Below are 46,744 nucleotides of genomic sequence, written 5' to 3' on the forward strand. Positions count from 1 at the left end.
ATTGTTTTGTGGAACAAGTAGAAGCACCCGCTTCTCACCTGATGGACGCATTCGCAGTTAACAGGTAAATGTATTTCTTACTTAAGATTTTACAAGTGTGGGTGTCGTATGCCCGCACTTTTTTTGTTCGGGTTCTATGACTACAAAATATGTTCTGAGAAAACCTTGGAGGTGGCTTACTATTAGCAAGGATATGATGATTAACGAGCAAATTCGTGCACGTGAAGTACGTTTAGTTGGCGCAAATGGCGATCAACTTGGAATCAAGTCTCGTAATGACGCTTTAGACTTAGCTGCAAATCTTAATCTTGATTTAGTATTAGTTGCTCCAAATGCGAAACCGCCAGTATGCCGCATTATGGACTACGGTAAATTCCGCTTTGAGCAACAGAAGAAAGAAAAAGAGCAGCGCAAAAATCAAAAAGTAATTAGCATGAAAGAAGTTCGTTTAAGTCCAACAATTGATGAACACGACTTTAACACAAAACTTCGTAATGCTATCAAGTTTTTAGAGAAAGGCGACAAGGTTAAAGCGTCAATTCGCTTTAAAGGACGTGCCATTACTCATAAAGAAATCGGTCAACGTGTTTTAGATCGCTTCTCAGAAGCTTGTGCTGAAGTTAGTACAGTTGAATCTAAGCCTAAAATGGAAGGACGCAGTATGTTCTTAGTTTTAGCACCGAAAAACGATAAGTAATAGATAGAGGAGGAAATACCTATGCCTAAACAAAAAACTCATCGCGGCGCTGCAAAGCGTTTCAAAAAGACTGGATCAGGTAAACTGAAACGTTCTCACGCTTACACAAGCCATTTATTCGCTAACAAATCTACAAAAGCTAAACGTAAACTACGTAAAGCTGGTGTAGTAAGCGCTGGTGACTTCAAACGCATTCGTCAAATGCTTGACAACTTAAAATAAGTTCGGCTGATATATAGAACAATTAGGAGGTAATATTATGCCAAGAGTAAAAGGTGGTACAGTTACTCGTCAACGTCGTAAAAAAGTAATTAAATTAGCAAAAGGTTACTACGGTTCAAAAAATACATTATTCAAGGTTGCTAACCAACAGGTTATGAAATCTCTAATGTATGCATTCCGTGACCGCCGTCAAAAGAAACGTGACTTCCGTAAATTATGGATTACACGTATCAACGCAGCAGCTCGTATGAATGGTCTTTCTTACAGCCGCTTAATGCACGGTCTTAAAAATGCTGGCATCGAAGTTAACCGCAAGATGCTTGCTGACTTAGCTGTTCATGACGAAAAAGCTTTCGCTGAATTAGCAACAGTTGCAAAAAACAACATTAACTAATTAATTAGTTGAAACCTTAGAAGAATTTTCTTCTAAGGTTTTTTTATTTGTATTCAAATAGAAGTTAGAAGTGAAAGAAATTATAAAGATTAACGGCTATGTTGTTATCAATATGACAAAATCAATATAAAAGTTATAGCAGTATAGAAGAATATACATATGAAGTCAGGAGAATACTCCTGGCTTTTTTCAATTCTGCCCGTTTGGAAAGAAGAGTATCTTTCCTAGGTGAAACGACACTGCTATAATGGAAAGATGATATGGAACTTTCATCAGATGAACAATTTAAGAGCGATGACTGAAACGTATTTGTAAATTAAGGACAAGCTATTTTATAAAGAGTTAGATAGCTGACTTATTCATAAGAACTGAAACATAATAATGAACTTTGAGATGAAACAACATTGTTGCGTAAAATGCGATGTTGGAGGAGGACAATAGAATGGACTTACTACAACTATTTAAATTACAAAAAGAATTAGATGACCGTATTGCAAAAGAACATGACTTACAACCGAAAAAATTATTAAAAGAAAAAATGTTAGCTCTTCTTGTAGAAATTGGAGAACTTGCAAATGAAACACGTTGTTTTAAATATTGGAGCAACAAACCAGCATCAGAACGTGAAGTAATATTAGAAGAATACGTAGATGGTTTGCATTTTATTTTATCAATCGGAATTGATTTAGGTATTGATAAAAACTTCCTATTCTATAAATGTGCACAGACGAATAAAACACAAGTGGAAATTTTCTTAGACACATATGCGAAAGTAATTCGTTTTACAGATCAACCATCTATTACAAATTATATTGAATTATTTACGAGCTATCTTCGACTTGGACAAGCACTTGAATTTGAACAAGAAGAGATTGAAAAAGCATATTTAGATAAAAATGAAGTAAATCATCAGCGTCAAACACAAGGATACTAATTTAATTTTTGAATATTTCAATTTAATTATTGTATAATGAATTGACTGAAGAAAAAGGAGGGTGTTGGCAATGACAAAATTAGACGCGACATTGACAATGCTAAAAGAATTAACAGATGCACGTGGTATTGCTGGTAACGAGCGTGAACCACGTGAAGTAATGAAGAAATATATCGAGCCGTTTGCGGACGAACTTTCTACTGATAATTTAGGGAGTTTAGTTGCGAAAAAAGTAGGGGAAGAAAACGGCCCGAAAATTATGGTTGCAGGTCATTTAGATGAAGTTGGATTTATGATTACACAAATCGATGACAAAGGTTTCCTTCGCTTCCAAACGGTTGGTGGCTGGTGGTCACAAGTTATGCTTGCGCAACGCGTGACGATTGTAACGCGTAAAGGAGATGTAACAGGTGTAATTGGTTCAAAACCACCGCACATTTTACCTCCAGAAGCTCGTAAAAAGCCAGTTGAAATTAAAGACATGTTCATCGATATCGGTGCTTCTAGCCAAGAAGAAGCGATGGAGTGGGGCGTACGACCAGGAGATCAAGTTGTACCTTACTTTGAATTCCAAGTGATGAAGAATGAAAAAATGTTACTTGCAAAAGCATGGGATAACCGAATCGGTTGTGCAATTGCAATTGACGTATTAAAACAATTAAAAGATGAAAAGCATCCAAACGTTGTATATGGCGTTGGAACTGTACAAGAAGAAGTTGGTCTTCGTGGCGCAAAAACATCTGCGAATTATATTAAACCAGATATCGCGTTCGCAGTAGATGTTGGTATCGCTGGAGATACACCGGGTGTAACGTCAAAAGAAGCACAAAGTAAAATGGGCGATGGACCACAAATCATTTTATATGATGCTTCTGTTATTGGACATACAGGTTTACGTGATTTCGTAGTTGATGTTGCTGATGAATTACAAATCCCGTATCAATATGATTCAGTAGCAGGCGGAGGAACGGATGCGGGTGCGATTCACATTGCTGTAAATGGTATTCCTTCTATGGCAATTACAATTGCAACGCGCTATATCCATTCTCATGCGGCAATGTTACATCGTGATGATTATGAAAATGCAGTGAAGTTAATTGTAGAAGTTATTAAACGTCTTGATAAAGAGGCTGTACATAACATTACATTTAATTAATAGAAAAAGCGAAGGAGCTTCTCCTTCGCTTTTTTATGTTTTAAAAAGGCCGTTCTAATCCCGCTGCAGTATGAGCACCTAAAATAATTAAACGAGTTAATTGCATCGCCATAAAATGTGGGGTATATATCATTCCTTTTTTTAACCATGACATAATCATTCCGATGTGAGCCCCTGTCACATAACTAATCAAAATATCACGAGGAACCATAAGATCTTCATCATCTGGTTGTGAAATAGACAAGCTTAATGTTAAATGCACTTGTATTGTTTTCATCATTTTATAAGAGTAGTTTCCGGCAGCTTTATCCCCAAGCATAACGTTATAAAAGTTTACATTTTCTGCGATATGTTCGAATAAAGCCAAAAATGTAGGATGAGGTGAATCAAATGTAAGTTGAAAATCTTCTTTATTTCTATTTTTCGGTTTAATTACTTCTGCTAGCTTCTCTAACATTTCTTCAATGCTTTTGTCTAATAGGTCATATTTATCATGGTAATGGCTATAAAATGTAGCGCGATTTACAGGAGCGCGTTCTGCGATATGTTGAACAGTTACATTTTCAAAGCCTTTTTCGCCTACTAAAGCGACAAAAGCATCCTGAATGAGTTGTCTCGTTCGCTTTACACGTGGATCATTTGTATTTTTAATAGACATTTTCCTTCTCCTCGTTTAATTTTCTATACTTAAACAACATATTGGTATTATATTGTTGTTTAAGCAACATTTCATACGTAAATTGTCGGTTGTAGATTCAAAATAATTATTTATAATTATAAACGATAGTCCTTCAGAAATCAGCACCGCTCGCAGGTAGATAAGTTTCGATTTACGCTGCAGATGGTGTGATTTTTTTGTTAAAAGGTTAATATAATTAACAATTAAACAATCTAAACAATAAGGACATAAATAGTTTAGAAAAAAATTATATGCGATATAAGGAGAGGAATGCAATGAATCAGTTTCGAAGAATGGTAATTATCAACATTATCACATTAATTGTACTAGTTGGCGGCGGTATTGGCGGTTATTACTATTACAATCAAACGGAAAATTACTTGAAAACAGACAATGCAAAGATTGATGGAAAGGTAATTCCGGTTGCTTCACCAGTAGCAGGTAAACTAACTGACTGGAAAGCTGAAGTAGGAAAAAATTATAATGAGAACGATAAATTAGGTACTGTTACTGTAGCGGCAGCTAATGGAGAACAAACAGTAGATGTAACAATTCCACAAAATGCAACAGTTGTACAATCAAACGCGACAACAAATGCTTTCGTTGGAGCAGGTAGCCCGATTGCTTATGCATTTGATATGAACAATTTATGGGTAACAGCAAACATTGAAGAAACAGATGTTGATGATGTTCAAAAAGGTCAAGATGTAGATGTGTATGTAGATGCATACCCAGATACAACGTTAACAGGAAAAGTAGAACAAGTTGGCTTAACAACAGCGAATACATTCTCTATGTTGCCATCAAGCAACGCAACAGCGAACTATACGAAAGTAACACAAGTAGTACCAGTTAAAATTTCTTTAGATCATAGCAAATCAGTAAATATTGTTCCTGGCATGAATGTGACAGTTCGTATTCATAAGTAAGGGGGAGATGAGATGTCCTCAATTGTAATTGCAGGATATGCACTATTTTGTATAATCGTCTTCTTCCTTGTAAATCGTCTTTTACGAAAGAAAAAAACGAAAATGGGAGAAGAACAAGTCCCAGCCGTAAGTAAAATAGAAGTAAGTAAAGTTGAAACAGAAGAGAAAGAAATTGAACGAAAGCAAGAATCGGAAATTTCTAATGTAGTTGAGTTAGAAACAGGAAAGCAAGAAGAAGTAAAACAAGAAAAAGAAGTGCCGAAAAAACAAATGTCTATGCCTGTAGAGAATGTGAACGTAAAAGCAGTTGTAGCTGTATTAATTCTAGGCATGTTCGTTTCTATTTTAAACCAAACAATCATTAATGTTGCATTACCTCCGTTAATGAATGAATTTAATGTATCAACTTCAACAGCACAATGGTTAATTACAGGCTTCATGCTTGTAAATGGTATTTTAGTACCGATTAGTGCCTTTTTAGTTTCACGATTTACGTATCGTAAATTATTCGTAGCAGCAATGTTATTCTTCACGGTAGGATCTATCATTTGTGCTACTTCAGGAAACTTTACAATGATGATGACAGGTCGCGTAATTCAAGCTGTTGGTGCGGGTATTTTAATGCCGGTTGGTATGAATATCTTCATGACGTTATTCCCGCCTCATAAACGCGGAGCGGCGATGGGATTACTAGGTGTAGCAATGATTTTAGCACCAGCTATCGGACCAACTGTAACAGGTTGGGTGATTGAAAACTATAGCTGGAACTTAATGTTCTATGCGATGTTTATTATCGGTTTAATTATTACGTTCCTATCTTTAAAATTCTTTACACTAGCTCAGCCAGTGTCTAAAACGAAATTAGATATATTCGGTGTGGTTAGTTCAAGTATTGGACTAGGAAGCTTATTGTACGGATTTAGTGAAGCTGGAAATAATAGTTGGACTAGTGCAGAAGTTGTTATTTCACTTATTATCGGTGTAATTGGTTTAGCGTTATTTATTTGGAGAGAGTTAACAACGGACAATAAAATGCTTGATTTACAAGTATTTAAATATCCAGTATTTACTTTTACTTTAGTAATTAACGCAATCGTTACGATGGCATTATTCGGAGGTATGTTATTGCTTCCAGTATATCTGCAAAACATTCGTGGCTTTACGCCAATTGAATCTGGTTTACTACTTCTTCCAGGATCATTAATTATGGGGATCATGGGACCAGTAGCGGGTAAATTGTTCGATAAATATGGTATTCGTCCATTAGCGATAATTGGATTGGCAATTACGACGTATGCGACATATGAATTTACAAAATTATCGATGGATACACCGTATAGCGTTATTATGACGGATTATATTATACGTTCAATTGGTATGTCATTCATTATGATGCCAATTATGACAGCTGGTATGAACGCGCTGCCGATGAAATTAATTTCTCACGGTACAGCAACGCAAAATACGTCAAGACAAGTAGCGGGTTCAATCGGAACAGCGATTTTAATTACACTTATGACGCAACAAACGACTGCTCACGTAGCAGATTACGGCAACATGTTAACAACATCAAACCCAATTTTAGTTGATAAAGTACACGGTATGGGGCAAAGCTTAGCGGCCTTAGCTGGATCAGCTCAAGCAGGAGACGGGATGAGCACACAACTATTATATGGACAAATTTCAAAGCTATCTGCAATTAACGGTATTAACGATGCCTTCTTAATCGCAACGATACTAGCAGGTATCGCTTGGGTGTTATCGTTCTTCTTACAATCAGGCAATAAACCAAATAGAAAAGCAGGGAATTAATTTCCCTGCTTTTTTGTTTTCTTATACAAGGATTCAATTAGATATAGAATGAATCACCTGCAGACATGAGAACCCAGAAAATACATCCCAGTAGTCCCCTATGTTGTGTATACTTTTACATTGTGCTTGTAATCCACTTATCCTCGCTAATAAGACAATTAAAGAAATTAAAATTAGTATAAAGAAGTTGTTATAAAAAGAGTAAAGAGAGGTATCATCATGATACCTCTCTTTATCCTAAGAATGCTAACATATTATTCATAATATGAAATAACATAGCTGGAATAATGGATTTTGTTTTCAGGCGTAATATTTAAATATTACATATAAAGGTGTATTTTCCATAAAATAATAAAAGAGGTATCACCCTGTAGTGATGCCTCTTTCTCATTGATAACTATGTTCTGTCTTGTTATTCAATTTTGCTTGCTCTATTTGCAATTCACGCTCTACCAATCGATCTAATTGCTGAATTGCTTTAAGTGCTTTTTCATAAGAAATTGTTCGATAATGATGCGCTCCGCCCGGTTCTTCATCTGCTTCGTCTGCCCATTTAATAATATTTTGAAGAGATGTTCTTTCAATTTCTTGTTCCACTAAGAAAGAATCTGTATGAAGAAGAATTGCAATAGAAATTTCTTTTGCTAGTTTTGGATGTTCTCCCAATCTAATAAGTAATTTATGTGCTCTTTCAGCGCCTTTAATTGCATGGATATCATTCTTTTTATATAAGTCATAATCCCATTCGCCGCCTGTGTACCACGTATGATGTCCGATATCATGAAGGAAGCCAGCTTTTGTGGCAGCATCGACTGAGGCGTGATGCTTTTTGGCTAGGTGAAACGCATGGTAAGCGACAGCGATCGCGTGGACCATTCCAGAACGGTTTACGTATTTTTGTGTAATGTGGTGTTTAAAAATTTGTTCAAGCGTAATACGGTGCATAAAACATTCACTCCTTTTATCTTATGGTGTATATGAAGAAAAATCGATCGGTTTAAATGTATTTTGAACATTGTACTCCATCATAGTTCGTTAGTAAAGTAGAAATGTTTAGGAGAAGAAAAAAAATTTCTGCAAAAAAATCACCTTAGCTTATGCAAAGGTGATTTTCAAATTGCTTATTTTTTTAATCCTTGCTCTAGTGTTTCTAACATTTCGTGCTTTTCATTTTCATCAGCGTTTTTCCAAATGACTTCAAATAAAACGCCAAGACCTGGAAGCATTTTTTCTTCACCGCTTTGAATTGCATCGACGATTGTTTCTTGTAATTGATCTTGTGAATTTCCAGATACATTCGCTAATACGGCACCGCGTAAATTAAAACTCATTGCTTTCACCTCTTCTTCAGAATTGAAACTGACGTTAGTTTTTGTTCTTTTTTATGTAAATATGTATGAAAAATAGGCTATAATGATAAGACAAGAAGAGAGGGAAATACATATTATGAAAAACATTGATTCAGTACAAAATCCGCGTGTAAAGCAGTGGAAAAAGCTGCAAACGAAAAAAGAACGCGATAAAAAAGGTTTATTTTTTGTAGAAGGATTCCACTTAGTCGAGGAAGCTTTGAAGACAGGGATTGTAACAGAACTTATCGTTTCAGATCAGACAGACCTTCCGAAAGATTGGACAGTTAATGATGTGGAAATGTATATCGTACCTGAGGCGATTGTAAAAATACTTCGTGAAACAGAAACGACGCAAGGTGTATTTGCTGTTTGTGAGAAGCGTGAGAAAGAAGTAGCTCTTACTGATGGGAAATTCCTTTTATTAGATGGCCTGCAAGACCCAGGTAATTTAGGAACAATTATTCGTACAGCTGATGCAGCTGGTATTCACGCCGTTGTTCTTGGAGAAGGTTGTGTTGATGTTTACAATAGTAAAGTACTCCGCTCTACACAAGGCTCTATTTTCCACTTACCAATTGTAAAAGGGAACTTAGAAGAATGGGTAGACAAGTTAAAAGAAAATGACGTTCCTGTATATGGAACAGCTCTTGAAAATGGAGTTCCGTATGGTGAAGTAACGCCGGCTGGCAGTTTTGCATTAATTGTAGGAAATGAAGGAAATGGCGTACGCCAAGAAATTCTTGCAAAAACGAATCAAAACTTGTATATTCCGATTTACGGCGGGGCAGAATCATTAAATGTTGCGGTTGCAGCAGGGATTTTAACGTATTATTTGCAAAGCCCGGTTGCGAACAAATAAAAAACTTCTTATAATAAGTTGAAGTACATTATATTAAAAGTTAAATAACGAAAAACGTTGATAGAGAAGAGTAACTTACAAAATCGCCATATAGGGAGAGAGTGCCGTAGACTGAAAGCATTCTTATGGTAGACGGAAGTGAATTCACCTCTGGAGTTGACGCCAGGACCATGTATATGTAAAGGCGTTCCGGTCAGAATTGATCGTTATAACTAATGAGTGGGCAGACTTGTTCTGTCAATTTAGGGTGGTACCGCGAATTTACCTCGTCCCTTTTTGGGAGCGAGGTTTTTTTATTTTTAAAATTAGGAGGGTTCCAAAATGGAAGCACGTTTAAAAGAGCTAAAGCAAAAAGCGTTAGAGCTTATTGAAGAAGCGAAAGAGCTAAAGGGCTTAAACGACGTACGCGTAGCGTATTTAGGAAAAAAAGGCCCAATTACAGAAGTATTACGCGGCATGGGGAAATTATCAGCAGAAGAGCGTCCACGTATGGGAGCATTAGTAAATGAAGTACGTGAAGCGATTCAAACGCGTCTAGAAGACAAAATTAGTAACTTAGAAAAAGCAGTAATCGAAGCGAAACTAGCTACTGAAACAATTGATGTTACATTGCCAGGTCGTCCTGTTGAAACAGGTTGCCACCATCCATTAACAGCTGTTGTTGAACAAATTGAAGATGTATTCATCGGTATGGGTTATGAAGTAGCTGAAGGAACAGAAGTAGAAAAAGACTACTACAACTTCGAAGCACTAAACTTACCGAAAGATCACCCAGCGCGTGATATGCAAGATACATTCTACATTACAGAAGAAACGTTACTACGTACACATACATCTTCTGTGCAAGCACGTACGATGGAAAATAATAAAGAAAAAGGCCCAATCAAAATTATTTGTCCTGGTAAAGTGTATCGCCGTGATGACGACGATGCGACGCATTCACATCAGTTCATGCAAATTGAAGGTCTTGTAATTGATAAAAACATTCGTATGAGTGACTTAAAAGGTACACTGCAAGTATTCGTGAAAAAGATGTTCGGTGAAGATCGTGAAATCCGTCTTCGTCCAAGTTTCTTCCCATTCACAGAGCCATCTGTAGAGATGGATATTTCTTGTATGATGTGTCATGGCAAAGGTTGCGGCACTTGTAAAGGAACTGGCTGGATTGAAATTCTAGGCGCAGGTATGGTTCACCCGAACGTACTTGAAATGGCTGGTTATGATTCAAAAGAATATCAAGGTTTCGCATTCGGTATGGGCGCAGAGCGTATCGCAATGTTGAAATACGGAGTAGATGACATTCGTCATTTCTATACAAATGATGTACGTTTCTTACAACAATTCAAACGAGCGTAAGGGAAGGAGAGGATAAGTATGTTCGTATCATATCGTTGGTTACAAGAGTATGTAGATATTAAAGATGTAACAGCACAAGAACTAGCAGACAAAATCACGAAAAGTGGTATTGAAGTAGAAGGCGTTGAAGTATTAAATAAAGGTGTAAAAGGTGTTGTAGTTGGTCACGTATTAGAATGTGAAAAACACCCAGAAGCTGATAAATTAAGCAAATGCTTAATCGATATCGGTGAAGAAGAGCCAGTTCAAATTATTTGTGGAGCTGCTAACATTGCAAAAGGTTTAAAAGTACCAGTTGCAAAAGTTGGAGCTGTACTTCCTGGTAACTTCAAAATCAAAAAAGCAAAACTACGCGGTGAAGCTTCTCACGGTATGGTTTGTGCTCTTCAAGAGCTTGGTATTGATGGAAAGTTAGTTTCAAAAGAATACGCAGATGGTATCTTTATCTTCCCAAGTGACGCTGAAGTTGGTGCAGATGCACTTGAAATTTTAAACTTACACGATGAAGTACTTGAGCTTGGCTTAACACCAAACCGTGCAGATTGCTTAAACATGTTAGGTGTTGCATATGAAGTAGCTGCTATTTATGGCCGCGAAGTAAAACTTCCAGCTATCGACTTACAAGAAACAGCAGAAAAAACTTCTGATTATATTTCTGTAAGTGTAGAAGCGAAAGAAGAAAACCCATTATACATTGCAAAAATGGTTAAAAACGTAAAGATTGGTCCATCACCAATGTGGATGCAAACTCGTCTTATGGCAGCTGGCATTCGTCCAATTAGCAACGTAGTTGATATTACAAACTACATTTTAATGGAATACGGTCAACCGTTACATGCATTCGATTACGATAAATTAGGTTCAAAAGAAATCGTTGTTCGTCTTGCAAAAGAAGGCGAAAAAATTGAAACGTTAGATGATCAAGAGCGTACATTACAAAGCCACCACCTTGTAATTACAAACGGCACGAAAGCTTTAGCTGTTGCTGGTGTGATGGGCGGGGCGGATTCTGAAGTTACAAATGAGACAGTAAACGTTCTAATTGAGTCTGCATACTTTGCAGGTCAAACAGTACGTCGTACATCAAAAGACTTAGGTCTTCGTAGTGAATCAAGTGCACGTTTTGAAAAAGGAATCGACCCAACACGTACATTTGAAGCAATTCAACACGCAGCTGCTTTAATGGCGAAATATGCTGGCGGTGAAGCACTTGAAGGTGTAGTAGAAGCTGACAACTTACAAGTACAAGAGCGTACAGTATCTGTTACTGCTGAAAAAGTAAACCGTGTATTAGGTACAAATATTTCTGCGAGTGAAATGGGTACAATGTTCACAAACTTGAAATTCCCATTCACAGAAGTAGAAGGAACATTCCATGTAAATGTACCAGCACGTCGTCCTGATATTACAATTTCAGAAGACTTAGTAGAAGAAGTGGGCCGTCTATACGGTTATGACCACATTCCAGTTACATTACCTTCTGGAACGATGACTCGTGGTAAATTAACATCAGCACAAACGAAACGTCGTAAAGTACGCCGCTTCTTAGAGGGTGCTGGTTTATATGAAGCAATCACGTATTCATTAACAAGCGCTGACAAAGCGAAACAATATATGGTTGAGCCAAACGAAAAGGCGCCTGTAGGTCTTGCACTTCCAATGAGTGAAGAACGTAGCCAACTTCGTTTAAGCTTAGTACCGCAATTACTAGAAGCAGTTTCATACAATGTCGCTCGTAAAAACGACAGCGTTGCTTTATACGAAGTAGGTTCTATCTTCTTACCGACAGAAGAAGGAGAACTTCCGAAAGAAGAACAACATCTTGCAGGTGTTATGACAGGTCTTGCTCTTCACCATGCATGGCAAGGTGAGAAGAAAGTAGTAGATTTCTTCGTTGTGAAAGGTGTACTAGAAGGACTATTCGACGTACTTGGCGTTGCAAACCAAATCACATATGCACCAGCAAAACGTGAAGGTATGCACCCAGGACGTACAGCTGACATCGTATTAGATGGCGAAGTAATTGGTTTCATCGGTCAATTGCACCCAGAAGCAGAAAAACAATTAGATGTGAAAAATACATTCGTATTTGAATTATCTCTTGTAAAAGTATTCGGTGCAGACGCTGAAGAAACTTACTACTCAGCAATTCCACGTTTCCCATCTATGACACGTGACATGGCTGTTGTAGTAACAAAAGAAACAAAAGCTGGTGAAATGAAGCAAGTCATTGCTGAAGCTGGCGGAGAACTTCTGAAAGACGTAACACTATTCGACTTATACGAAGGTGAAAAAATGGAAGAAGGCAAGAAATCACTTGCATTCTCTATGACTTACTTCGATGCAGAACGTACATTAACAGACGAAGAAGTAACAGAAGCACATAACCGTGTACTAACAACGGTAGAAGAGAAATTCGGTGCGGAGTTACGTAAGTAATTAGAAAATTGCCGGATATATTCCGGCAATTTTTTTATTGGATTGGTTGTCGGACACTGTCGGTAAGTCGATATATTACAAAAATCGCTCATATATTTTCCGACACCTTGCATCTTTCTCTCGAATGTAGTACATTAATTTTAGTTTAACAAAATGAAAGACGATGATAAGGAAAAGTAGTATATACTATAATCCAAAGCGAGTCAGGGACGGTGAGAGCCTGATGAGGCGGTATATGTGAAGAACACCTTGGAGTTGCTAACCGAAATTGAATCTTGTATTCAAGAGTAGACTTAGACGGGAATCCGGCCTGTTACAAACCGGGAAGTATGTATTACATACGAGTTAAAGTTGGTCTTTATGACAAATTGGGTGGTACCGCGAAGTTTAACCTTTCGTCCCTTTATGGATGAAAGGTTTTTTTGTATTTAAATATATGAGCAAAGGAGAATTTCACTATGGAAAACACATTAGTAAAAAGTCTGTATAGAGATACAGATAAATACGCAGGTCAAACAGTACAAGTATCAGGGTGGATTCGTAACTTACGTGATTCAAAAGCATTTGGTTTCATCGAATTAAACGACGGTAGCTTCTTCAAAAGCGTTCAAATCGTTTTCGATACAGAATTAGATAACTTCAAAGAAATTGCAAAACTTCCACTTAGCTCTTCAGTTAAAGTAGAAGGTAAAGTAATTGCAACGCCTGGAGCGAAGCAACCATTTGAAATTAAAGCAGAAAAAATTGATATCGAGGGCTTATCAGATTCTGATTACCCACTTCAAAAGAAACGTCATACATTTGAATACTTACGTACAATCGCTCACTTACGTCCAAGAACAAATGCATTCTCTGCAACGTTCCGCGTACGTTCTATCGCAGCATTTGCGATTCACCAATTCTTCCAAGAGCGTGGATTCGTACATGTTCATACACCTATCATCACTGGTAGTGATACAGAAGGTGCTGGCGAAATGTTCCGCGTAACAACGCAAGATTTAAATAACCTACCAAAAGGTGAAGACGGAAAAGTTGATGAGTCAAAAGACTTCTTCGGTAAAGAAACAAACTTAACAGTAAGTGGACAGCTGAACGCTGAAGCTTATGCATTAGCATTCCGTGATGTATATACATTCGGACCTACATTCCGTGCGGAAAACTCAAACACAACTCGCCACGCTGCTGAGTTCTGGATGGTTGAGCCTGAGATTGCATTCGCTGAACTAGGGGACGTAATGAATCTTACAGAAGATATGCTGAAATATGCAATGAAATACGTATTAGAGCATGCACCAGAAGAAATGGAATTCTTCAACAGCTTCGTTGATAAAACAGTTCTTGAGCGCATGAACAACGTAATTAACTCTGACTTTGGTCGCATCACTTATACAGAAGCAATTAAAGTACTTCAAGAATCAGGTGCTGATTTCAAATACCCAGTAGAATGGGGAATTGACTTACAAACAGAGCACGAAAGATACTTATCAGAAGAAATCTTCAAACGCCCTGTATTCGTAACTGACTATCCGAAAGACATTAAAGCATTCTACATGCGTTTAAATGAAGACGGTAAAACAGTAGCTGCTACTGACCTTCTAGTTCCTGGCATCGGCGAATTAATCGGCGGAAGCCAACGTGAAGAAAGAATGGACGTTTTAGTAGACAGAATTAAAGAATTAGGTATGAACGAAGAGGACTACTGGTGGTACTTAGAACTTAGAAAATACGGCGGTACAAAACACGCTGGATTCGGTCTAGGTTTCGAGCGCTTCCTAATGTACATCACTGGTATGGCTAACATCCGTGACGTAATTCCATTCCCAAGAACTCCAGGTTCTTCTGAGTTTTAAGATATAAAAAAAGCGAGAGCAACTGCTCTCGCTTTTTTTATTGAGAAAGGTTGTAATTGCAACCTGAACTTTATAAAGTATTTCACGACTAGAAAAGATGTTGTTCATAGTTCAATTCCCACTTCATATATAAGTAAAATGAATGCGACATTTATATAGGGAAGGGGTTTTTATACAATGGGGGAAATTCCAAGTCATACAAAGTGGACATTGCGTGACAAGTATATAGTAATCACTGGTGCAACAAGTGGTATTGGATTAGCGGCAGCTAAGGTGTTTGCAAAAAGCGGTGCTAAGCTAGGAATCATTGCACGTAATGAAGCAAAAGCGAATGATGTTATGACTCAACTTGAAAATATAACGGATGGGAATGCAGTGGTAGATATATTTTTCGCTGATATGTCTTCCCAACAATCTATACGCCAGGTAGCTACCAATATTTTAGAAAGATGTCCGAGAATTGATATATTAGTAAATAATGCGGGTGCTTTATTTCAAACAAGACAAATTACAGAGGACGGTTTGGAGATGACCTGGGCGGTAAACCATTTAGGTCCATTCTTACTTACAGATTTGTTGTTGGAGCGTTTAAAAGAAAGTGCTCCTGCTCGCGTCATTACCACTGCATCTCACGGTCATAAAATGGCTAAAAAGGGAATTGATTTCGATGATCTAGATGCAGAACAACTGTATCGCGGTATTAAGAAGTTCATGGGCGGTCCTACAATGCGTTATGCACAAACAAAACTAGCTAACATTTTATTCACCTCTGAATTGGCACAGCGGTTGGAGGGAACGGGTGTTAGTGCTTATAGCTTTGACCCGGGGCTAGTGAATACAAATTTTAACCAGGATAATGGTCTAGCTGCTCGCTTAACTATGGCAGCAATGAAACCTTTCTCCCGTACGCCGGAGAAAGGTGCTGAAACTTTAGTATGGCTAGCAGAATCAACTGGATTTACTAATCAGAGTGGTTATTACTATGCCGATAAACAAGTAGGGGAAATGTCTGAAGCTGCCTTGGATAAGGATGCAGCAAAGCGTCTATGGGACATAAGCGAAAACCAAACACGAGAGTAAAAGAGTAGCGAGTATATGTTCAGATTATTATGTTGAATAGTTTTTTACCCTTAAGTAAAAAGTAACCTTGGGGGTGAGTGCAATGAGTAAAAAAGTGAAAAAAGACCATTCAAGATCAATCCTAGGTTCTCCAGAAGTGGAAGGACAAGGGACAACAACACATGAAACGGGTTCTCATAAAGTATCTTCATCAAATAAGAAGCAGAAACGAAGCTAATATAAAAAAGGGAGAGTCTTGGCGGCTCTCCTTTTTTATAGGGGAATTACTAAAAATGAGTTAATTTAGCGATATAGTTAGAAGAGGAAAATAGTAAATGCAATTACATTGAATCGAGAACACATGAAACAAAAAACAGGAGTTTGTAAGCCCCTGTTTTTGTCGATACTATTTCAATAAGCGAAACGCTTTCTCTGTATTAGCAAAATGCAGTTTTACAAACTCAGGTAATCTTTCTTTACCTACTTTTTGAATTAATTTAGCAGCGGCGATATCAACTTGTTTACCAGCACCTTTTGGAAGTGGCATACCAGCTTTTTTACTTAGTTCGTCAAATTGTTTTACGAATGAGTAGCGAGCTAAAATAGAAGCAGCGGCTACTGCTAAATGGACGCTTTCACCTTTCGTAGCGAAATAAACATTTTCACGCTGTACCTGTTTTTGTTTTGCTAAATATTTATAGTATGTATCAGGTTGTGTGAATTGATCGATTAAGACGCCTTCAGGTTTTGTAGGTGCCATTTTAGCTAATAAGTTTGTAATAGCTTTATTGTGTAGTAAAGCTTTTAACTTACCTTGGTTGTTTCCTTTATCAAATAGCTCGTTATACTTTTCATTATGAAGGACAAGGGAGCTGTAAGGAACAACGTGTAGAAGTTGTTTCGCAATGGCAGTAATTTGATCGTCATTTAAGTTTTTAGAGTCTTTTACACCAAGTTCTTTTAGTAGTGGAATTTGCTTTGCATCCACATATACAGCAACGACTGTCATCGGTCCAAAGAAATCTCCCGTACCAACTTCATCAGACCCTACAATAGACATTGTACCGATGGAAGCAGGAGGCGCATAACGATGGGAATCGACAGATTTTGTTACAGCTGTTTTCGGTGTTTGAGAGACAGTTTGCCAACGAGAAGCTTCTGCTTCAGCGCGGCCTCCTTGGAACATTACTTTTCCAGATTTATACGCTGTAATCGTGCAAGATGGTACCTTTGCCATGAAGATTCCGCCTTGCGGAGTTTTTGAGCTAAGCGAATGTTTATATTGTTGTTTCATGTCTTCAATTACTGTAGAATTTGTTTGAATTACGATAGAATTTGACATAATGGTCGCCCCTTTTTTTATATTGTTATTTTTATCATATCGGATTGTTCTTTCTGTTTCCATATTATGAAGGTTCATGGTATGATAAACTTTAGGATTCTGTACGTGATTGGAGGCCGGTGAGTTGTCACAACAAAAGGGAAAGAAAAGTCGAATTAATGTAGAAATCTATGGTCAGCAATATTCAGTTGTTGGCGATGAAAGTACAAGTCATATCCGCATGGTAGCAGCGATTGTGGATGATAAAATGCGCGAACTCAATGCCAAGAATCCTTCGCTTGACACGAGTAGACTAGCGGTATTGACGGCGGTAAACGTCATACACGATTACATAAAATTAAAAGAAGAACATGAGAAATTGAAAGAAAGTATGACAAAAAAAGGAATGGAATAACATGATTGATATTATTATCATTTTACTGCTTGTTATGGGATTTTTCCTCGGCTTACGCAGAGGGTTTATTCTGCAACTTGTAAAGTTAACAAGCTTTATTATCGCATACCTTGTTGCATACTGGTACTGTAAAGATTTAGCGCCAGCACTTGCGAAATTTATTCCGTATCCATTTGATAAAAACGTATCTGTTCCAGAATGGATTGATGCAAATAATATTGAGACAGTATTTTATCAAGCGCTTGCGTTTATCATATTGTTTATTATCACTAAAATTGCACTTTCATTACTTGGTAATTTGTTAAATATGTTTGCAGAAATACCGGTTTTAAAGCAAGTAAATGCGTTTGCGGGGGCAATCCTCGGATTTTTAGAAGTATATATTATTTTGTTTGTCTTAATTATCATTGGGAACATTCTTCCGATTGAACAATTACAAACACCATTACAACAATCATCAATTAGCAAAATAATTGTAGACGATACACCGATTCTCTCTGAAAAGGTGAAGGAACTATGGCAGACAGGTAGCAGAGTATAACTTCTCTTTTTTCGGAAAGAGAAGTTTTTTTCTATGAAAGAAAGGCGGGACAATGATGAAAGTAAATAAAAAACAAGTGATCAAATTATTAGAGACAATCGGGCTTTTTATGGAATTAAAGGGCGCGAATCCATTTAAAATATCTGCATTTCGTAAAGCGGCAGCAGCGTTAGAAAGTGATGATCGTAGTCTTTCTGAAATTGAAGATTTCACAAAGATTCCAGGCATCGGAAAAGGAACAGCAGCCGTTATTCAAGAATATATAGAATCGGGAACATCTGAAGTATTACAAGAACTTGAAAAAGAAGTACCAAGTAGCTTATTGCCGTTATTAAAACTACCAGGACTTGGTGGTAAGAAGGTAGCTAAGTTATATAAAGAACTTGGTGTTGTTGATATGGAATCGCTAAAAGCTGTTTGTGAGGAAAATAAAGTACAAGCTTTAGCAGGTTTCGGTAAGAAGACAGAAGAGAAAATATTAGAAGCAATCGATCAAGTAGGCTCTCGTCCAGAGCGTTTACCAATTGCGATGGTATTGCCTATTGCCGGGGAAATAGAGGAGAAATTGTCGAATATTGCTGAAGTAATTCGTTTCTCTCGCGCTGGTAGTTTGCGCCGTGTTCGTGAAACAGTGAAAGATTTAGATTTTATCATTGCAACGACAGAACCAGCAGCGGTACGTGAGCATTTACTACAATTTGATAATATGATTGAAGTAATAGCAAGTGGAGATACGAAAGTTTCTGTCCGTCTTCAATATGAATATGATATTTCAATTGATTTCCGTTTAGTAAAACCAGAAGAGTTTATTACAACTCTTCACCATTTCACAGGATCAAAAGACCATAACGTAAAAATGCGTCAAATCGCAAAAGATAAAGGCGAGAAAATTAGTGAGTACGGTGTAGAGAACTTGGAAACAGGTGAAGTGAAAACATTTGAGACTGAAGAAGACTTCTTTGCTCATTTCGGTTTGCCATTTATTCCGCCAGAAGTGCGTGAAGATGGAAAAGAAATTGAATTAATTAAAGAGTATCCGAACTTAATTCAGTTTTCCGATATACAAGGTGATTTACATATGCATACAACTTGGAGTGACGGTGCTTTTTCTATTGAAGAAATGGTACAAGCGTGCCGTGCTCGTGGATATAAGTTTATGGCGATTACTGATCACTCGCAATATTTGAAAGTGGCGAACGGTTTAACGAAAGAGCGTCTTCGTGAGCAAGCGAAAGAAATTGAACGTATGAATGAAAAGTATCCAGACATTACAATTTTACGCGGAATTGAAATGGACATTTTACCAGATGCCTCGCTTGATTTTGATGATGAAGTATTAGCAGAATTAGATTATGTCATTGGAGCGATTCACTCTAGCTTCTCACAAGACCGTGAAACGATTATGAAGCGTCTACGTACTGCACTTGAGAATAAACATGTCACAATGATTGCCCATCCTACAGGACGTCTTCTCGGGCGTCGTGAGGGTTATGATGTAGATACAGATTTATTAATTGAACTAGCAAAAGAGACAAATACAGTTTTAGAATTAAATGCGAATCCGAACCGTCTAGATTTAAGCGCGAAATTATTAAAACAAGCACAAGATGCTGGTGTGAAAGTAGCGATTAATACGGATGCTCATACGCTTGAAATGTTAGAAGATATGGAAACAGGTGTAGCAGCAGCACGTAAAGGTTGGATTCAAAAAGATAACGTGATTAACACGTGGGATATTGAACGTTTATTAGACTATATTAAACGTAATAAGTAATACAAGGGGGACCTGCAACATGTTAGAAAGAACGTTGCGTGTATTAGAATACAATAAAGTAAAAGAACAATTACTTGAACATACAGCATCTTCACTTGGTCGTGACAAAGTGAAGCATTTAGTGCCGAGCACTGATTTTGAAGAAATTGTAGAAATGCAAGATACAACGGATGAAGCAGCGAAAGTTATTCGTTTAAAAGGTAGTGCACCATTAGGTGGTATTACGGATATTCGCTCAAATGTGAAGCGTGCAAAAATTGGGAGTATGTTAAGTCCAAATGAATTACTTGATATTGCGAATACGATGTATGGTAGTCGTAATATGAAACGTTTCATTGAAGATATGGCTGATAACGGTGTCGAGCTTCCGATTTTAGAAACTCACGTCGCTCAAATTGTATCTTTATATGATTTAGAAAAGAAAATTACAAATTGCATCGGTGACGGCGGTGAAGTAGTCGATAGCGCAAGTGATAAACTGCGTGGTATTCGTACTCAAATTCGTACTGCGGAAAGCCGTATTCGTGAAAAGCTAGAAAATATGACGCGTTCTTCAAACGCGCAAAAGATGCTGTCTGACTCGATTGTAACGATTCGTAACGAACGTTACGTAATCCCAGTAAAACAAGAATACCGCGGCGTATATGGTGGTATTGTTCACGATCAATCGGCTTCTGGACAAACGTTATTTATTGAGCCACAAGTCATTGTAGAATTAAATAATGCACTGCAAGAAGCACGTGTGAAAGAAAAACAAGAAATCGAACGCATCTTATTAATGTTAACAGAAGAAGTGGCAGTAGAAGCGGATATCGTTTTATCAAACGTAGAAGTAGTTGCAAATCTTGATTTTATCTTTGCGAAAGCTTTTTATGCGAAGCGAATTAAAGCAACGAAACCAATCGTAAATAACGAGCGTTATATGGATTTAAGACAAGCTCGACATCCGCTAATCGATCCAGAAATAATCGTGCCAAATAACATTATGTTAGGGAAAGATTTCACGACAATTGTTATTACAGGACCGAATACAGGTGGTAAAACAGTTACGCTGAAAACAGTTGGTATTTGTGTGTTAATGGCGCAATCTGGCCTTCACATTCCAGTAATGGATGAGTCAGAGATTTGTGTATTCAAAAATATCTTTGCTGATATCGGTGATGAGCAATCGATTGAACAAAGTTTAAGTACGTTCTCCTCACATATGGTGAACATCGTTGATATTTTAGAAAAAGCTGATTTTGAAAGTTTAGTTTTATTCGATGAATTAGGTGCTGGAACAGACCCGCAAGAAGGGGCTGCACTTGCCATTTCAATTTTAGATGAAGTATGTAATCGCGGTGCTCGCGTTGTTGCAACGACGCATTATCCAGAATTAAAAGCATACGGATATAACCGTGAACAAGTTATTAATGCGAGTGTTGAGTTTGATGTGAACACGTTAAGCCCAACGTATAAATTATTAATCGGTGTACCAGGACGTAGTAATGCCTTTGAAATTTCGAAACGTCTTGGATTATCTGATCGCGTCATTGACCAAGCACGTAACCACATTAGTACAGATACGAATAAAATTGAAAATATGATTGCGAAGTTAGAAGAAAGCCAGAAGAACGCAGAGCGTGACTGGAACGAAGCAGAAGCGCTTCGCAAACAATCTGAGAAACTTCATCGTGAGTTGCAACGTCAAATTATTGAATTTAACGAAGATCGCGACGAACGATTATTAAAAGCGCAAAAAGAAGGGGAAGAAAAAGTCGAAGCTGCAAAGAAAGAAGCAGAAGGCATTATTCAAGAACTTCGTCAATTGCGTAAAGCACAGCTTGCAAATGTGAAAGACCACGAGCTAATTGAAGCGAAGAGTCGTCTAGAAGGCGCAGCGCCAGAGCTTGTTAAGAAACAAAAAGTAAATGTGAAAAACACTGCACCGAAACAACAGTTACGTGCAGGTGATGAAGTGAAAGTATTAACGTTCGGTCAAAAAGGTCAACTACTTGAAAAAGTAAGCGATACAGAGTGGAGCGTACAAATCGGTATTCTGAAGATGAAAGTGAAAGAATCTAATATGGAATACATTAACACACCGAAGCAAACAGAGAAAAAAGCAGTTGCAACGGTAAAAGGTAGAGACTATCATGTTTCATTAGAACTTGACCTTCGTGGTGAACGATTTGAAAATGCAATGGCGCGCGTTGAGAAATACTTAGACGATGCCCAGCTTGCAAGCTATCCTCGCGTATCAATCATTCACGGTAAAGGGACAGGAGCACTTCGCCAAGGTGTACAAGATTACTTGAAGAAGCATCGCGGTGTAAAAACCTTCCGTTACGGTGACATGGGCGAGGGAGGCCTAGGCGTAACAGTTGTCGAATTAAAATAGAAAACAACGAAACAAAGGGGAAACCATTATATGTTTATGGACAAACTTGCAAAAGTATTGTTAGCTTGTTGTGGAATATTTTTGGTGATTGGGGTTATTTATTTAGTTGTTTTTGCGAAGTGAAAAAGCGTCAATCGTGGCAGAATGATATTGCCATAGATTGACGCTTTTAATATATGTGAAAAGGAACAAAACATGAAAATCAACCAATACATAAGCGAAGCAAAATCCTGCTCAAGACGTGAAACAGACCGCCTTATTAAAGCTGAACGCGTGGCTATTAACGGCGAAATATGTACGCACGGTGCACTCGTGAGCGATGGTGATGTAGTAACGATTGATGGACAGGTTATTGCAAAAGAAGAGAAAGAAAAGGTGTATATCGCCTTTCATAAGCCAGTTGGCATTACTTGTACAGCAGCTGATCATATTGAAGATAATATTATTGACTATATCAATTATCCAGAGAGAATCTTTCCAGTTGGACGATTAGATAAAGCATCAGAAGGACTTATTTTATTAACGAATGACGGCGGGATTGCGAATCAAATTTTACACGGAGATCATGAGCACGAGAAAGAATATGTTGTCACAGTCGATAAACCTTTTACAGATTGGTTTATTGATGAGATGTCCCGCGGTGTAAAGATTAAAGATGGGATGACGAAGCCATGTAAAGTGACGAGGGTTGATCAGTCTACATTTCGCATCGTTTTAACGCAAGGAATGAACAGACAGATTCGTAGAATGAGCCGCGCTTTCGGGTTTACTGTAACAAAGCTAAAGCGAGAACGCATTATGAATATAAAGCTAAATGATCTTCAAGTAGGAAAGTGGCGAGACATTACAGGTGAAGAATTAGAATTATTAATAGGACAGTTATAGGGAGGAAAAATTTTCTCCCTATATTTTTTTGTCAGAAAAAATAAAACTATTGATTTTTTAAAAAATAGCCCATATAATAAAAAACAACAAGTTTCGACAAGATATTTTATAAAAGTAATGATGAGGACATGAGTTGTTTTTTACGATTCTCAGAGAGGGAGGCCTTAGGCTGTGAGCTTCCTAATACGGAAAGACAAACTTACCACCTCTAAACTTCAAGAGTGAACTGCATGATGCATTGTAATTCTTGGCGGATAAAACCGTTATCAATTTACACGAGCTATAAAATGAGCTTATTTCGTTATAAATTCATTTTATTAGAATAAGGGTGGAACCACGATTTCAACACTCGTCCCTTTGTTAGGGACGGGTGTTTTTTGCGTTCTTTTACGGGGAAGTATGCTTGAAAGAGGATATGTGACGGATTTTAATTCAGAATATTTTGTTAATTTATAATTATTATGTAGGAGGTTAGTAGAAATGAAATCATCTTTAAAGTTTTCTGAGATGTTTGCAATAAGTTTAATGTTATTTGCACTATTTTTCGGTGCAGGTAATATGATTTTTCCACCAGCGTTAGGGCAAGGTGCTGGAACGGACGTATGGATCGCGCTGTTTGGTTTTATCGTAACAGGCGTTGGACTACCTTTATTAGGAGTAATTGTTATAGCTTTAAAGGGAGATATTAATGAACTAGCAGGACGTGTACATCCTATATTCGCACTTGTTTTTATCACTGCAATTTATTTATGTTTAGGCGTATTCGTAAGTGTGCCGCGTACAGGAACAGTAGCTTATGAGATGAGTGTTGCACCGTTTTTACCAAGTGAGATAGCTGGTCAGTCATATCCACTTGTTATCTTTACATTTATTTTCTTTGCAGTCACTTTCTATTTAGCTTTAAATCCTTCGAAATTAGTGGGTCGTATTGGTAAGGTGCTAACTCCAATATTATTAGCTGTTATTGCAATTATCGTAGGTAAAGCACTTATTACACCAATTGGAGAATTTGGTGCACCGACAGAAGCGTATAGTGCTCCTCTCTTTAAAGGATTTATTGATGGATATTTAACTTTAGATGGACTTGCAGCACTGGTATTCGGAAATGTTGTAATTCATGCGTTAAAAGAAAAAGGAATTACAAATAAAAACAGTATTGCAAAAGTAACAATCTTTGCAGGATTTATTGCAGCGCTTGGTCTACTACTTGTGTATTTAGCACTTGCTTATCTTGGAGCTTCTAGTGTGTCACTTGGAATGGGCGCAAACGGAGGAATTATTTTAACAAATGTCGTGAATCATTTATTTGGTAGCTACGGAACTTTATTACTAGGGATCGCAATTACAGCAGCATGTTTAACAACTTCTGTAGGTATTGTTGCAGCTTGTGGTGATTACTTCTCTTCTTTATTACCAAAGCTTTCTTATCAAAAAGTCGTTTTCATTTTCTGTGTATTAGCATTTATGGTAGCAAACCTTGGGTTAACTCAGTTAAATGCATTAGCATTACCAATCTTAATCGCAATTTATCCAATTGGAATCGTACTTATCGTATTATCACTTGTTGAAAACTACGTTCGTCTTCCATTAGCGATGTATGTGGGTGGGATTGTAGGAGCATTTGCAATAAGTTTCTTTGATGGGTTACACAATGCAAATCTTCAAATTGCAGCGCTAGCACCTATTTTAGATAAGATTCCATTATATAGTGTAGGAATTGGTTGGTTAGTTCCAGGCATATTCGGTATAGGATTTGGTTATATAGTTTCTAAGTTTCAAAAGCAGGAAATTGCTGTAGAAAAATAGAGAAAAGAGGCTTTCTATAATAGAAAGTCTCTTTTTTTGTAAAAAAAGCCGCATATAGAGAAATTTAGATATTAAAAATTTTATACGTAATATAGTTGACAAAAAATTTATGAGTAGGCTAAGATTGACTTAGTTGTGGAAATATTGGAAGGGAAGTGAGGGAAACGGGGTTTCTATAACTATAGTGTTGTTATGGGAAGAGGTGAAAGAAGAGGAGAAGAGAAAGTTTATTTTTTTTGACTTACATTGAGAATGATAATCAATAAATACGTTTTATAATTTTTTCTCAGTTTCTATGCCTTCGTATAAGGAATAGGGTGAGATATTATTTTTAATATTCAATGAGAATGATAATCAATAATGCTTATGTTACATAAAAGAATGCTAATTAAATAATAGGTAGAAGAGATTATTTTTTTCTTATGAATTGAGAATAATTATCATTTTCGGAAAAAGTGAAATGAAAGATAACCAAGGAGGAAACAAGAAAAATGAAAAAGGTTTCTGTATTACCCGCTTTTATTATAACGTTCGTATGTATGCTAGCTTTTCTTGTAATGCCATACGGCAATGCTTCAGCAAAACTAGCTGATGGTACTTACGATATTAATTACGTAATTCAAAAAGCGGAAAATGATTCAGCTTCAATGGCAAATGACTATTTTGAAAAGCCAGCAAAATTAATAGTGAAAAACGGTGAGATGAGAGTACAAGTTTCGATGAATCATAGTGCTTGGATTACAGAATTTAAAGCACCAGAGAACGGAAATTTTGTTGATGCGAAAGTTGTTAGTAAAGATGAATCGGCAGATAAAAGAACAGTAGAGTTTAAAGTAGATGATTTATCCAAACCGGCAGCTGTAAAAATTCATGTTGTTGTACCAAATGCAAACTATGACCACCACTACACAATTCGTTTTGCATTTGATGCAAATGTAAAAGCTGTAGGTGGCGATAATGGCGTAGCTGCTACAACAAAAAATAATGATCAAGCGAAAACAGATACACAAGTAAAAGAAGAGGGAGCAAAAGTAGAGAGTAAGGAAACAGCTAAAGAAGTGAACAAAGAAACAAAAAATGAAAATGGAAAAGCTGAAAAAACAGATAACCCAAAAACAGGCGATGAAGCACGTATTGGATTGTTTGCAGCGTTAATTCTTATTTCAGGTGCTTTCTTAATTCGTAAAGTGAACTTGAGTAAATAAATCTTTTGAAGGGTGATGAATATATGTTTAAACAATTTAAAATGATTATTGCCGTATTTGCTGTTTTATTTACATTTATCGCAACACTAGGTTTACAAGATGCAAAGGCTGCTACAAAACTAGCTGATGGAAAATATAATATTGCTTTTACTGTATGGAAAGGCGATAAAGATGAATCGTCTAGAATGAATAGTTATTTTGAAAGCCCAGCAACATTAACAGTTAAAAATGGAAAACAATATGTTTCATTTAAAGTGAAAGATAGTGCTTCTATTAAAAGTTTCCAAGTAGAAAAAGATGGTCAATTTGTAGAAACAACCGTGTTAAGTGAAAACAAAAAAGATAATACTAGAGTTGTAGAATTTGAAGTTGCTGACTTGTCAAAAAAACTAAATGGCAAGGTGAAAATTAATATTCCAATTATTAATTATAATGCTTCGTATGATATTCGCTTTGTATTTGATGGGAACAGTATTAAATAATTTTCAAAAGGGAGAGTCGTTCCATTGAACAGGTATACAAAAATTATTGTTGCTATGTTTTTAATGATATTTACATTCGTATCAACATTACAACCACTTGTAGTTCAAGCAGCTACCAAGTTGGCTGACGGTGAATATTCAATTGGCTTCAAAGTTTTAAAAGATACATCAGATGAAGAATCGATGATGAATCAATATTCAGTAAGTCCGGGAACTTTAAAAGTGAAGGATGGGAAAAAGAAAGTATCCTTTACATTAACAAATAGTTCATGGATTACGAAATTTGAAACAGAAAAAGCAGGTAAGCTAGTTGCGACAAATGTAATTAGTGAAGATAAAGAAAAAGATACAAGAGTAGTAGAATTTGATGTAGAAGATGTAGAGAAGGTATTAAATGCAAAAGTAAAAGTAGATATTGATTTTTTAAATTATCATCATGAGTACGACGTTCGTATTGCATTTGATCAAAATAGCATTACACCAATTCATGTAGAAAAACCAAATGAAAAAGAGGACCCAGCTAATAAGCCAGATCCAAATGAAACTACCGATCCAGGTCAGAAGCCCGACCAAAAGCCTGACCCAGATCAACAACCAAATTCTAACACAATTACAGATGGTGCGTACAGCATTCCATTTAAAGTGTTAAAAGATCAAACAGATGAAGAATCTAAGATGAATAGTTACATGGTAAATCCAGGAGTATTAAAAGTAGAAAACGGTAAGAAAAAAGCAATTGTAACACTAAAAAGTAGCTCATTAATTAAAAATTTCCAAACGGAAAAAGATGGCGCATTTGTTGATGCAAAAGTAGTGAGTGAGGATAAGGAAAAAGATACAAGAGTAGTAGAGTTTGAAGTAAACGATTTATCTAAAAAACTAAATACAAAAGTATTTATCGAAATGGCATCAAGAAATTATAAGCAAATGCATGATGTACAACTTTTATTTGAACAAGATAAACTTGAACAAATTAAAAATGAAGAGAAACAACCAGAAGCAGAAAAACCAGAAGTAGAAAAACCGGAAGCAGAAAAACCAAAAGTAGAAAAACCAGATGAAAATAAAAAAACAGATGCTGAAACAATTAAAGATGGTGAATACAGCATCAATTTTAAAGCATTAAAAGATCAAACAGACGAAATTTCAATGATGAACACATATACAAAAAGTCCAGGTGTGCTAAAAGTAAAAGATGGTAAGAAGTATGTATCATTTACGTTAACGAACAGTTCTTGGATTACAAAATTTGAATTTGAGAAAAATGGTTCGTTTATTGATGCAAATGTAATAAGTGAAGATAAAAAAACTGATACACGCGTAGTGGAAGTAGAAGTACCAGATTTATCGAAAAAGTTAAATGCAAAAGTAAAAGTAGATATCGATTCAATGAATTATCACCATTTTTACGATATTCAATTTGCATTTGATAAAGGTAGCATTAAGCCGTTAGATAACCAAGGTGAAAACACCAACCAAGGTGGAAACACCAACCAAGGTGGAAACACCAACCAAGGTGAAAACACCAACCAAGGTGAAAACACCAACCAAGGTGGAAACACCAACCAAGGTGGAAACACCAACCAAGGTGAAAACACCAACCAAGGTGAAAACACCAACCAAGGTGAAAACACCAACCAAGGTGGAAACACCAACCAAGGTGAAAACACCAACCAAGGTGAAAACACCAACCAAGGTGAAAACAACAACCAAGATAATAACACAACAATTGATCCAAAAGCTCTTAAAGATGGTGAATACAGAATTGGCTTTAAAGTGTTAAAAGATCAAACAGATGAAATCTCAATGATGAACACATACACAAAAAGCCCAGGTGTATTAAAAGTAAAAGATGGTAAGAAATACGTATCGTTTACATTAACAAATAGTACATGGATTACGAAATTTGAATTTGAGAAAAATGGTTCTTTCGTTAATGCAAAAGTGTTAAGTGAAAATAAAGAACAAAATACAAGAGTAGTAGAAGTAGAAGTAAACGATTTGTCTAAAAAATTAAATGCAAAAGTAAAAGTAGATATTGATTCAATGAATTATCACCATGTCTATGATGTTCAATTTGTATTTGATCAAGACAGTATTAAAGCTTTAGGGAACCAAGGCGGAAACGACAACCAAGGCGGAAACGACAACCAAGGCGGAAACGACAACCAAGGTGAAAACGACAACCAAGGCGGAAACGACAACCAAGGTGGAAACAACAACCAAGATGAAAATAATAAACCGAGAGTAATAGTTGATCCGAAAAATTTAGTAGATGGCCAATATGATATTACATTTAAAGTATTAAAAGATAAAACAGATGAGATTTCAAAGATGCATGACTATGTTGTAAATCCAGCGAAATTAATCGTAAAAGATGGTAAAAAATACATTGAGATGACGCTGGAAAATAGTGCGTGGATTACGAAATTCCAAACGGAAAATAAGGAACTATTCGCTGATGCGAAAGTAGTAAGCGAAGATAAAAATGCAAATACGCGAGTAGTACAGTTTGAAGTAGAAGATCTATTTAAAAAATTAAATGCAAAAGTAAAGGTAGACATCGATGAGATGAACTACCATCATTTCTACGATGTACAAATTCAATTTGATACAAATAATATCGGCGCGTTAGGAACTATTAAAGAGGAACCGAAAAATCCAGTGACTACACCGAAAGTAGATAATGTAAAAACAGTAGGTACTCCTGATTTTAACCGAAATGCAGATGGTCAGAAGAAAAAAGAAGATACAAAAAATGATTCAAAAAAAGAGAAAAATTCAAAAACTGCAGATACAGCACAACTTGGTTTATACATGGTGTTACTGCTAGGTTCACTTGCTTTACTAGTTCGTAAATATAGAGCAGGTAGATTGTAATTTTTGGAGTCTTGATGCATATTCGCGTGTATCAAGACTTGTTTCATATTGTATGGAAAGGAGTGGTGATTGAGAGTGAAGAAAATTGCAAGTGTACTAATGGCTATCATTTTGTTAATGAGTATAGCCGGGTGCTCATCACCAAAAAAAGAAACAGCAAAGCAGGTAAAGAGTGAGAGTAAAGAGCGCGTTGTTGCAACAACAGTGGCTGTTACTGAAATTATGGATGCGTTAGAAGTAGATTTAGTTGGCGTTCCAACAAGCTCTAAAACTTTACCGAAGCGATATAAAGGTTTACCTGAAGTTGGGAATCCAATGAGTCCAGATATGGAAAAGGTAAAGTCATTAAAGCCTTCAGAAGTGTTATCTGTGACAACACTTGAATATGAATTAAAGCCAGTTTTTGATGGTGTGGGTATGAAAGCAAACTTTTTAGATTTAACGAGTTTGAAAAATATGCAAAGTTCTATTAGCCATTTAGGTAAGAAATATGGGCATGAAAAACAGGCCGAAGCAGTAGTAACTAAATTAGATAAAAAGGTTGCTAGCATTCAAAAAGAAGTAAAAGGAAAGAAAGAACCGACAGTACTTGTTTTATTAGGTGTGCCGGGAAGTTATTTAGTAGCAACAGAGCATTCTTATATTGGAGATTTAGTGAAACAACTAGGTGGTAAAAATATTGTGCAAGGTGAACAAGTAGAATATTTAGCTTCTAATACAGAGTATTTAAAGAAAGCTGATCCAGATATTATTTTACGAGCAGCTCATGGTATGCCTGATGAAGTTGTAAAAATGTTTGATAAAGAATTTAAAACAAATGATATTTGGAAACACTTTGCTGCGGTTAAAAATAACCGTGTTTACGATTTAGAAGAGCGTTTATTTGGAACGACAGGCAATTTAGCAGCAATTGAAGCGTTAGATGAATTGAAAAAAATGATGTATCCGTGATGCATTTTAATATAAAGGAAGAGTAGAATGAATAAAAAAACTTGGAGTTTCCTCATTGTTACTGCATTGCTTATTGTTATGACATCATTGTCAGCGATGAAAGGGAGTTTAGAAGTAGGTATTGTTGAACTTGTACAAGGGATATTTACAGGTGGAAATGAAGATGTTGAAGTCATTAAAGATTTACGTTTCCCGCGTATTATTATTGCGTTGTTCACTGGAGCGGCTCTCGCTGTTTCAGGTGTGCTTTTTCAAGCTGTTATGAAAAATCCACTCGCCGATGCTGGGGTAATCGGTATATCTTCAGGAGCAAGTTTTATGACACTCGTTATTATTACGTTGTTCCCGCAATTCTTTTTCTGGACACCCGTATTCGCCTTTTTAGGTGGTGCGCTTGCATGTTATCTCGTTTATTCGTTTTCATGGAAATCAGGATTAAGCCCGCTTCGCATTATTTTAATTGGTATTGCCATTAATGCAATGTTTACTGGATTAAATGAATCATTCGTTACGATTTGTGGGTATTTTATTAAGAGTATTAAGCAAACGACGACTTCTAACATAACAATGAAGACGTGGGGCGATGTAGAAATAATGGTGACTTATGGAACGATTGGTCTTATTCTTGCTCTGTTCGTAGGAGCTTGGTGTAACTTATTATCGCTACAAGATAAGACTGCGAAAAACTTAGGCTTGCACGTGACGAGAGTTCGTCTTATTATTTCTGCCATTGCAGTACTCTTAGCGGCAGTATCAACAGCGATTGCAGGTGTTATTGCTTTTGTAGGATTACTAGTTCCGCATATTTCAAGACAATTAGTCGGTTCAGACCATAAAGTATTAATTCCATTTTCTGCTCTTGCAGGGGCGTTATTAATTTTGACGGCAGATACGATTGGAAGGTTAATTGTGCCACCTAACGAAATTCCAGCAGCAACAATTATGGCGGTTATTGGTGGTCCATTCTTAATATTCTTGCTTAGAAAGAGTGATAAAGTTCATGGAAATTAAAAATGTAACCTTTTCATACGATAACGTAACAAATCGATTAAAGTCTGTTAGTAGTGAAATAGAAATTGGGAAAATTACAACAATCATTGGACCGAATGGATGTGGGAAATCAACATTACTTAGTGTCATGTCTAGAAACCACGCTCCTAGCAGTGGAGAAGTAATACTTGATGGGAAAGCGATTAGTGAATATAAACCGAAAGAGTTTGCTAGAAAACTAGCGGTTGTCCATCAACAAAATGAGGCTCCAGCAGATATTACAGTGGAAAAGCTAATAAGCTTCGGGCGTATGCCATATAAAAATATATTCTCTTCGCAAACAGATGAAGATAGAGAAGCGATTGAGCGTGCGCTAGTATGTACGAATTTACAAAGTAAGCGTGATAAGCCAATTTATGCTTTATCTGGTGGAGAGAGGCAGCGAGTTTGGATCGCAATGACATTAGCTCAAAATACACCAATGCTCTTCTTAGATGAGCCGACCACATATTTAGATATTTACTATCAGCTAGAAATATTAGAGTTAGTGAAAGAGTTAAATGAAGTGCATGGACTAACGATTGTAATGGTATTACATGATATTAATCAAGCCATTCGTTATAGCGACCATATTATCGTTATGAAAGATGGAGAAATCATTACGAAAGGTAATCCTAATGATGTAATAACAGAAGAAATGGTTAAAGCAATATATGGTGTAGATGTCATTGTAAAGCAGGATGAAGATACCGGATTGTACATGGTACCTATGGGAATCTAAAGGCTGAGCATAATCCGTTTTGAGGTGATAATTTGAATAGTAAGAAAGGACGGAAAAAGAATTCTTTTTTTCAACGCATACTTACAATTGTGTTTTTAGGAATCTTTTTCTATTCAATGTATGAGTTGGGCGGGATTTTCATGGATTATTATGAAAATCGTAAAGTAATGGCTGAGGCACAACATATTTATAAAAGAAGTCCAATGGAAGAAAAATCAGAAGATGGAGAGGTACGTAAACAGTTTCAGGATCTCCAGAAAATTAATCCAGAGATAGTCGGATGGATTACGATGGATGATACACAAATTAATTATCCAATCGTTCAAGCAAAAGATAATGATTACTATTTATTTCGTAATTATAAAGGTGAAGATATGAGAGCGGGAAGCATTTTTATGGACCATCGTAATGATGTGAAATCTCAAAATCGAAATACGATTTTATATGGCCATCGTATGAAAGACGGTTCTATGTTTGGTAGTTTAAAAAAGATGTTGGATGAAGACTTTTTTATGTCTCATCGTAAATTATATTACGATACATTATTTGAAGGATACGACGTGGAAGTTTTTTCAGTATACACGACAACAACGGACTTTTATTACATTGAAACGGATTTTGAAAATGATGCAGCATATACATCGTTCTTAAAGGAAATTCAAGAAAAATCACTGTACAAAACGGATACGGAATTGACGGCTAATGATGAAATCGTAACACTTTCTACTTGTGACTATGCGCTTGATCCAGAGGCTGGAAGGCTAGTTGTACATGCAAAATTAGTAAAAAGAAATTAAAGAAAAAAGTATAGAATATGAGAAGTGATAGATAACGCTTCTCATATTCTATACTTTAAAAAAGGACTGTTTTTACTGTGCTGCAGCCATTGGCATACGTACAACTTTTACATCATAGTAAGTAATGTTATTATCAAGAATATATTCTGGCATTCCGCCTTGATGTGAGTGAGCATCTTTAAATGCAGCGCTCTTTGTCCAACCTTGGAAATCTTCTTTTGCATTCCAGCGAGTGCTAATTGTTACTTCATCATAATCAACTGTATTTTGCGTTAAAAGAACTTCTAGACCTAAAAAGCCTGGCATCGTTTCAACTTTACCTACTTTATTAAAACGCTCAATTAATTTATGTCCATTTCCCTTTGTAATTTTAGCTGTATTTGTAACGATAATCATGTTTATTCCTCCTATAAATATAGCCTTTATTTTCGAGAACTCATATACATTAAATGATAATGAAAATCATTATCATTGTCAATGCTAAATGTGAAATATAAAAGTTTTTTATATTATATTGGACAGTAAGATTTCCAGTTCAAAATGTAGTAAATATGTGGCAGTTAAGCGAGAGAATGAGCGAGTTGTACTAGCAAAGCAATAATATGGTATAGTGAAACGAGGCTGTTTTTTCAGTCTCGTTTTTTAAATGCTTCCTGTAGAGAAAGCATGCAAATGGAAAGGAAGTTATTATATGCGATCAGAAGTAACTGTAAAAATAAAACCGAAATTTATAAAAGAAATTAAAAGTGGATATCCGCTTATTTTAAAAGATGCGATTCAAAATTTAAATGATGTTCGTGAAGAAGGAACAATCATTAAAGTAGTAGATGAGAAGAATCAATTTATCGGAAAAGGCTATTATGGAAAACAAAATAAAGGATACGGCTGGATTTTAACGAGAAAAGAGAGTGAACAAGTTAATCAATCTTTCTTTGAAAGTAAAATCAAATCTGCCTTACATAAACGAAAGCAATTTTACAAATCAAGTGATACGACAGCATTCCGTGTGGTGAATGGTGAAGGTGATGGTCTTGGAGGACTAATTATCGATTATTATGATGGCTACTACGTAGTAAGTTGGTATAGTGAAGGGATTTACACTTTCAGAGATGAGATTATAGCAGCTCTTCAAAAAGTAGCAAACTTTAAAGGCATTTATGAGAAAAAGCGTTTTGATACGAAAGGGAAATATATTGAGGGGGATGATTTCGTAGCAGGAGAGCGCGGCGAGTTCCCACTTATCGTAAAAGAGAACGGTGTAAACTTTGCGGTTTATTTAAATGATGGGGCAATGGTTGGTGTATTTTTAGATCAACGTAACGTTCGAAAACAAATTCGTGATAAATATGCAAAAGGAAGAACAGTGTTAAATATGTTCTCTTATACAGGTGCTTTCTCTGTATTTGCAGCGCTTGGCGGAGCGAGCAAAACGACGAGTGTGGATCTTGCAAATCGTAGTTTAAGTAAAACGATTGAGCAGTTTAGTGTAAATGAAGTTGATTATGAAGCACAAGATATTATTGTAGAAGATGTATTTCTTTACTTCAAATATGCAGCTAAGAAAAAGATGAAATTTGATATGGTCGTACTTGATCCTCCAAGCTTCGCCCGATCAAAAAAATATACATTTAGTGCAGCGAAAGATTATAAAAACTTATTAAAAGAAACAATTGCCATTACAGAAAATAACGGAATTATCGTTGCTTCTACAAATTGTAGCGCATTCGATATGAAAAAGTTTAAAGGCTTTATCGATACAGCCTTTAAAGAAATGAATGGCAAATATAAAATATTAGAAGAACATTCTTTACCAGAAGATTTCCGTACCATTGATCAATTTAAAGAAGGAGACTATTTAAAAGTAGTTTTCATCGAGAAAATTAAAGGTTAATAAAGAAAAGGAGCTCGAGTTTACTTGAGCTCCTTTTCTTATTGAACGATATTTTGTACTCTACCGACTTGTCCGTCCTGCAATCGCACTTTAATGCCATGCGGATGGGAAGGGGAGTTTGTTAAAATATCTTTTACAATGCCACGTGTTAATTTACCTGTTCGTTGATCTTGTTTTAATACAATATCAACTTCAAGACCGGGTGCGATATTAGAACGTTTTTGTCCGTTCATTTACACACCTGTACGTCTACGTTGGTTGTTTGTCTTTTTCGTTTGTTGATTTTGTAGTTTTTTTGTTTCTTGGCTTTGATTTTTTGCATTTTGACCATTTCCATTTCCTTGCTTTTTCTTAGCAAGTTGTTCACGCATTAAATCAGCTAAGCTTACTTTTTTGTTTTCTGACATGATAAGTCTCCTTTATATAAAGTTAATTATGAACAATCATAGTGAATTTCATCATATCATTGTTAAGGAAGGAAGGGAAGTTGGTTTGAAAATTCATATATTTGTTTCCAGTCTGTAGTAGTTACGATACAATTGAGTTGTTAACGTTTGTAAAAAGGGGATAGACATATGTCACATCATATTTTATTAGTTGAAGATGATCTCTCAATTCAAGAGATGGTGGAAAAGTATTTGATAAAAGAGGGCTTTCAAGTAACAATTGCGTCTGATGGAGAAGAAGGCGTGAACACATATTTAAAAGGTTCATTTGATTTGATTATCCTCGATATTATGATGCCGAAGCTAGATGGCTTAGAGGTTGTACGAATCATTCGAGAAAAAAGTGCTGTTCCGATTTTAATGATGTCGGCAAAAGATACAGATGTTGATAAAGCTGTTGGATTAGGACTTGGAGCAGATGATTACATTTGTAAGCCATTTTCTATGATTGAATTAGCTGCACGTGTAAAGGCAGGTATTCGAAGATCTACGAAATATTCGGCTACAGAAACAACAGAAAAGATGATTCAAATTGGTGATTTAACGATTGATCCAATTAATTTTACTGTAGAAAAAAACGGGAAGCCTCTCAAACTTACTTTAAAAGAATTTGAGATTCTAAAATTGTTTGTAAAAAATCAAAATCGTGTATTTACAAAAGCACAAATATATACACTAATTTGGAACGAAGAGTATTACGGTGACGATAACGTTATTAATGTTCATATGAGAAGGTTGCGTGAGAAAATCGAAAGTGATCCATCTAATCCAGAATATATTAAAACGTTATGGGGTATCGGCTATAAGTTGGAAGTGATGTAATATGGTCAATTTGTTAATAAGTATTATTTTTATATTGTTATGTGTCATTTACATACAATATAAAATGAGAAAAAATAGTAGTAAAAATTTACGATACACATATGAAAAGTTAGAAAATATTGTAAATGTACAAACGGGCGAGAAGTTACTCGTTATGACAGATGATCTAGAATTGCAAAAATTATTAGTGGCAATTAATCAATTATTAGATGCAAAACAGAAAACGAATGCAGATCATGCAAAAGTAGAAATTTCGATGAGAAAAATGCTTTCAAATATTTCACATGATTTAAAGACGCCACTAACAGTTATTCTTGGATATACAGAAATGTTAAATAAGGATAAAACGATGAATAAAGAAGAACAGCAAATATTACTTGAAAAGGTGCATGTGAAAACACTAGAAGTAATGGAACTGATTCATAAGTTTTTTGATTTAGCAAAACTAGAATCTGGTGACAAGGCAATCGAGATGACAAAAGTAAATATGAATGAGGTTTGTCGTGAGAAGATTTTATCTTTTTATGATTTAGTAACATCGAAAGGTTTTCATGTTCATATTGATATACCGGAAAGAAATATATATGCACTTGGAAATGTAGAAGTATTAGGCAGGGTATTGAACAATTTAATATCAAATGCGATTACATATGGAGACGATGGAAAGACACTTGGTATGACGTTAAGAGATGATGAAACGAATGTGTATATAGACGTATGGGATACAGGAAAAGGAATTGATGAATCGCATATTGATAAAGTGTTCGAGCGTATGTACACACTTGAAGATTCAAGAAATAGATTGTACCAAGGGAGCGGTTTAGGGTTAACGATTACGAAAAGGCTTGTGGAAGCGATGGATGGAAAAATTCATCTTTCTAGTAAGCCGTATGAAAAAACAATTTTTACAGTTGCATTAAAAAAGATGCAGTTTTAGCTTGTAGAGAAGTAGATTCTACAAGCTTTTTTTTCAGCGTAAGGAATTTGTAAGAAACGGGTAAGAAAAAAGAGATTTCCGTTGTCTATTATAGAAATATAGAGTATTGCGAAAGGGGAAAGTAACATGACATATATATTAAAAACAAACCAGTTAACGAAAGTGTTTAAAGGGAAAGAAGTTATTTCCGGTGTTAACATGCATGTGAAAAAAGGAGAAATTTACGGTTTTTTAGGACCAAACGGTGCTGGTAAAACAACGATTATGAAAATGATTACAAATTTAATAAAACCGACGAGTGGTGATATTGAAATCTTCGGTGAGAAATTAACAGATACATCTTATGAAGTATTAAAAAGAATGGGGACAATTATTGAATACCCAATCTTTTATGATAAATTAACGGCGAAAGAAAACTTAGACCTGCATTGTGAATATATGGGCTACTACGATAAAAATGCAATTGACCATGCTTTACATTTAGTGAAACTACAAGGGATAGATAATAAAAAAGTAAAAGATTTTTCATTAGGAATGAAACAACGACTCGGTATTGCAAGGGCAATCGTGACAAAGCCAGAATTGCTCATTTTAGATGAACCAATTAACGGTTTAGATCCAATTGGTATTAAAGAGTTACGAGAGTTATTTAAAATGCTCTGCAAAGAATATGGCATTACATTATTAGTGTCTAGTCATATTTTAGGTGAGATGGAACTAATGGCGGATACAATTGGTGTGATTCAAAATGGAAAACTAATAAAAGAAGTTTCAATGAAGAGTATTAACGGAAAACAAACAGAGTATATTGAAATTACTGTTCCTGATGTGAAACGTGCAGCTTATATTTTAGAGGATAAAATTGGTATAAAAAATTACAAAATAATGAGCGGAAACATGATTCGGGTTTATGAAGTGGCGGTGACACAGCAAGCCATTTCAAAAGCACTTATTATGAACGATGTGGAAATTGAAAGTATTAATAAAAAACATAGTTCCTTAGAAGAATATTTCTTAAATGTAATGGATGGAGAAGGTATTCATGCTTAATGGACTGTGGCTGAATCTGGTAAGTGGATTTATCGTAATGCTAATAAGTGGAATTTTATATTATAGAAAACCAGAGCGGAAATAGTTGTTGATTCTACTAGTGATAGGAATGTTAAGCTTCGTTACTGCTGGAATTAGAATGTTAGCAGCGTAGAGACAGGTATATAAAGAATGGAGGCGTAATTTATATGTTTAAATTAATGAAGCTCGAATGGAAGAAACATCAATTATCTAGTTACTTTAAAAGTGTAGCAATTTGTATTATAGCAATTTTCGCTGCAGTAAGCCTTATGGCATGGGGAATGAAAGCCGAGGGAGACGTGCTCTTCTTTGACTTCACACAGAACATGGCTTTAGTAAATATTTTTATTAGGATAACATTCATTATTTTTAGTTCAGTCATTTTATCACGTTTAGTAATTGATGAGTATAAGAACAAAACGATACAACTATCATTTATGTATCCGCTACAAAGGAAAATGCTAATGAGTGCGAAATTAACAATTGTTTTCTGTTTTTGTTTTGTGAGCACGATTATCGCGACTTTCATTATTAGCTTGCTTGTATATTTTGTGAGTCCAATGATGGGACTGATTGAAACACCTGCTACGATAGGTGAAATAATAGCTATCGTTCCAGCTACTATTATAAGTGCATTTATGATATCTGGTATAAGTTTAATTCCTTTGTTTTTTGGAATGAGAAAGAAATCGACACCGACAACGATTACTTCGGCAGTAATAATTGGTATGCTGATTAGTGGTAACTTTGGTCCTGGAAACGGTCAAGTAAGTATGTTTGATTTTATAGCTATCCCAATCGTGCTCTGTTTATTAGGAATTTTCATTAGTTATCTATCGTTTCGTAAAATTGACAAGATAGATGTGGCGTGAAGTAAGCCTAAAACAACAACGAACTGGGGTATAAATGGTGAAAAAAATAATAGTAATTGCAATATTATTCATTACAATTGCTAGTGCGGTTTTTGGTTTCAAGGTATTTCAGGGGAAAGATTTTAAGAAAGAAAAGTCTTTTGATATAAATAATATAAAAGCAATAGAAGTAGACAATGAAAATTGGAATCTTGAGTTTAAAAGTACAGACGCTAATAAAATAGTAATTTCTGCTCAAGGTGAACAAGCAGATAAAGAGATAGATCCTGTCAAAATAGAAAATGACGAAAATAAAATTGTGATTAAGCAAAAACAAAAGGTGAACAGATTTTTTTATGGTTTTACGTTTAGAAAGAAAAATAGTATATGTGTAGCTATTCCGAAGAAAGAGATAGATAAAATTGTATTAAATAATAAATCGGGTGATGTGAAAATAAACGATATAGTAGTAAAAAGCATCGTGACAAAAGGCAAATCTGGAGATGGAATGATTACAGGACTATCGGCAGAGAAGGGTGAATTTACATCCGAAAGCGGAGATTTAATGTTAAAAGATAGTTCATTACAAGAAGTAAATATAACTTCCACTACTGGTGATAATTACGTGAAAAATGTAAAAAACGAAAATATGAACATCACTTCAACATCTGGGGAAGTATTACTGAAAGATATGACAGAAGGAAAATCATTATTTGTAGAAACAAAATCAGGGGATATTGGCGTACGGTATAAAGGTGTCCCGGCATCATTGAAGCTTATGGCTAAAAGTAATTTGACTGACGTAATAGTGGATTTAAAAGGACTTAAGAAAGATAAAAATACAGAAAAGATAAAAGAAGGAACTATTGGTGATGCAAAAAACGAAGTGAAGATTTTAAGTAAAACAGGGGTAATTTATATTGATTAAAGTTTAAATGAAAGGAGGACTATCATGCTACGTCTTATGAATCTAGAATTGAAGAAGTTTAAGTTTGGATGGTATGTGAGGGGAGCAGTTATTGCAAATATCATTATACTGGCATTATTAATCTTTGTTAGTTTCATTGCACAAATAGAAGGAGATCCAGAAATAAGAGATCCGCAGATGATTTTGCTAATGGCTAGTACAATAGTAAGAGCAACATTTATTATTTTTGGTAGTGTATTAATAGCAAGGTTAATAATTGGCGAATATAAAAATAAAACAATACTACTCATGTTTTCTTATCCCATTAACCGAAAGAAAATGATGGCTAGTAAGTTGGCTATTACAGCGATAGTAACATTTATAACAGTTATTGTATCTAACATTTTAGTAGTAGGAATTTTCTTTGGGATAGATAGTTGTTTTTCAATTCTTCCTAATTCATTCACAGTAGATCAATTGGTGCAAGAAGGAATAAAACTAGTTCCTTTAGCCATTGCAACTGCGGGGATGAGTTTAATCCCATTATATTTCGGAATGCGTAAACGTTCAGTGCCAACTACAATTGTTTCATCTCTTATCGTTGTCTCAATTGCAATGAATACCAACCCAGAGTTTCCTACAGCAACTTTACTTCCCCTTCAACTAGCACTCGCAGCAATTGGAGTTGTGATTGCATATTACGGCATTAAAAATATAGAGAAGGAAGATATAACTGTATGATAAGAATATGTGAAAAAGAGTTGGCGTTACACCAACTCTTTTTTGTATATGTACGCTTCGTTACTACTCTGTAAATTTAGAGTGTGTGCTTAAGTACTTTTGCACTTCTGGAGAAATGTTAAAGTTATTAGGACTTTTATATTCGATAGTAAACTCGCCGTCGGTACTTGTTTCAAAGGAGATTGCATAGCTATTCATTTTAGCATCGTAAGAAGTATTTTTGACTTCTGCATCTAGATTAAAATATTTTGTAATATACTCTTTTGAGTCCGTAATTGCTGCTTGTTTTCCCCAAGGGGTACCATAATAGGTGAAATAAAGAGATACACTAATAACTCCAATAATAGAAGTTAGTAAAATAGTTCCCATAGCTATTTTTTTATTTTTTGTATTCAATTTGGTTACTCCTCTTCGTAATATGTATTCATTTTAACCTATCTTTTCCATAAAACAACCATTAAGAAAAAATAGTTTCACATGAAACAAGTTACAGAAAAAGACAAGATATGTAAACATCTTGTCTTTTTTGTCGTTACATTTTAGGAGCTTCCATTCCAGCCGCAGCCCATTCTTCTTTTGCGGGGCCATATACGCCAGGAACTGTTAAGCCAGCTTGTCGCATTAAAACCGTCATTTGTCCGCGGTGGTGATTTTGATGATTAATGAGTGTCATTAAAAATATAGAATTCGGCATAGGGCGACCAAAGAAGTCATTAATAGTAGCTAAGTCTTTATCAGTCCATTTACTTTGAAGTGTTTCAACAAAAGCCGCGTTTACTTTACGGTATTCATCTGCAATTGTTTTTGCAGAAGTTGGAACAGGATAATCTTTCGATTCTCCTTCAAACTTTAGCCCTGTGCCAGATAGTATAACAGGAATTGCCGTCACGATGTGCCAAGCAACTCTACCTAACGTCCAATGTTCAGGTGCAATTTCCTGTGATAAAGATGCATCGGTTAATGAATCAAGCATTTTCTGAGTAGACTCTGCTTCGTATGTCCATGATTGCAAGAAGCCTTCAATTGTTTGGTACATTATTGTTATCCCCCTCTACTTATGTTCATAGATTAAGTTCGAGAAGAAATGACAAGTTCCCTTTATGTTTTAATGATGGTATTTAAAATTTTATATATAAATTTTATGATACTATTGAGTGTATATAGAATTATATTAATTTAGGGGGATATTATGAAAAGATTGATTTTAGGAATCATAATTTTATTTTTAATGGTAGGATGTAGCAATGAAACCTATAAAAAAGCAATGGATCAAGGGAAATTGGCGTTAGCGAGTAAAGAATATGACACGGCAGTAGCATCATTTGAGCTAGCATTAGAAGAGAAAAAGGATGATAAAGAAGCAAAGGTATTAAAAGACCAAACTACTAAGATGATAAGTTCGATAAAAGAGAAATCGAGTGGAAATATAGAACAAGCAATAGGTTTGTTTCAAGAAGTAGAAAAGATGAAAGATGGTTCCGCAATCCTTCAAAGTCAAGCGAAAGAACAAAAAGATTCGCTCATAGAGCATAAAGAGTTAAAAGGTCAATATATAGGTCAATTGGAAAAGGCAGAGAAGTTAAAGAATGATAAAAAGTATGAAGAGGCTAAAGGGATAGTAAATAAAATTGTTAACGATACTGGCCAAAATCAACAATTTATTTCGGAAAATCAACGGGCCGAAGAGCTGAATAAGCAAATAGATGGCTTACTAACTCAACAAGCAGAAGTTAAGAAAAAAGAGGAAGAGTTAAAAAATGAAAAGAAAAAAGAGGCTGATATTGGAAAGTTAAAGGGGTCTTGGATGTCATCAGAAAGTACAGACAGGCCAGTTGGGTTGGAAATAGAATCTATTAATAGTGAGAAAACAGGCGGAGAATTTATGGAACATAATATTTTTGGGAAAGGGACTACTATAGGAGACTTTCGAATATTAAGTGTGGACCAAGGGATTATTTCCATAGAGCTTGTATTTTTAATGGGAGAAAGAAAACAGAAGGTTGATTTGAAACTTGAGGAGAACACATTAACTGTACATCATGAGTTTATGGGAGGGACTAAATCTGTGAAATTAGTGAGATCAGAGTAATTTATCCCGCTATTCACCTGCAGTAAAATTCCCACCTCAAGATTCGGCTGGAGCAAAGAAGTTGGGTGGGAGATCCACTGCTCATAAAAGCCCAATTGGTTTGGGTTAATAATCAGTGGGGATGAAGACCCCCCCCACTAATTAAAGTTTCACTTTATTTAGTATATAAAAAGGAGGCTTCTAAAACGAAGCCGTCTTTTAATTAACCTTCTTCCCACTCTTCCTCATCAACCATAAGAAATAAGGCGCTCCAAGTACAGCGACGACAAGGCCAGAAGGGATTTCTTTCGGATATGCGATTGTACGTCCAAGTAAGTCAGCAACAGAAAGAAGGATTGCTCCAAATAGTGCTGAACAAACGAATAGTCTTTGATGGTTCATACCAACAACAATTCTTGCTAAGTGAGGTGCGACAAGGCCTAAAAAGGCAATTGTACCGACAGCAGCGATATTTACTGATGCAAGTAGTGTCGCTAGCACAATTAGAGCAAGACGTGTTTTATTTACTGGTTGCCCAAGTCCAGTTGCTAAATCGTCTCCCAGTACGAGAACGTCAAGTTGTTTTATTAAGAAAAAGATAATGAATACAAGAATTAGAGATGGATATAGAATGATATTTTCTAAGTGATTCCACCCTCTTGCATACGTACTGCCAGATAACCATGTTAAAGCAGCGGCAACATTCAAATTGGCTCTAACGATAAAGATTTGAATAATTGCTGAGCCAAGTGCAGAAATACCAATCCCTATTAAAGCGAGAGCTGTTGGACTAAATCCTGATTTCCAAGAGAAGAAGAGGACAATTCCAACTGCAAGTAGTCCGCCAATAAATGCACCAATTGGTAGGAAGAAACCAGGAAGTGCAGGAAAGACATACATAACAGTTAAAGCACCGACACCAGCTCCCGATGAAATACCAATAATAGAAGGATCGGCAAGTGGATTTCGTAATATACCTTGGAAAACAAGCCCACTTATTGCAAGGCATGCACCAGCAATAGCGGCAACGAGCATTCTTGGTAATCGAAGATTCATCATCATGTTTTTGTCAAATTGTGTTAATTGACCTGATATAACATTTGTAATGCTTTCGATATAAGCGTTACTACCGATTGTAACACCAAGAGCAATCGTCACAATACAAAGTGTGATAGATATAATGATTACCTTTTTATAAGAGTAATAGCGGGAACTAGCTCCAGCTGCATTCGCACCGTTATCATTCATATATTGTTTCGACTTCATCATTCGATAAACTAAGTAAATAAGCCAAGGAGATCCAATCATTGCTGTGACTGCCCCAACAGGAAGTTCTGCACCGGTTGGATCTATTAATCTACCGACAACATCTGCTCCAAGCAATAATACTGCCCCCCATAAGAAAGAAGAGAGAAGAAGAGTAAAGTGTTGACGGTATCCGATAAGGCGCATTAAATGAGGTGCAACTAAGCCGACAAATCCAATTGGTCCAACAACAGTAACAATTACTGCTGTTAAAAAGATTGCAGCAATGAAGGCGATAAGACGTGTTACTGCTGTTTTTTCACCAAGAGAAACAGCAACATCATCACCAAGTAAGAGAATGTTGAGTTTACGAGATATAAATAGTAAAACTAGGAAAGAAATAATGATAAATGGAAAAGCAAATTGAACGCCATCCCAGTTATTTTGAATAAGAGATCCAGCTCCCCATAAAAATAAACCAGCTGTTTCATTTTCATAGAAAAGCTGCATCGTTCCGGTAAAGGCAGAGAGCATTAATGTAACGACCATACCAGCTAATGCCATTCTGAGTGGGGTTCCCTTTTTTCCACCAGAAATACGGTATACAAATAAAGCAGTAATAGCACCGCCGATAAATGTGAACAGAAGAGAATTAATTTGTAAACCTTTCGGTAAGAAAATTGTAGCCACTACTAGAAAGAAATATGCGCCAGAGTGAATACCCATTGTACTGGATTCAGCAAGTGGATTTTTCGTTAACGTTTGTAAAATAACCCCTGATGCAGCAAGAGCGCCTCCAGCTAAAATGGCAATTACAGCTCTAGGTAATCGAAGCATGATTAAAGTTTGATGTTCTAGCGATTGGTTCGGTGAGATAAGAGCATCAATAATCATACTATAGGAAATGTTTGCTTGACCTTGTCCGATATGAATAAAGAAAAGGAGGAGCAAGAGAGCTGCTCCTCCTCCGAATACAAGACTTGCTCGAAGTGTATGTTTTAGGCTATTCATCGTGTAATCACTTCTTCGCTGTCATTACATCTGCTACTTGTGTTGCTAAAGATGTTGCAGACTCAGGACCACCGAAAATCCAAGTGTCGCCTTTTAATTTATACATTTTGTTTTCTTTTTTGAACTTTAATTCTTCCCAAGCAGGGTTGCCTTTTAGTTGCGTGTCAAAAATGTTATCTTCATCCGCTACAATGTAAATGAAGTTTGAATCTTGTACACTTTGTAATGATTCTACAGTTGTTTGTTTGAAACCATCTGGCTCAGATTTTCCTGCTTCAAAAGTATTTGTTAAACCTAATTTTTTTGTAACTTGTAAAGCTAAAGAATTGTCAGTTAAGATACGGAATGTTGGTACGTTTTTAGCAGTAAATGCTTGTGCCATTGCGATGTTTTTATCTTTTAAGTCTGCTTTCTCAATTTTTGCTTTTGCATCAGCGAATGCTTTATCCATATCAGCTAATACTTTTTTACCTTCTTCTTCTTTTCCAACTGCTTTTGCAATTTGTTTAAATGTTTCTGTCATTTCAGCAAAGTGATCGTTATTACTTGTTGATGGATCAAACATAACTGTTGGTGCAATTTGCTCTAATTCATTTTTAATTGCTTTACCACGGAATGAAGCTGTGATAATTAAGTCTGGCTTTAAACGGCTAATTTCTTCTAAGTTTGGTTGTTGACGTGTCCCTACATCTACAACATCTTTACTAGGTTTTGTTTTTGTATTTACCCATTTATTATAATTCTTAATGTCTGCCATCCCTACTGGCTGAACACCAAGTGTTAATAAGTCTTCTGAATATACCCACTCAAGTACAACTACTTTTTTCGCTGGTTTATCTAACTTCGTTTCCCCTTCAGCGTGTTTAATTGTTATAGCTTGATTTTTATTGTCCGCTTTTGTTTCTTTTTTCTCCTCTTTTTGCTGTCCGCATCCAACAGCGAATAGAAGAACTACTATGAAAATACTGAGAATTTTCTTCATCTTCTGCCCCCAAATTAAGTGTTTTTTATAACTAGCACCATAAGTGAAAATGGTTATCAATTACAACACCCAAATCATACTATGAGGGTATTTTAAGTGTCAATATATTTTTAAAATTTTGACGAAAAATAACAAATTATATGAATTTTTATATATTATAGTCGTTATTTATCCCGCTATTTGTCCGGCTGTAAGATTCACATCTCAAAATTTGGATGGAGCAAAGAAGTTAGGTGGGAGTCGGGCTGATTAAAGTTTCACTTTATGGAGAGTAAGTCTCTTTACTAAAAATATTGGCGAATGTGAAAAGTTTAAATGGGAACTTGGCTGTGTACGAAAGTGTAATGTGTATGGTTAATAATCTGTGGAGAGGGGGCGAAAGTACAAGCAAAAGGAGTGAGAATCGCATGTAATAATTACTAGAATGTATGGAGGAAATCTGTGTTTTATCCCCGACTAGGCAAAGTATTTCTTTGTTATTTAGATAGGTGTTTTTTAATTCGGTGATTGCGCTAAAAAGATCGAATGTAAAGGAAGTGATCAACATGTCTTCATGGAGCAATAACATAAATGGATATTGTGGGTGTAATAATCAAAATGGTGTACATGTTGATTCATGCTGTTTTAGTTGCGATGGGACAGTTCCTAAGGTTGGTCCGACAGGTTCAACAGGTCCAACGGGAGCGACAGGTTCAACAGGTCCAACGGGAGCGACAGGCGACACAGGTCCAACGGGAGCAACGGGAATAACAGGAGCAACGGGTTCAACAGGAGCGACAGGTTCAACGGGAGCGACAGGTTCAACAGGTCCAACGGGAGCAACGGG

The 46,744-nt window shown here is 35.9% G+C and carries 45 protein-coding genes, 3 pseudogenes and 4 other annotated features; of the genes and pseudogenes, 35 read left to right on the forward strand and 13 right to left on the reverse strand.

Features of this window, described 5'->3' with window-relative positions; genetic code table 11:
- Nucleotides 1-9 precede the first annotated feature (9 nt).
- Nucleotides 10-130: a sequence feature (ribosomal protein L20 leader region), on the forward strand.
- Nucleotides 131-193: 63 nt separating this feature from the next.
- The 5 genes from infC (at nucleotide 194) to HMAS_RS01665 (ending at nucleotide 3,403) form a co-directional block, all read left to right on the forward strand.
- A complete protein-coding gene (infC, locus tag HMAS_RS01645; protein ID WP_000973215.1) occupies nucleotides 194-697 on the forward strand; it encodes a translation initiation factor IF-3 in 504 nt (167 codons plus the stop codon).
- Nucleotides 698-718: 21 nt separating this feature from the next.
- Nucleotides 719-919: a 50S ribosomal protein L35 gene (gene rpmI, locus HMAS_RS01650; protein ID WP_001125945.1), complete on the forward strand. Its 201-nt coding sequence runs from the start codon at nucleotides 719-721 to the stop codon at nucleotides 917-919.
- Nucleotides 920-956: 37 nt separating this feature from the next.
- Entirely contained in the window at nucleotides 957-1,313 is a 357-nt protein-coding gene (gene rplT, locus HMAS_RS01655; protein ID WP_001138362.1) for a 50S ribosomal protein L20, read from the forward strand.
- A 442-nt stretch (nucleotides 1,314-1,755) separates the two neighbouring features.
- A complete protein-coding gene (locus HMAS_RS01660; RefSeq protein WP_000365050.1) occupies nucleotides 1,756-2,247 on the forward strand; it encodes a dUTP diphosphatase in 492 nt (163 codons plus the stop codon).
- 70 nt (nucleotides 2,248-2,317) lie between these two features.
- On the forward strand, nucleotides 2,318-3,403 hold the full coding sequence (locus tag HMAS_RS01665) for a M42 family metallopeptidase (RefSeq protein WP_000163555.1): 1,086 nt from the start codon (nucleotides 2,318-2,320) through the stop codon (nucleotides 3,401-3,403).
- Nucleotides 3,404-3,443: 40 nt separating this feature from the next.
- Here HMAS_RS01665 and HMAS_RS01670 read toward each other — a convergent pair whose 3' ends face one another.
- The gene (locus tag HMAS_RS01670; RefSeq protein ID WP_000023660.1) at nucleotides 3,444-4,061 is read right to left on the reverse strand and encodes a TetR/AcrR family transcriptional regulator; all 618 of its coding nucleotides are present in this window, start codon (nucleotides 4,059-4,061) and stop codon (nucleotides 3,444-3,446) included.
- Nucleotides 4,062-4,357: 296 nt separating this feature from the next.
- Here HMAS_RS01670 and HMAS_RS01675 point away from each other — a divergent pair, with 296 nt between their 5' ends.
- Nucleotides 4,358-5,011: an HlyD family secretion protein gene (locus HMAS_RS01675; protein ID WP_001071419.1), complete on the forward strand. Its 654-nt coding sequence runs from the start codon at nucleotides 4,358-4,360 to the stop codon at nucleotides 5,009-5,011.
- Nucleotides 5,012-5,023: 12 nt separating this feature from the next.
- Entirely contained in the window at nucleotides 5,024-6,823 is a 1,800-nt protein-coding gene (locus HMAS_RS01680; protein WP_000095298.1) for a DHA2 family efflux MFS transporter permease subunit, read from the forward strand.
- Nucleotides 6,824-6,860: 37 nt separating this feature from the next.
- Here HMAS_RS01680 and HMAS_RS27995 read toward each other — a convergent pair.
- From HMAS_RS27995 to sspI, 4 genes and pseudogenes are all read right to left on the reverse strand, one after another.
- A pseudogene (locus HMAS_RS27995) lies at nucleotides 6,861-6,997 on the reverse strand (DNA-binding protein); the annotation flags it as partial.
- 58 nt (nucleotides 6,998-7,055) lie between these two features.
- Nucleotides 7,056-7,136: pseudogene (locus tag HMAS_RS01685) on the reverse strand (CPBP family intramembrane glutamate endopeptidase); the annotation flags it as partial.
- A 74-nt stretch (nucleotides 7,137-7,210) separates the two neighbouring features.
- Nucleotides 7,211-7,768, reverse strand: a complete 558-nt coding sequence (locus HMAS_RS01690; protein WP_000554786.1) for an HD domain-containing protein — start codon at nucleotides 7,766-7,768, stop codon at nucleotides 7,211-7,213.
- Between the two features lie 176 nt (nucleotides 7,769-7,944).
- Nucleotides 7,945-8,154 (reverse strand): small acid-soluble spore protein SspI, encoded by a 210-nt coding sequence (gene sspI, locus HMAS_RS01695; protein ID WP_000009509.1) that lies wholly within the window; start codon nucleotides 8,152-8,154, stop codon nucleotides 7,945-7,947.
- 82 nt (nucleotides 8,155-8,236) lie between these two features.
- Here sspI and HMAS_RS01700 point away from each other — a divergent pair, with 82 nt between their 5' ends.
- The 6 genes from HMAS_RS01700 (at nucleotide 8,237) to HMAS_RS01725 (ending at nucleotide 15,976) form a co-directional block, all read left to right on the forward strand.
- Nucleotides 8,237-9,034 carry a TrmH family RNA methyltransferase gene (locus HMAS_RS01700; RefSeq protein ID WP_002024927.1) on the forward strand — a complete coding sequence of 266 codons (798 nt, stop codon included), beginning with the start codon at nucleotides 8,237-8,239 and terminating at the stop codon, nucleotides 9,032-9,034.
- A 48-nt stretch (nucleotides 9,035-9,082) separates the two neighbouring features.
- Nucleotides 9,083-9,311 (forward strand) — a binding site (T-box leader).
- Between the two features lie 44 nt (nucleotides 9,312-9,355).
- On the forward strand, nucleotides 9,356-10,390 hold the full coding sequence (gene pheS, locus HMAS_RS01705; protein ID WP_000388222.1) for a phenylalanine--tRNA ligase subunit alpha: 1,035 nt from the start codon (nucleotides 9,356-9,358) through the stop codon (nucleotides 10,388-10,390).
- An 18-nt stretch (nucleotides 10,391-10,408) separates the two neighbouring features.
- Nucleotides 10,409-12,829 (forward strand): phenylalanine--tRNA ligase subunit beta, encoded by a 2,421-nt coding sequence (gene pheT / locus HMAS_RS01710; protein WP_000498188.1) that lies wholly within the window; start codon nucleotides 10,409-10,411, stop codon nucleotides 12,827-12,829.
- Between the two features lie 154 nt (nucleotides 12,830-12,983).
- Nucleotides 12,984-13,235 (forward strand) — a binding site (T-box leader).
- Between the two features lie 52 nt (nucleotides 13,236-13,287).
- Nucleotides 13,288-14,679, forward strand: coding sequence for an asparagine--tRNA ligase (gene asnS / locus HMAS_RS01715; protein WP_000432160.1), 1,392 nt, complete (start codon nucleotides 13,288-13,290; stop codon nucleotides 14,677-14,679).
- 177 nt (nucleotides 14,680-14,856) lie between these two features.
- Nucleotides 14,857-15,759, forward strand: coding sequence for an SDR family oxidoreductase (locus tag HMAS_RS01720; protein WP_000503915.1), 903 nt, complete (start codon nucleotides 14,857-14,859; stop codon nucleotides 15,757-15,759).
- 82 nt (nucleotides 15,760-15,841) lie between these two features.
- Nucleotides 15,842-15,976: a YuzL family protein gene (locus tag HMAS_RS01725; protein ID WP_000039591.1), complete on the forward strand. Its 135-nt coding sequence runs from the start codon at nucleotides 15,842-15,844 to the stop codon at nucleotides 15,974-15,976.
- Nucleotides 15,977-16,144: 168 nt separating this feature from the next.
- Here the strand turns inward: HMAS_RS01725 and rnhC are convergent, their stop codons facing one another.
- Entirely contained in the window at nucleotides 16,145-17,080 is a 936-nt protein-coding gene (rnhC, locus tag HMAS_RS01730) for a ribonuclease HIII (protein ID WP_000071601.1), read from the reverse strand.
- 124 nt (nucleotides 17,081-17,204) lie between these two features.
- Between rnhC and zapA the strand changes: the two genes are divergently transcribed.
- The 13 genes from zapA (at nucleotide 17,205) to srtB (ending at nucleotide 32,946) form a co-directional block, all read left to right on the forward strand.
- Complete coding sequence (zapA, locus tag HMAS_RS01735) at nucleotides 17,205-17,474, forward strand: cell division protein ZapA (protein WP_000082701.1); 270 nt, start codon at nucleotides 17,205-17,207, stop codon at nucleotides 17,472-17,474.
- Between the two features lies 1 nt (nucleotide 17,475).
- Nucleotides 17,476-18,015: a CvpA family protein gene (locus tag HMAS_RS01740; protein WP_000565408.1), complete on the forward strand. Its 540-nt coding sequence runs from the start codon at nucleotides 17,476-17,478 to the stop codon at nucleotides 18,013-18,015.
- 55 nt (nucleotides 18,016-18,070) lie between these two features.
- Nucleotides 18,071-19,789, forward strand: coding sequence for a DNA polymerase/3'-5' exonuclease PolX (polX, locus tag HMAS_RS01745; RefSeq protein ID WP_000867532.1), 1,719 nt, complete (start codon nucleotides 18,071-18,073; stop codon nucleotides 19,787-19,789).
- Between the two features lie 19 nt (nucleotides 19,790-19,808).
- Nucleotides 19,809-22,169: an endonuclease MutS2 gene (locus HMAS_RS01750; RefSeq protein ID WP_000893713.1), complete on the forward strand. Its 2,361-nt coding sequence runs from the start codon at nucleotides 19,809-19,811 to the stop codon at nucleotides 22,167-22,169.
- A 195-nt stretch (nucleotides 22,170-22,364) separates the two neighbouring features.
- Entirely contained in the window at nucleotides 22,365-23,054 is a 690-nt protein-coding gene (locus HMAS_RS01755; protein ID WP_116344685.1) for a 23S rRNA pseudouridine(2604) synthase RluF, read from the forward strand.
- A 108-nt stretch (nucleotides 23,055-23,162) separates the two neighbouring features.
- Nucleotides 23,163-23,414, forward strand: a binding site (T-box leader).
- A 120-nt stretch (nucleotides 23,415-23,534) separates the two neighbouring features.
- Nucleotides 23,535-24,860, forward strand: coding sequence for a branched-chain amino acid transport system II carrier protein BrnQ6 (brnQ6, locus tag HMAS_RS01760; protein ID WP_000842639.1), 1,326 nt, complete (start codon nucleotides 23,535-23,537; stop codon nucleotides 24,858-24,860).
- 491 nt (nucleotides 24,861-25,351) lie between these two features.
- Nucleotides 25,352-26,065 carry a heme uptake protein IsdC gene (gene isdC / locus HMAS_RS01765; RefSeq protein ID WP_076875941.1) on the forward strand — a complete coding sequence of 238 codons (714 nt, stop codon included), beginning with the start codon at nucleotides 25,352-25,354 and terminating at the stop codon, nucleotides 26,063-26,065.
- A gap of 23 nt (nucleotides 26,066-26,088) precedes the next feature.
- Nucleotides 26,089-26,547, forward strand: a complete 459-nt coding sequence (locus tag HMAS_RS01770; RefSeq protein ID WP_000476164.1) for an NEAT domain-containing protein — start codon at nucleotides 26,089-26,091, stop codon at nucleotides 26,545-26,547.
- A 24-nt stretch (nucleotides 26,548-26,571) separates the two neighbouring features.
- Nucleotides 26,572-29,427: an NEAT domain-containing protein gene (locus tag HMAS_RS01775; protein ID WP_116344686.1), complete on the forward strand. Its 2,856-nt coding sequence runs from the start codon at nucleotides 26,572-26,574 to the stop codon at nucleotides 29,425-29,427.
- A gap of 69 nt (nucleotides 29,428-29,496) precedes the next feature.
- The gene (isdE, locus tag HMAS_RS01780; protein ID WP_048533852.1) at nucleotides 29,497-30,378 is read left to right on the forward strand and encodes a heme ABC transporter substrate-binding protein IsdE; all 882 of its coding nucleotides are present in this window, start codon (nucleotides 29,497-29,499) and stop codon (nucleotides 30,376-30,378) included.
- Nucleotides 30,379-30,405: 27 nt separating this feature from the next.
- A complete protein-coding gene (locus HMAS_RS01785; RefSeq protein ID WP_001036848.1) occupies nucleotides 30,406-31,389 on the forward strand; it encodes a FecCD family ABC transporter permease in 984 nt (327 codons plus the stop codon).
- Nucleotides 31,379-32,149 (forward strand): ABC transporter ATP-binding protein, encoded by a 771-nt coding sequence (locus HMAS_RS01790; RefSeq protein WP_044306745.1) that lies wholly within the window; start codon nucleotides 31,379-31,381, stop codon nucleotides 32,147-32,149. Before HMAS_RS01785 ends, HMAS_RS01790 begins: the two co-directional genes overlap by 11 nt.
- A 32-nt stretch (nucleotides 32,150-32,181) precedes the next feature.
- Nucleotides 32,182-32,946, forward strand: a complete 765-nt coding sequence (srtB, locus tag HMAS_RS01795; RefSeq protein WP_001086122.1) for a class B sortase — start codon at nucleotides 32,182-32,184, stop codon at nucleotides 32,944-32,946.
- 72 nt (nucleotides 32,947-33,018) lie between these two features.
- Here srtB and isdG read toward each other — a convergent pair whose 3' ends face one another.
- Entirely contained in the window at nucleotides 33,019-33,342 is a 324-nt protein-coding gene (gene isdG / locus HMAS_RS01800; protein ID WP_000587820.1) for a heme oxygenase, read from the reverse strand.
- Nucleotides 33,343-33,637: 295 nt separating this feature from the next.
- On the opposite strand from isdG, the gene HMAS_RS01805 reads away from it, so the two are divergent.
- Nucleotides 33,638-34,837, forward strand: coding sequence for a class I SAM-dependent rRNA methyltransferase (locus HMAS_RS01805; RefSeq protein ID WP_001255974.1), 1,200 nt, complete (start codon nucleotides 33,638-33,640; stop codon nucleotides 34,835-34,837).
- A gap of 38 nt (nucleotides 34,838-34,875) precedes the next feature.
- Here the strand turns inward: HMAS_RS01805 and HMAS_RS01810 are convergent, their stop codons facing one another.
- Both HMAS_RS01810 and HMAS_RS27585 read right to left on the reverse strand, forming a co-directional pair.
- On the reverse strand, nucleotides 34,876-35,070 hold the full coding sequence (locus tag HMAS_RS01810) for a YwbE family protein (protein WP_001014310.1): 195 nt from the start codon (nucleotides 35,068-35,070) through the stop codon (nucleotides 34,876-34,878).
- Nucleotides 35,071-35,244, reverse strand: a complete 174-nt coding sequence (locus HMAS_RS27585; protein ID WP_001293578.1) for a hypothetical protein — start codon at nucleotides 35,242-35,244, stop codon at nucleotides 35,071-35,073.
- A 168-nt stretch (nucleotides 35,245-35,412) separates the two neighbouring features.
- Between HMAS_RS27585 and HMAS_RS01815 the strand changes: the two genes are divergently transcribed.
- From HMAS_RS01815 to HMAS_RS01840, 6 genes are all read left to right on the forward strand, one after another.
- Nucleotides 35,413-36,105, forward strand: a complete 693-nt coding sequence (locus tag HMAS_RS01815) for a response regulator transcription factor (protein WP_000018056.1) — start codon at nucleotides 35,413-35,415, stop codon at nucleotides 36,103-36,105.
- Between the two features lies 1 nt (nucleotide 36,106).
- The gene (locus HMAS_RS01820) at nucleotides 36,107-37,042 is read left to right on the forward strand and encodes a HAMP domain-containing histidine kinase (RefSeq protein ID WP_016125943.1); all 936 of its coding nucleotides are present in this window, start codon (nucleotides 36,107-36,109) and stop codon (nucleotides 37,040-37,042) included.
- Between the two features lie 126 nt (nucleotides 37,043-37,168).
- Nucleotides 37,169-38,092, forward strand: coding sequence for an ABC transporter ATP-binding protein (locus HMAS_RS01825; protein WP_000221064.1), 924 nt, complete (start codon nucleotides 37,169-37,171; stop codon nucleotides 38,090-38,092).
- Nucleotides 38,093-38,280: 188 nt separating this feature from the next.
- Complete coding sequence (locus tag HMAS_RS01830) at nucleotides 38,281-38,985, forward strand: ABC transporter permease (RefSeq protein WP_048533838.1); 705 nt, start codon at nucleotides 38,281-38,283, stop codon at nucleotides 38,983-38,985.
- A gap of 34 nt (nucleotides 38,986-39,019) precedes the next feature.
- Nucleotides 39,020-39,892 carry a DUF4097 family beta strand repeat-containing protein gene (locus HMAS_RS01835; protein WP_000239289.1) on the forward strand — a complete coding sequence of 291 codons (873 nt, stop codon included), beginning with the start codon at nucleotides 39,020-39,022 and terminating at the stop codon, nucleotides 39,890-39,892.
- 24 nt (nucleotides 39,893-39,916) lie between these two features.
- Complete coding sequence (locus HMAS_RS01840) at nucleotides 39,917-40,612, forward strand: ABC transporter permease (RefSeq protein ID WP_000945223.1); 696 nt, start codon at nucleotides 39,917-39,919, stop codon at nucleotides 40,610-40,612.
- 63 nt (nucleotides 40,613-40,675) lie between these two features.
- Here HMAS_RS01840 and HMAS_RS01845 read toward each other — a convergent pair whose 3' ends face one another.
- Nucleotides 40,676-41,008 carry a hypothetical protein gene (locus HMAS_RS01845; RefSeq protein ID WP_025709897.1) on the reverse strand — a complete coding sequence of 111 codons (333 nt, stop codon included), beginning with the start codon at nucleotides 41,006-41,008 and terminating at the stop codon, nucleotides 40,676-40,678.
- A gap of 136 nt (nucleotides 41,009-41,144) precedes the next feature.
- Complete coding sequence (locus tag HMAS_RS01850; protein ID WP_000284973.1) at nucleotides 41,145-41,648, reverse strand: DinB family protein; 504 nt, start codon at nucleotides 41,646-41,648, stop codon at nucleotides 41,145-41,147.
- Between the two features lie 153 nt (nucleotides 41,649-41,801).
- Between HMAS_RS01850 and HMAS_RS01855 the strand changes: the two genes are divergently transcribed.
- The gene (locus tag HMAS_RS01855; RefSeq protein WP_025709896.1) at nucleotides 41,802-42,701 is read left to right on the forward strand and encodes a hypothetical protein; all 900 of its coding nucleotides are present in this window, start codon (nucleotides 41,802-41,804) and stop codon (nucleotides 42,699-42,701) included.
- A 198-nt stretch (nucleotides 42,702-42,899) separates the two neighbouring features.
- On the opposite strand, the gene fhuB is transcribed toward HMAS_RS01855, so the two are convergent.
- Entirely contained in the window at nucleotides 42,900-44,936 is a 2,037-nt protein-coding gene (gene fhuB, locus HMAS_RS01860; protein WP_116344687.1) for a Fe(3+)-hydroxamate ABC transporter permease FhuB, read from the reverse strand.
- Nucleotides 44,937-44,943: 7 nt separating this feature from the next.
- Nucleotides 44,944-45,918, reverse strand: a complete 975-nt coding sequence (locus tag HMAS_RS01865; RefSeq protein ID WP_025709894.1) for an ABC transporter substrate-binding protein — start codon at nucleotides 45,916-45,918, stop codon at nucleotides 44,944-44,946.
- Between the two features lie 545 nt (nucleotides 45,919-46,463).
- On the opposite strand from HMAS_RS01865, the pseudogene HMAS_RS28000 reads away from it, so the two are divergent.
- A pseudogene (locus HMAS_RS28000) lies at nucleotides 46,464-46,744 on the forward strand (collagen-like protein); the annotation flags it as partial.

The organism is Bacillus sp. HMA207 (assembly GCF_003402455.1).
Taxonomy (GTDB): domain Bacteria; phylum Bacillota; class Bacilli; order Bacillales; family Bacillaceae_G; genus Bacillus_A; species Bacillus_A cereus.

What these genes read in the sequence shown, in the direction of transcription:
- HMAS_RS01850 (WP_000284973.1), bottom strand. Translation starts at nt 41,648, where the DNA reads ATGTACCAAACAATTGAAGGCTTCTTGCAATCATGGACATACGAAGCA.
- HMAS_RS01830 (WP_048533838.1), top strand. Translation starts at nt 38,281, where the DNA reads ATGTTTAAATTAATGAAGCTCGAATGGAAGAAACATCAATTATCTAGT.
- HMAS_RS01720 (WP_000503915.1), top strand. Translation starts at nt 14,857, where the DNA reads ATGGGGGAAATTCCAAGTCATACAAAGTGGACATTGCGTGACAAGTAT.
- HMAS_RS01750 (WP_000893713.1), top strand. Translation starts at nt 19,809, where the DNA reads ATGTTAGAAAGAACGTTGCGTGTATTAGAATACAATAAAGTAAAAGAA.
- HMAS_RS01725 (WP_000039591.1), top strand. Translation starts at nt 15,842, where the DNA reads ATGAGTAAAAAAGTGAAAAAAGACCATTCAAGATCAATCCTAGGTTCT.
- asnS (WP_000432160.1), top strand. Translation starts at nt 13,288, where the DNA reads ATGGAAAACACATTAGTAAAAAGTCTGTATAGAGATACAGATAAATAC.
- HMAS_RS27585 (WP_001293578.1), bottom strand. Translation starts at nt 35,244, where the DNA reads ATGTCAGAAAACAAAAAAGTAAGCTTAGCTGATTTAATGCGTGAACAA.
- HMAS_RS01790 (WP_044306745.1), top strand. Translation starts at nt 31,379, where the DNA reads ATGGAAATTAAAAATGTAACCTTTTCATACGATAACGTAACAAATCGA.
- HMAS_RS01865 (WP_025709894.1), bottom strand. Translation starts at nt 45,918, where the DNA reads ATGAAGAAAATTCTCAGTATTTTCATAGTAGTTCTTCTATTCGCTGTT.
- HMAS_RS01855 (WP_025709896.1), top strand. Translation starts at nt 41,802, where the DNA reads ATGAAAAGATTGATTTTAGGAATCATAATTTTATTTTTAATGGTAGGA.
- isdC (WP_076875941.1), top strand. Translation starts at nt 25,352, where the DNA reads ATGAAAAAGGTTTCTGTATTACCCGCTTTTATTATAACGTTCGTATGT.
- pheS (WP_000388222.1), top strand. Translation starts at nt 9,356, where the DNA reads ATGGAAGCACGTTTAAAAGAGCTAAAGCAAAAAGCGTTAGAGCTTATT.
- HMAS_RS01755 (WP_116344685.1), top strand. Translation starts at nt 22,365, where the DNA reads ATGAAAATCAACCAATACATAAGCGAAGCAAAATCCTGCTCAAGACGT.
- HMAS_RS01660 (WP_000365050.1), top strand. Translation starts at nt 1,756, where the DNA reads ATGGACTTACTACAACTATTTAAATTACAAAAAGAATTAGATGACCGT.
- HMAS_RS01670 (WP_000023660.1), bottom strand. Translation starts at nt 4,061, where the DNA reads ATGTCTATTAAAAATACAAATGATCCACGTGTAAAGCGAACGAGACAA.
- HMAS_RS01740 (WP_000565408.1), top strand. Translation starts at nt 17,476, where the DNA reads ATGATTGATATTATTATCATTTTACTGCTTGTTATGGGATTTTTCCTC.
- fhuB (WP_116344687.1), bottom strand. Translation starts at nt 44,936, where the DNA reads ATGAATAGCCTAAAACATACACTTCGAGCAAGTCTTGTATTCGGAGGA.
- HMAS_RS01665 (WP_000163555.1), top strand. Translation starts at nt 2,318, where the DNA reads ATGACAAAATTAGACGCGACATTGACAATGCTAAAAGAATTAACAGAT.
- HMAS_RS01810 (WP_001014310.1), bottom strand. Translation starts at nt 35,070, where the DNA reads ATGAACGGACAAAAACGTTCTAATATCGCACCCGGTCTTGAAGTTGAT.
- isdG (WP_000587820.1), bottom strand. Translation starts at nt 33,342, where the DNA reads ATGATTATCGTTACAAATACAGCTAAAATTACAAAGGGAAATGGACAT.
- HMAS_RS01785 (WP_001036848.1), top strand. Translation starts at nt 30,406, where the DNA reads ATGAATAAAAAAACTTGGAGTTTCCTCATTGTTACTGCATTGCTTATT.
- rnhC (WP_000071601.1), bottom strand. Translation starts at nt 17,080, where the DNA reads ATGTCAAATTCTATCGTAATTCAAACAAATTCTACAGTAATTGAAGAC.
- HMAS_RS01805 (WP_001255974.1), top strand. Translation starts at nt 33,638, where the DNA reads ATGCGATCAGAAGTAACTGTAAAAATAAAACCGAAATTTATAAAAGAA.
- HMAS_RS01690 (WP_000554786.1), bottom strand. Translation starts at nt 7,768, where the DNA reads ATGCACCGTATTACGCTTGAACAAATTTTTAAACACCACATTACACAA.
- HMAS_RS01835 (WP_000239289.1), top strand. Translation starts at nt 39,020, where the DNA reads ATGGTGAAAAAAATAATAGTAATTGCAATATTATTCATTACAATTGCT.
- brnQ6 (WP_000842639.1), top strand. Translation starts at nt 23,535, where the DNA reads ATGAAATCATCTTTAAAGTTTTCTGAGATGTTTGCAATAAGTTTAATG.
- HMAS_RS01815 (WP_000018056.1), top strand. Translation starts at nt 35,413, where the DNA reads ATGTCACATCATATTTTATTAGTTGAAGATGATCTCTCAATTCAAGAG.
- HMAS_RS01840 (WP_000945223.1), top strand. Translation starts at nt 39,917, where the DNA reads ATGCTACGTCTTATGAATCTAGAATTGAAGAAGTTTAAGTTTGGATGG.
- infC (WP_000973215.1), top strand. Translation starts at nt 194, where the DNA reads ATGATGATTAACGAGCAAATTCGTGCACGTGAAGTACGTTTAGTTGGC.
- HMAS_RS01825 (WP_000221064.1), top strand. Translation starts at nt 37,169, where the DNA reads ATGACATATATATTAAAAACAAACCAGTTAACGAAAGTGTTTAAAGGG.
- rplT (WP_001138362.1), top strand. Translation starts at nt 957, where the DNA reads ATGCCAAGAGTAAAAGGTGGTACAGTTACTCGTCAACGTCGTAAAAAA.
- polX (WP_000867532.1), top strand. Translation starts at nt 18,071, where the DNA reads ATGAAAGTAAATAAAAAACAAGTGATCAAATTATTAGAGACAATCGGG.
- HMAS_RS01820 (WP_016125943.1), top strand. Translation starts at nt 36,107, where the DNA reads ATGGTCAATTTGTTAATAAGTATTATTTTTATATTGTTATGTGTCATT.
- HMAS_RS01675 (WP_001071419.1), top strand. Translation starts at nt 4,358, where the DNA reads ATGAATCAGTTTCGAAGAATGGTAATTATCAACATTATCACATTAATT.
- HMAS_RS01700 (WP_002024927.1), top strand. Translation starts at nt 8,237, where the DNA reads ATGATAAGACAAGAAGAGAGGGAAATACATATTATGAAAAACATTGAT.
- HMAS_RS01680 (WP_000095298.1), top strand. Translation starts at nt 5,024, where the DNA reads ATGTCCTCAATTGTAATTGCAGGATATGCACTATTTTGTATAATCGTC.
- pheT (WP_000498188.1), top strand. Translation starts at nt 10,409, where the DNA reads ATGTTCGTATCATATCGTTGGTTACAAGAGTATGTAGATATTAAAGAT.
- HMAS_RS01770 (WP_000476164.1), top strand. Translation starts at nt 26,089, where the DNA reads ATGTTTAAACAATTTAAAATGATTATTGCCGTATTTGCTGTTTTATTT.
- rpmI (WP_001125945.1), top strand. Translation starts at nt 719, where the DNA reads ATGCCTAAACAAAAAACTCATCGCGGCGCTGCAAAGCGTTTCAAAAAG.
- sspI (WP_000009509.1), bottom strand. Translation starts at nt 8,154, where the DNA reads ATGAGTTTTAATTTACGCGGTGCCGTATTAGCGAATGTATCTGGAAAT.